Annotated in this window: 45 protein-coding genes and 2 tRNA genes (2 of these 47 cut by a window edge); 26 read left to right on the top strand and 21 right to left on the bottom strand. The window is 58.3% G+C overall.

Annotated features, from left to right (window positions below; all coding sequences use genetic code 11):
- The 3 genes from LF252_RS12005 to LF252_RS11995 all read left to right on the top strand — a co-directional run.
- Positions 1-333, top strand: partial view of a hypothetical protein gene (locus LF252_RS12005; RefSeq protein ID WP_226269835.1) — the final stretch only. Its footprint begins 858 nt before the window's first position; only the last 333 of its 1191 coding nucleotides appear in the window; its start codon lies beyond the left edge, outside the window; the stop codon is at positions 331-333.
- Between the two features lie 30 nt (positions 334-363).
- Positions 364-434 (top strand) — tRNA-OTHER (locus tag LF252_RS12000).
- 9 nt (positions 435-443) lie between these two features.
- A tRNA-Glu gene (locus LF252_RS11995) sits at positions 444-516 on the top strand.
- A gap of 130 nt (positions 517-646) precedes the next feature.
- On the opposite strand, the gene LF252_RS11990 is transcribed toward LF252_RS11995, so the two are convergent.
- Entirely contained in the window at positions 647-1123 is a 477-nt protein-coding gene (locus LF252_RS11990; RefSeq protein WP_226269834.1) for a hypothetical protein, read from the bottom strand.
- 153 nt (positions 1124-1276) lie between these two features.
- On the opposite strand from LF252_RS11990, the gene LF252_RS11985 reads away from it, so the two are divergent.
- The 3 genes from LF252_RS11985 (at position 1277) to LF252_RS11975 (ending at position 4526) form a co-directional block, all read left to right on the top strand.
- Positions 1277-2452, top strand: a complete 1176-nt coding sequence (locus LF252_RS11985) for a 1-deoxy-D-xylulose-5-phosphate reductoisomerase (RefSeq protein WP_226269833.1) — start codon at positions 1277-1279, stop codon at positions 2450-2452.
- A 108-nt stretch (positions 2453-2560) separates the two neighbouring features.
- Complete coding sequence (gene rseP, locus LF252_RS11980) at positions 2561-3892, top strand: RIP metalloprotease RseP (RefSeq protein ID WP_394370409.1); 1332 nt, start codon at positions 2561-2563, stop codon at positions 3890-3892.
- Positions 3893-4019: 127 nt separating this feature from the next.
- Complete coding sequence (locus LF252_RS11975; protein ID WP_226269831.1) at positions 4020-4526, top strand: DUF6702 family protein; 507 nt, start codon at positions 4020-4022, stop codon at positions 4524-4526.
- A 302-nt stretch (positions 4527-4828) separates the two neighbouring features.
- Here the strand turns inward: LF252_RS11975 and LF252_RS11970 are convergent, their stop codons facing one another.
- The gene (locus tag LF252_RS11970) at positions 4829-6904 is read right to left on the bottom strand and encodes an OmpA family protein (protein WP_226269830.1); all 2076 of its coding nucleotides are present in this window, start codon (positions 6902-6904) and stop codon (positions 4829-4831) included.
- Positions 6905-7255: 351 nt separating this feature from the next.
- On the opposite strand from LF252_RS11970, the gene lon reads away from it, so the two are divergent.
- The 6 genes from lon to LF252_RS11940 all read left to right on the top strand — a co-directional run bounded on the left by lon (position 7256) and on the right by LF252_RS11940 (position 18745).
- On the top strand, positions 7256-9712 hold the full coding sequence (lon, locus tag LF252_RS11965) for an endopeptidase La (protein WP_226269829.1): 2457 nt from the start codon (positions 7256-7258) through the stop codon (positions 9710-9712).
- A gap of 150 nt (positions 9713-9862) precedes the next feature.
- Entirely contained in the window at positions 9863-10927 is a 1065-nt protein-coding gene (gene porQ, locus LF252_RS11960) for a type IX secretion system protein PorQ (protein ID WP_226269828.1), read from the top strand.
- Between the two features lie 98 nt (positions 10928-11025).
- Positions 11026-12444 carry an ATP-dependent protease ATPase subunit HslU gene (gene hslU / locus LF252_RS11955; protein WP_226269827.1) on the top strand — a complete coding sequence of 473 codons (1419 nt, stop codon included), beginning with the start codon at positions 11026-11028 and terminating at the stop codon, positions 12442-12444.
- A 102-nt stretch (positions 12445-12546) separates the two neighbouring features.
- Positions 12547-13272, top strand: a complete 726-nt coding sequence (locus tag LF252_RS11950; RefSeq protein ID WP_226269826.1) for an SDR family NAD(P)-dependent oxidoreductase — start codon at positions 12547-12549, stop codon at positions 13270-13272.
- 647 nt (positions 13273-13919) lie between these two features.
- Complete coding sequence (locus LF252_RS11945) at positions 13920-17144, top strand: SusC/RagA family TonB-linked outer membrane protein (protein ID WP_226269825.1); 3225 nt, start codon at positions 13920-13922, stop codon at positions 17142-17144.
- A gap of 11 nt (positions 17145-17155) precedes the next feature.
- A complete protein-coding gene (locus tag LF252_RS11940) occupies positions 17156-18745 on the top strand; it encodes a SusD/RagB family nutrient-binding outer membrane lipoprotein (protein ID WP_226269824.1) in 1590 nt (529 codons plus the stop codon).
- A 96-nt stretch (positions 18746-18841) separates the two neighbouring features.
- Here LF252_RS11940 and prfB read toward each other — a convergent pair.
- From prfB to LF252_RS11900, 8 genes are all read right to left on the bottom strand, one after another.
- Positions 18842-19919 (bottom strand): peptide chain release factor 2 gene (gene prfB / locus LF252_RS11935; RefSeq protein WP_226269823.1). Its coding sequence is split into 2 segments (ribosomal slippage): positions 18842-19858 and positions 19860-19919, totalling 1077 coding nucleotides; the frame shifts between segments, so codons are not numbered across the junction.
- A 152-nt stretch (positions 19920-20071) separates the two neighbouring features.
- Entirely contained in the window at positions 20072-21136 is a 1065-nt protein-coding gene (locus LF252_RS11930) for a branched-chain amino acid aminotransferase (protein WP_226269822.1), read from the bottom strand.
- 168 nt (positions 21137-21304) lie between these two features.
- Complete coding sequence (locus LF252_RS11925; RefSeq protein ID WP_226269821.1) at positions 21305-21853, bottom strand: cob(I)yrinic acid a,c-diamide adenosyltransferase; 549 nt, start codon at positions 21851-21853, stop codon at positions 21305-21307.
- A gap of 67 nt (positions 21854-21920) precedes the next feature.
- Positions 21921-22640 (bottom strand): ABC transporter ATP-binding protein, encoded by a 720-nt coding sequence (locus LF252_RS11920; protein ID WP_226269820.1) that lies wholly within the window; start codon positions 22638-22640, stop codon positions 21921-21923.
- 17 nt (positions 22641-22657) lie between these two features.
- A complete protein-coding gene (locus LF252_RS11915) occupies positions 22658-25612 on the bottom strand; it encodes a tetratricopeptide repeat protein (protein ID WP_226269819.1) in 2955 nt (984 codons plus the stop codon).
- A gap of 102 nt (positions 25613-25714) precedes the next feature.
- Positions 25715-26002, bottom strand: a complete 288-nt coding sequence (gene gatC / locus LF252_RS11910; protein WP_226269818.1) for an Asp-tRNA(Asn)/Glu-tRNA(Gln) amidotransferase subunit GatC — start codon at positions 26000-26002, stop codon at positions 25715-25717.
- A 49-nt stretch (positions 26003-26051) separates the two neighbouring features.
- On the bottom strand, positions 26052-26867 hold the full coding sequence (locus tag LF252_RS11905; protein WP_226269817.1) for a lysophospholipid acyltransferase family protein: 816 nt from the start codon (positions 26865-26867) through the stop codon (positions 26052-26054).
- Between the two features lie 102 nt (positions 26868-26969).
- Entirely contained in the window at positions 26970-27542 is a 573-nt protein-coding gene (locus LF252_RS11900) for an NUDIX domain-containing protein (RefSeq protein ID WP_226269816.1), read from the bottom strand.
- Between the two features lie 454 nt (positions 27543-27996).
- Here LF252_RS11900 and LF252_RS11895 point away from each other — a divergent pair, with 454 nt between their 5' ends.
- Positions 27997-28239, top strand: a complete 243-nt coding sequence (locus LF252_RS11895; RefSeq protein WP_226269815.1) for a hypothetical protein — start codon at positions 27997-27999, stop codon at positions 28237-28239.
- A gap of 157 nt (positions 28240-28396) precedes the next feature.
- Entirely contained in the window at positions 28397-28972 is a 576-nt protein-coding gene (locus LF252_RS11890; RefSeq protein WP_226269814.1) for a ribonuclease HII, read from the top strand.
- A 130-nt stretch (positions 28973-29102) separates the two neighbouring features.
- Here the strand turns inward: LF252_RS11890 and LF252_RS11885 are convergent, their stop codons facing one another.
- The 3 genes from LF252_RS11885 to LF252_RS11875 are packed head-to-tail and all read right to left on the bottom strand — an operon-like array spanning position 29103 to position 31529.
- Positions 29103-29546 (bottom strand): response regulator, encoded by a 444-nt coding sequence (locus tag LF252_RS11885; protein WP_226269813.1) that lies wholly within the window; start codon positions 29544-29546, stop codon positions 29103-29105.
- A 49-nt stretch (positions 29547-29595) separates the two neighbouring features.
- Complete coding sequence (locus tag LF252_RS11880) at positions 29596-31137, bottom strand: sensor histidine kinase (protein ID WP_226269812.1); 1542 nt, start codon at positions 31135-31137, stop codon at positions 29596-29598.
- 26 nt (positions 31138-31163) lie between these two features.
- On the bottom strand, positions 31164-31529 hold the full coding sequence (locus LF252_RS11875; RefSeq protein WP_226269811.1) for a CZB domain-containing protein: 366 nt from the start codon (positions 31527-31529) through the stop codon (positions 31164-31166).
- A gap of 196 nt (positions 31530-31725) precedes the next feature.
- Between LF252_RS11875 and gcvT the strand changes: the two genes are divergently transcribed.
- Both gcvT and LF252_RS11865 read left to right on the top strand, forming a co-directional pair.
- Positions 31726-32832, top strand: a complete 1107-nt coding sequence (gene gcvT, locus LF252_RS11870; RefSeq protein ID WP_226269810.1) for a glycine cleavage system aminomethyltransferase GcvT — start codon at positions 31726-31728, stop codon at positions 32830-32832.
- A gap of 144 nt (positions 32833-32976) precedes the next feature.
- A complete protein-coding gene (locus tag LF252_RS11865) occupies positions 32977-33702 on the top strand; it encodes a 2-phosphosulfolactate phosphatase (RefSeq protein ID WP_226269809.1) in 726 nt (241 codons plus the stop codon).
- A gap of 259 nt (positions 33703-33961) precedes the next feature.
- On the opposite strand, the gene aceA is transcribed toward LF252_RS11865, so the two are convergent.
- Entirely contained in the window at positions 33962-35248 is a 1287-nt protein-coding gene (aceA, locus tag LF252_RS11860) for an isocitrate lyase (RefSeq protein ID WP_226269808.1), read from the bottom strand.
- Between the two features lie 252 nt (positions 35249-35500).
- The gene (gene aceB, locus LF252_RS11855; RefSeq protein ID WP_226269807.1) at positions 35501-37132 is read right to left on the bottom strand and encodes a malate synthase A; all 1632 of its coding nucleotides are present in this window, start codon (positions 37130-37132) and stop codon (positions 35501-35503) included.
- A gap of 233 nt (positions 37133-37365) precedes the next feature.
- Between aceB and LF252_RS11850 the strand changes: the two genes are divergently transcribed.
- The 4 genes from LF252_RS11850 (at position 37366) to LF252_RS11835 (ending at position 42818) form a co-directional block, all read left to right on the top strand.
- Positions 37366-38847: a helix-turn-helix domain-containing protein gene (locus LF252_RS11850; protein WP_226269806.1), complete on the top strand. Its 1482-nt coding sequence runs from the start codon at positions 37366-37368 to the stop codon at positions 38845-38847.
- A gap of 140 nt (positions 38848-38987) precedes the next feature.
- Positions 38988-40022, top strand: coding sequence for an endolytic transglycosylase MltG (mltG, locus tag LF252_RS11845; protein WP_226269805.1), 1035 nt, complete (start codon positions 38988-38990; stop codon positions 40020-40022).
- Between the two features lie 123 nt (positions 40023-40145).
- The gene (locus LF252_RS11840; protein ID WP_226269804.1) at positions 40146-41378 is read left to right on the top strand and encodes an OmpP1/FadL family transporter; all 1233 of its coding nucleotides are present in this window, start codon (positions 40146-40148) and stop codon (positions 41376-41378) included.
- An 18-nt stretch (positions 41379-41396) separates the two neighbouring features.
- Entirely contained in the window at positions 41397-42818 is a 1422-nt protein-coding gene (locus tag LF252_RS11835) for a hypothetical protein (protein ID WP_226269803.1), read from the top strand.
- A gap of 56 nt (positions 42819-42874) precedes the next feature.
- Here the strand turns inward: LF252_RS11835 and LF252_RS11830 are convergent, their stop codons facing one another.
- The gene (locus tag LF252_RS11830; RefSeq protein ID WP_226269802.1) at positions 42875-44284 is read right to left on the bottom strand and encodes a hypothetical protein; all 1410 of its coding nucleotides are present in this window, start codon (positions 44282-44284) and stop codon (positions 42875-42877) included.
- A 196-nt stretch (positions 44285-44480) separates the two neighbouring features.
- Between LF252_RS11830 and dtd the strand changes: the two genes are divergently transcribed.
- Together dtd and LF252_RS11820 are read left to right on the top strand one after the other, a co-directional pair.
- Positions 44481-44930 carry a D-aminoacyl-tRNA deacylase gene (dtd, locus tag LF252_RS11825; RefSeq protein ID WP_226269801.1) on the top strand — a complete coding sequence of 150 codons (450 nt, stop codon included), beginning with the start codon at positions 44481-44483 and terminating at the stop codon, positions 44928-44930.
- A 78-nt stretch (positions 44931-45008) separates the two neighbouring features.
- Complete coding sequence (locus LF252_RS11820; RefSeq protein WP_226269800.1) at positions 45009-45335, top strand: nucleotide pyrophosphohydrolase; 327 nt, start codon at positions 45009-45011, stop codon at positions 45333-45335.
- Positions 45336-45412: 77 nt separating this feature from the next.
- On the opposite strand, the gene LF252_RS11815 is transcribed toward LF252_RS11820, so the two are convergent.
- A complete protein-coding gene (locus LF252_RS11815) occupies positions 45413-46588 on the bottom strand; it encodes a ribonuclease D (protein WP_226269799.1) in 1176 nt (391 codons plus the stop codon).
- 291 nt (positions 46589-46879) lie between these two features.
- Here LF252_RS11815 and LF252_RS11810 point away from each other — a divergent pair, with 291 nt between their 5' ends.
- Positions 46880-49930, top strand: a complete 3051-nt coding sequence (locus LF252_RS11810) for a SusC/RagA family TonB-linked outer membrane protein (protein ID WP_226269798.1) — start codon at positions 46880-46882, stop codon at positions 49928-49930.
- Positions 49931-49953: 23 nt separating this feature from the next.
- Positions 49954-51315: a RagB/SusD family nutrient uptake outer membrane protein gene (locus LF252_RS11805; RefSeq protein ID WP_226269797.1), complete on the top strand. Its 1362-nt coding sequence runs from the start codon at positions 49954-49956 to the stop codon at positions 51313-51315.
- A gap of 52 nt (positions 51316-51367) precedes the next feature.
- On the opposite strand, the gene LF252_RS11800 is transcribed toward LF252_RS11805, so the two are convergent.
- Positions 51368-51844: a hypothetical protein gene (locus tag LF252_RS11800; protein ID WP_226269796.1), complete on the bottom strand. Its 477-nt coding sequence runs from the start codon at positions 51842-51844 to the stop codon at positions 51368-51370.
- 164 nt (positions 51845-52008) lie between these two features.
- Here LF252_RS11800 and LF252_RS11795 point away from each other — a divergent pair, with 164 nt between their 5' ends.
- Positions 52009-52269, top strand: a complete 261-nt coding sequence (locus LF252_RS11795) for a hypothetical protein (protein ID WP_226269795.1) — start codon at positions 52009-52011, stop codon at positions 52267-52269.
- A gap of 95 nt (positions 52270-52364) precedes the next feature.
- Here LF252_RS11795 and LF252_RS11790 read toward each other — a convergent pair whose 3' ends face one another.
- Positions 52365-54326: a CocE/NonD family hydrolase gene (locus tag LF252_RS11790; RefSeq protein WP_226269794.1), complete on the bottom strand. Its 1962-nt coding sequence runs from the start codon at positions 54324-54326 to the stop codon at positions 52365-52367.
- A gap of 195 nt (positions 54327-54521) precedes the next feature.
- On the opposite strand from LF252_RS11790, the gene LF252_RS11785 reads away from it, so the two are divergent.
- Complete coding sequence (locus LF252_RS11785) at positions 54522-57122, top strand: M14 family metallopeptidase (RefSeq protein WP_226269793.1); 2601 nt, start codon at positions 54522-54524, stop codon at positions 57120-57122.
- A 73-nt stretch (positions 57123-57195) separates the two neighbouring features.
- On the opposite strand, the gene LF252_RS11780 is transcribed toward LF252_RS11785, so the two are convergent.
- Complete coding sequence (locus LF252_RS11780) at positions 57196-57516, bottom strand: hypothetical protein (RefSeq protein WP_226269792.1); 321 nt, start codon at positions 57514-57516, stop codon at positions 57196-57198.
- Positions 57517-57622: 106 nt separating this feature from the next.
- Positions 57623-57671, bottom strand: the 3' end of a protein-coding gene (locus LF252_RS11775; protein ID WP_226269791.1) for a hypothetical protein. The gene runs 149 nt beyond the window's last position; the window shows 49 of its 198 coding nt (coding positions 150-198); the start codon falls outside the window, past its right edge; the stop codon is at positions 57623-57625.

The raw sequence follows: 57671 nt of genomic DNA, 5'->3' as shown, positions 1-57671 counted from the left end.
TTCGGCAAAGCCCTGCGCCTGATGGCGGCTGATGTAGTGGCCTGGCACCATAGTGCCGGCCAGGGTCTAGACCCGAATACCCAAGTGTGGAACGCCCTGCCGCTGCCTTGGGAGGTGCTGATAAACGAGGCAACTTGTACGGCAGCTGATATTACCACGGCCTGCCAGCGTGCCGGGCTCGATCCGTACACGTCAGGGTGGTTGGCTCCCCGCCCGCACGGGGTAGTAGCATTTCGGCCCACTCCAGAGCTGGTGCATGGCGTAAGCGTGGCAAACCCCTATCTTGCCACCATATTAAAGCGCCATCGGTATTTTTCCGGCAAGCCCAAGTAACCGCCTGCGAAATCATAAGCAGTAGTACTTGATGAGATAGTTCAGTGGCAGAACGCCCGGCTCTACCCGGGTGGACGTAGGTTCGAATCCTGCTCTCATCAATAGTTGTTTCTGGTATAGCTCAGTGGTAGAGCGCCCGGCTCTCGGTCCGGGTGGACGCAGGTTCGAGCCCTGCTATCAGAACTTCATATTCGAAATTGGCCGAAATGCAGCGAATTCGGCGCAACTGTTATTCTGAGCAAGGCGAGGAATCTGGGTGAATCATGCAATGGTCCAACCAGATTCTTCGCGCTGCTCGGAATGACAGTTCAGTTTACACCCGCGGCAGCAGCCCCGAAATACCCCGGATGTTGAGGCGCACGAAGTTGCGTACCCGTTCGAACCGGGCAGTGGCGTCCTGCCATTCCTCGTCGGGCTCCAGTTTGGTGGGGCGGTGGGTGTTGAGAAGGTTGAATACGGTTTCGGCCAAATCCATGTAGCCCAGAATCATCAGGAACAGCAGTTTCTTGTCGTCTTCCTGATAGTTCTTTTGGCGTACGGCTTTTACCAAGCTATCCAGCTGGGTGGCTTCATCGGAGAGCAGGTCGCGCAGTTCGTTGCGGCGGCGCTGGTATTCCAGCTGCTGCTCGGGCGTGGGTAGCTGGGGCGGGAAGGGGAAGGTGTCAGTGAAGCGCGTGGCGCTGCGGAAGTCCTGCTCGGCGGCGTACACTGTGTGCAGGTGCTTTTGCAGGCTGGCCCAGAGGCCGGTGCGGGCTTTGTCGAAGGCGGAAGGAGCGGCGGGTTCGGTCACAGGGCAGATACGAGGTGCAGAAACCCAAAAGTACGTTGATTCCGGCCCGTTGGCTAGCCGAACCGTAAAAACGCGCCACCTCGACGGGGAGCCGAACTTCCCCGTACTTTTGCCGCGCAACAATCCGTCCCGCTCCTGACTCCCGTTTCGTTGATGCCCTCTGAATTCCCCAAACGCGTGAGCCTGCTGGGCTCCACTGGTTCCATCGGTACCCAGGCCCTGGAGGTGGTGCGCGCCCAGCCCGGCCGTTTCCAGGTTACGGCCCTGTCGGCCCAGTCCAACGCCGAGCTGCTCATTGCCCAGGCCCGGGAGTTCCAGCCCGCCGCCGTCGTTATCGGCGACGAAGCTAAGTACCAGCAGGTGCGCGAGGCCCTAGCCCGGCAGCCCGAAACCGAAGTGCTGGCCGGCTCCGATGCCCTCACCGAGGTAGCCGGCCGGCCCGATGCCGATGTGGTACTCACGGCCATGGTGGGCTACGCCGGGCTGCTGCCCACGGTAGCCGCCATCCGGGCCGGCAAAGACATTGCCCTGGCCAACAAGGAAACCCTGGTAGTAGCTGGCCAGCTCATCACCGGGCTGGTGCAGGAGCACGGTGTGCAGCTGCTGCCCGTCGATTCGGAGCACTCGGCCATTTTCCAGTGCCTGGTAGGGGAGGAGCAGAACCCCATCGAGAAAATCATTCTCACGGCCTCGGGCGGGCCGTTCCGGGGCCGCACCCGCGAGCAACTGGCCCAGGTAACCAAGGCCCAGGCCCTCAAGCACCCCAACTGGGACATGGGCGCTAAAATCACCATTGATTCGGCTTCCTTGATGAACAAGGGCCTGGAGGTGATTGAGGCCAAGTGGCTGTTCAACCTGCGCGACGAGCAGATTGACGTGGTGGTGCACCCGCAAAGTATTATTCACTCCCTGGTGCAGTTTGAGGATGGCTCCCTGAAGGCCCAACTGGGCCTGCCCGACATGAAGCTACCCATTCAGTACGCCCTGGGCTACCCCCAGCGGCTGGCCAACGACTTTCCGCGTTTCAGCTTCCTCGACTACCCCCAGCTCACCTTCGAGCAGCCCGATACCGCCGCTTTCCGCAACCTGGCGCTGGCCTTTGAGGCCTTGCAGCGGGGCGGCAACGCGCCGTGCATTCTTAACGCGGCCAACGAAATTGCTGTGGCCGCCTTCCTGCGCGACGAAATCGGGTTCCTCGAAATGTCCGATGTAGTGGAGTCCAGCCTCGCCCGGGTTTCGTACCTTGCCAGCCCCTCGCTCCACGACTACGTGCTGACCGACCAGGAAACCCGCCGCGTGGCCCGGGAACTGTGCGGCCTGCGCGCCTGACACCTTGGCGGGCTCCGGCCGCAACTCTAAGCTTCGGTGCGTTGTTTGTTGCGGTGGAGTTAGTACCCTTCATCACCTCATTACCTACTTCTCTTGACAGGACTTATCATGGCCGGGCAAATGCTGCTGGGCCTTTCCATACTGGTTGGTTTGCACGAGTTTGGCCACTTTGCCGCCGCCAAATACTTTAAAATCCGGGTCGATAAGTTTTACATCTTCTTCGACTTTCTGTTTCCGCTGCCCGGGGTGATGAACTTCGCCCTGTTCAAAAAGAAAATCGGTGAGACGGAGTACGGCCTGGGCTGGTTCCCACTGGGCGGTTACGTGGCTATCCACGGCATGATTGATGAAACCCAGGACGCCGACAGCCTGGCTGCCGAGCCCCAGCCCAACGAGTTCCGGGCCAAGCCGGCCTGGCAGCGCCTGATTGTGATGCTGGGCGGTATCATCATGAACGTGATTACCGGCATCGTCATCTTCTCGGCCATGACGTTCCACTATGGCCAAAGCTACCTGCCGGCCTCGGAGGCCCGTTTTGGCGTGGTGCCCAACGAGCTGGGTAAGCAGATTGGCTTCCGCCAAGGCGATAAAATCGTGAAGATTAACGGCCGGCCGTTCGAGGATTTCAGCGACGTATATAGCCCCGACGTGATTCTGGGCAACAACGCCTATTACACCGTAGACCGCAACGGCCAGCTGGTAGACATCAACGTGCCCAATAACTTCATGGACCGCCTCGCCGACGAAGGTGAGCAGCGTTTCGTGCAGCCCCTCGACCCCTTCGTAGTGGATGAGGTAACGCCCAGCAGCCCCGCCGAGCGTGCCGGCCTGCAGGCCAACGACCAGATTCTGGCTGTGGCGGGCAAAAACACGCAGTTCTTCCCCGAGTTGCAACAGGCCCTGAAGGACAACGCCGGCAAAACTGTGCCCGTGCAGGTGAAGCGCGCCGGCCAGCCCGTAACGCTGCAAGTAGCCGTGGACGACGACGGTAAAATCGGCTTCCGACCCAAGTCGCTGCTGAACGTGAAAACGCGTTTCTATGGCCTGGGTGAGTCAGTTCAGGTGGGCACCAAGCAGGCTTTCGGGGTGATTACCACCCAGCTGAAAGCTTTTGGTAAGATTTTCCGCGGTGAGGCGTCATTCCGCAAATCCATTGGCGGGCCTATCGAAATTGCCCAGCAATACGGGGGCAAGTGGGACTGGTTCCGCTTCTGGAGCCTCACGGGCATGCTGTCGATGGTGCTGGCCTTTATGAACCTGTTGCCCATTCCGGCCCTGGATGGCGGCCACGTTATCTTCCTGCTCTACGAGATGATTGCCGGCCGCAAGCCCTCTGATAAATTCCTGGAAAACGCTCAGAAGGTGGGCATGATGCTGATTCTGGCGCTAATGGCCTTCGTGCTCATCATTAACCCGATTCTGAAAAAACTGGCCCTCTAAGCGCCACGCATAATTGCCCGAAAGCCGTGCTGCCCGCAAAAGGTGGCACGGCTTTTAGTTGTAGCGGGTTGTGGGTGGGGCTGCTAGCTGCGGCGCAACCCGTCCTTCGCATTCTAGTCTGTTCGCCATGAAATTCCCCCGTTTTCTGTTGGCCCTGGCCGTGCTGCTCACCTTGAGCCTGGCCGCCTGGGCGCACGCCTACCACGCCAGCATCATGGAGGTGCGCTTCAATCCCGAGAAGCAGCGCTTAGAAATGGCCCTCAAGCTCTTCATCGACGACCTGGAGCAGGACCTGTCCAACGGTAAGCCCAAGCCCGTGCGTACCGACCAGCTCACTCGCGCCCAGCTCAACCCGCTATTAGAGGATTTACTGCGCCGCTCGGTGCAGTTCAGCGCCCGTCCGGGCGAGGCCCCGCTGCCCCTCACGCTGGTGGGCCTGCAAAAAGAGCCCGATGCCTACTGGCTCTACTTCACGGCCCCGCTGCCCGCCTCCGCCACCAGCGTCACGTTGCGCCACCAGCTGCTGCTCGCCCTCTTCCCCGACCAGATGAACATCGTCAACCTCGACGTGAAAGGCCAGAAGCAAAGCCTGCTCTTCCGCGAAGGTGACGTGCAGCAGCAATTGAAGTGGTAATACAGTTAGTAGTCAGCTAATCCGCCTAATAGAAAAGCCCTTGATGCCATATGAGCATCAAGGGCTTTTGCGTAAGAGTGGCTGAAGCGACTATATATTCAACCAGATCATCCATGCCGCAATAGGGCCGAAGCTAGCAGCCGCTTTTTGCCAGAATGGTAGGCGCAAGAAAAAGAACTGCGTGGCGAGGATGGTGTATATCGGAATAGTCAGGACGAAAGCCCACGGCAGCAACGACAGCAAAACAAGGCCTATTTCGGCTATTAGCAGCCGATAAAAAGTGCGCTTGGTTTCTGGTGCCATTACCACTCAAACTTCCCGTCCTTATCACCCTTGGCGGGTTTGGCGGGTTCGGGCTTGCTGGGGGAAATGGGGTCGGCTTTGAATTCATCTTCCTTGTCGCCGCCGGGGCGAATGAGGCGGAACTCTACGCGGCGGTTGGTTTTAGCATCTTCCTCGGTCACCTCATCCTTGAGTGGGCGGGAGGAACCATAGCCGAAACTATCGATACGGTTGGGGGCTAGCTTGCCTTTCTGCTCAATGTATCGCCTAATGGATTCAGCCCGCTCCTGGGAAAGCCGTTCGTTGAATTCCGGGTCACCTTTACCGTCGGTGTGGCCCGTAATGCTGAGCCGGAACGTGGGATGGTCCACCATGAACACGGCAATGCGGTCTAACACTGGGTGCATGCTCGCCCGAATCTGCGACTTATCCTGGTCGAACTCGATGTTCTTGAAAATAAGTGGCAGTTTGTAGTCGATGGAGTTCGTCATGAGCTTCATCACCGTATCGCCTTCCAAGGCAAACTTCTTCTCCACGCTGAAGAAGTCGGGGCTCTGGATAAGCATCACGTAGTGCGAGCCCTCAATCAGGTCGAAGTCAAACGAGCCGTCGTCGCGCAGGTATTTGCTGGCTACCTCAATGCCGTTGTCAGTATCAATAATGCTGATAATGCCGTTGAGGGGCTTGCGGCTTACCGAGTCAATCAGGGAGCCTTCCACGTGCGTGGTAGCCAGGGGCTGGGCCTCCATGGGTAGCGGGAAGGAGTAGAGGTCCAGGTTTTTCATGTCCTTCTCCTCAGAGCGCGCATAGTAAAGGCTTTTGGAGTCGGAGTCGATGGTGAAATAGTACTCTGAGCCCTTCCCGTTCACCAGGGGCCCGATGTTGATGGGCTCCTGCCAGCGGCCCCGTACCCGATAGGTTTTGTAAATATCAAAGTCGCCAAAGTTGAGCAACTGCCCCCGGGAGCTGAAGTACAGCACGTGGTACAGCGGGTGGTAGAAAGGGCTCACCTCACTCTCGCGGGTATTCACCACCGGGCCCATGTTCTGGGCGCGGCTCCACTGCCCGTTCTTCTGCTTCACCGTGTACCAGATATCCGACAGCCCAAAGCCGCCCAGCCGGTCGGAGGCGAAATACAGGGTGTCTTCGTTGGGTGAGAGGGTAGGCTGCGAGTCCCAGGCCGTGGAGTTGACATTAGCCCCCAGGCTCTTCGGCATCGACCATTTGCCGTCCTTAAACGTGGCCGTATACAGGTCGCAGTTGCCGTGGCAGGTGGGGCACTCGCAGCGGGCGAAGTAGAGCGTAGTACCGTCCTTGCTGATGCAGGCCGAGCCTTCGTTATAGGGTGAGTTGATGGGCTTGGGCAGCGGCTCGGCCTGCGTCCAGACGCCGTTTTCGCGGTGGGCCGTGTACAGGTCTTCGTCGATAACGCCGTTAAGGCCGCGCATTTTGCGCTTCGAGGAGAAAATCAGCTGGTCGGCGTCGGCGCTGAGGGTGGGGCCGTAGTCCTCGCGCTGGGAGTTGATGGCGTCCCCCATGGTGGTGTACACGCCCTTGGGTGGCCGGAAGGTGGCAATGTTCTTCCGGTACTCCACAATGTCGTAGTACGTTTTCAGGGGCACGTACAGCTCCGTGTCCTTCTGCTCCAGCGAGTCGTAGTAGCGCTGCACTTTGGTGAGCGTCTGGCGGCGGTGCTTGAGGGCCAGGCGGTAATAGGCCTTGGCACGCTCCTCATTCTCGGCTTTTTCCCAGAGCTGGCCCAGGTGCCAGAGCAACTGGTTGTCCTTATAGAAGTTTTCGATGCCGAACTGGCCCACGTAGGCTTCCAGCAGGTTGCGGGCAGCCGTCCAGTTCTTGCGCTTTTCGGCCCGCTGAATCTCACGAAGGGCCTTTTTATCCTGGAAATAGGCCAGCCGGTTCACGTTTGGGAATTCCGGGGTGGCATCACGCCGGGCCCGCGCCTGCCGGATTACCTTGGCTGTAAGCTTGCGTTGCGCGTTGGGTAGCCCCGTTTTTTGTTGCGCTGAAAGTGTAGTAGGCGGGCACAGTGCAAGGAGCACCGTGCATAAAGTCAGCAAACGGGCAAAGAGACGCATAGCAGCAATAAGGCACGAAGGCGGTGGGAAACCGGCAAGCATCAAAAATAGGAAATTTTGGATACCAGCGGTGAGGTGGATGGAAGAATGGTTGAATGAAAGAATGGATGAATGGAAGGGTATATACTCCTACTTCATTTATCCATTCTTTCATTGTTCCGCCCTGCCGATGTGGCGGCCCGCGTTGGTGGCACGGCACTTGCCGAATCCCTACCTTCGATACCTACGTTAGCCTTCTGGGTTCAAAATATGGTCGTTTGCCTGTCATTGTGGCATCCGATGTCTGTTTTGCCCGTCCTTCTGTACATGAGCCGCAATACCTCGCCTTCCACTCCTTTCTCTTCCTTACTGATGGCTGAAGACCCCGCTGAACTGGTGTCCATTGTGGCCGCTGACCCCGACCAGCCGTTGGGAGCCGATGAGTCGCCGGAGGTACTGCCGCTGCTGCCGGTGCGCAACACGGTGCTGTTCCCGGGCGTGGTACTGCCTGTTACCGTCACGCGGAAAAAGAGCATTCGGCTGGTGCGCAAAGCCTATCGGGGCAATAAGATTGTGGGCGTAGTAGCCCAGAAAAACGGCCAGAGCGACGACCCGGAGCTGCAGGACCTGTATCCGGTGGGTACCATGGCCAAAATTCTGAAGCTGCTGGTGCTGCCCGATGGCAACACCACTATCATCATTCAGGGCCAGTCCCGCTTCCGCATTGAGGAAGCCGTGCAAACCACGCCCTACCTCACGGCCCGCGTGAGCTACATCCAGGAGGTATTCCCAGCCAAAAGCTCCAAGGAGGTAAAGGCGCTGGTGTCGTCGCTGAAGGAAGCAGCGGCCCGCATGCTCAAGCTCAACCCCGAAATTCCGCAGGAAGCCCAGGTGGCGCTGGATAACATCGAGTCGCCTTCCTTCCTGACTCATTTCCTCTCCTCTAACATCAACGTGGAGGTGAGCATGAAACAGCAGCTGCTGGAAACGGCCGATGGTGTGGAGCGCGGCACCCGCCTGCTGGAGTTAATGATGAAGGAGATTCAGCTGCTGGAAATCAAGCGCGAAATCCAGACCAAGGTGCACACCGACATCGACCAGCAGCAGCGCGACTATTTTCTGCGCCAGCAAATTAAGGTGCTGCAGGACGAGCTGGGCTTCGATGGACCCGACCAGGAAGTGGAAAAGCTACGCCAGCGCGCCAAGGACAAAAAGTGGCCCGAAGCTGTAGCCAAGCACTTTGCTAAGGAGTTGGACAAGCTCACGCGCATCAACCCCCAAGCCGCTGAGTACCCGGTGAGCCTGAACTACGTGGAGTTTCTGCTGGATTTGCCCTGGGGCGAGTACACCAAGGATAACTTCAACCTGAAGCGTACCCAAAAAATCCTTGACCAGGACCACTATGGTATGGAAAAGGTGAAGGCGCGCATCATTGAGTATCTGGCCGTACTCAAGCTCAAAAACGACCTGAAAGCCCCCATCCTGTGCCTGTACGGCCCGCCCGGCGTGGGCAAAACCAGCCTGGGCCGCTCCATTGCCAAGAGCCTGGGCCGCCAATACGTGCGCATGAGCCTGGGCGGGGTGCGCGACGAGGCCGAAATTCGGGGACACCGCAAAACCTACGTGGGGGCCATGCCCGGCCGCATTATCTCGCAAATCAAGAAAGCCGGGGCCTCCAACCCGGTCATTGTGCTGGATGAAATCGACAAGCTGGCGTCTGACTTCCGCGGCGACCCGTCGTCGGCGCTGCTGGAGGTGCTGGACCCCGAGCAGAACAGCACCTTCACTGACAACTTTCTGGAGGTGGAATATGACCTTTCGCGGGTACTGTTCATTGCCACGGCCAACTCCCTGGAAACGATTCAGCCTGCCCTGCGCGACCGGATGGAAATCATTGACCTGACCGGCTATACCCTAGAGGAGAAAACCCAGATTGCCAAAAAGCATCTCTGGCCTAAGCTTATGCATGAGCACGGCCTTTCCCTTAAGGATGCCGGCATCAGCACCAGTGCCTTGCACCGCGTCATCGATGATTATACCCGCGAATCGGGGGTGCGCAGCCTGGAGCGGAAACTGGGGGCAGTAGTGCGCAACGTGGCCAAGAGTAAGGCCATGAAAGAGCCGCATCCTGCCACCTTAGAGCCGAAAGACGTGCGCCGCATCCTCGGGGCCGCCATCTTTGACCGGGACCAGTACCAGGACAACGAAACCGCCGGCGTGGTAACGGGCCTGGCTTGGACCTCCGTGGGCGGGGATATCCTGTTTATTGAAAGTCTGCTGAGCCGGGGCCGAGGCAAACTCACGCTGTCGGGCCAGCTCGGCGACGTGATGAAGGAGTCGGCCGTAACGGCTCTGAGCTACCTGCGCAGCCGGGCTGAGGAGCTGGACATTGATTACCGCCTCTTCGACCAGTACGATCTGCACATTCACTTCCCCGAGGGTGCCGTGCCCAAAGACGGCCCTTCGGCCGGTATTGCCATCTTCACCAGTATTGCTTCGGTATTCACCCAGCGCAAAATCCGCAGTCATTTGGCTATGACTGGCGAAATCACGCTGCGCGGAAAGGTGCTGCCGGTGGGGGGCATCAAGGAGAAGATTCTGGCCGCTAAGCGGGCCGGGGTGCGTGACATTATCCTGTGTCCGAAGAACAAAAAGGACATCGACGAAATTTCGGCCGAGTACCTTAAGGACCTCACCATCCATTACGCCGACCGAGTAGATGATGTGCTGCGTGTGGCGCTGCTGGATGAAAAAGTGGCTCACCCCATGAAATTGGTGGTGCGCGACGAAACACCGCTACCCAACGGCCCGAGCGTTGAAGTGAGCTAAACAGCATTGTTATTCCAAGGAAGGAGGATCCTGCATTTGCTGTTGTGATGATTCACCCGGCTTCCTCCTTCTTCGGAATGATGGTTGGGGTGCACAATAAAACGTCTTCTCACCGCGTCCTAACCGGCAACCCCTTTATCTTCGTTGCTGATGATGCTACCTGTACGCCGCGCCCTTCTATTTGCTGTTCCTGCCCTAGCTGTGCTGGGGGCTGCTCCGGTGGCCCAGGCACAAATTGGTGGGCGGCAGGCAATGTCGTTCCTCAACCTGCCAACCAGCGCTAAGTTGGCTGGATTAGGCGGTGCCAACGTCTCAGCCCGCGACGCCGATGGTACCATGCTCTACGGCAACCCGGCCCTGCTGAACGCCGATATGGACGGCCGGCTGGCCCTGGGTTTCGTCGATTACCTGGCCGATATCAAGCAGAGCACGGCCGCCTACGTGTTCAATACCCAGAAAGCCGGTCGTTTCGGGATGGGCCTGACGTATCTCAGCTACGGGCAGTTTGAGCAATTTGACGCGGCGGGCAATTCGTTGGGCCAGTTCTCGGTGAACGAGTATGCAATGAGTGTGGCCGATTCATACACCAGCGGCGCTTTCACCATTGGGGGCACCCTGAAGCTGGCAGGCTCCGGTATTGCTGGCAACCACTCCTACGCGGCCCTGGCCGATGTAGGCGGTTTGTTCAAACACCCTGAGCAGGATTTTACAGTGGGTTTAGTCGTTCGTAACGCCGGCGTACAGCTCAAGCCCTACGATGGCGCCAGCCGGGAGCCGATGCCGTTGGATGTGCAGCTAGGCACTTCCTTCAAGCCCGAGCACCTGCCATTCCGGTTTTCATTCACGGCTCATCATCTGCAGCAGCTGGATATCGTGTACCTCGACCCTAACCAGCGCGGGCAGCTGGATGAAAACGGGGAGGAAGTGAAGCCTAAGAAAAGCCTAGGCGACAAAATTGCCCGGCATTTTGTGGTGGGAGGGGAATTACTGCTGAGCAAAAACCTGAATGTGCGCTTGGGCTACAACCACCTGCAGCGCCGGGAGCTACGCCTGGAAAATACGTCGGGCGGGGCCGGTTTCTCGTTCGGCGTAATGCTGCGCATCAGCCAGTTTCAGCTCGATTATACCCACGCCGGTTACCACGCCTCGGGCGGGGCCAACTACTTCACCATTGCCCGCAACCTAGATTCGCTGTTCAAAAAGACCGCGCAGTAGAGTTGAGTTCGGGCTGTTTTACCGGGTGTAAACCTTTGTCTTGCACCCGTGGTACTACCTACTCGTTATGCCGACTAAGTCGCTTACCTGATTGTCCTATGCTCAACTCCCCTGAGTTTCTCACCCCGGCCCAAATTGTTGCCGAACTCGATAAATACATCATCGGTCAGCAGGATGCCAAGCGGCACGTGGCCATTGCCCTGCGCAACCGGTGGCGACGCCTGCATGCCCCTCAGGAAATGCAGCGCGAAATTGTGCCTAACAACATTCTCATGATTGGCTCTACGGGCGTGGGTAAAACTGAAATTGCCCGCCGCCTCGCCAGTATCGCCGGGGCACCATTCACCAAAGTGGAAGCCTCCAAGTTTACCGAAGTTGGCTACGTGGGCCGCGACGTGGAAAGCATGGTGCGCGACTTGGTGGAGCAGTCGGTGAACATGGTAAAGCAGCGCCGCAAGGAGGAAGTGAAGGTGCAGGCCGCGCAGGTGGTGGAAGATATTATTTTGGACATTCTGATTCCGCCAGTAACCAGCGGCGCGCCAGTTCCTGCCAAGCCAACGGTTGGCTTCCCGCTGCCCACTTCTCCCGAGGCCGTACCTGATTCAGACCACGAGCTAAACGAGCGGACCCGGGAGCGTTTTCGGGAAAAAATCCGCAATGGGGAGCTGGATGAGCGTAAGATTGACATTCGGGTGCAGCAAAACAGCAGCCCCGGTATCGGCGTCATCGGTGGCCCCGGCGGAATGGATGAGGCTAGCATGGCGGGTATTCAGGATATGCTGGGCTCCATGCTTCCTAAGAAAACCCGCAAGCGCAAGGTAACTGTGGCCGAGGCCCGCAAAATTCTCTTGGATGAGGAGGCAGCCAAGCTCATCGATATGGATGAGGTGAAGGATGAAGCCATCCGCCAGGCTGAAAACGCCGGCATCATCTTCATCGATGAAATTGACAAAGTTGCCAGCCGCAGTGGCAAGGGTGGGGGCGGCCCCGACGTAAGCCGGGAAGGCGTGCAACGGGATTTGCTGCCCATCGTGGAAGGCTCGGCCGTGAATACCAAATATGGTATCATCCACACCGACCACATCCTGTTCATTGCTGCCGGGGCCTTCCACGTGGCTAAGCCCTCCGACCTGATTCCCGAGCTACAGGGCCGCTTTCCTATCCGGGTAGAGCTTCAGAGCCTGAGCAAAGAGGACTTCTACCGCATCCTGAAAGACCCCAAAAATGCGCTGACTAAGCAGTACGAGGCCTTGCTGCAAGCCGAGGCCGTAAAGCTCTCTTTTGACGACGCGGCGCTAGAACGCTTGGCCGAAATAGCATTCGAGGTAAATAGCGAAGTTGAGAACATCGGTGCCCGTCGGCTGCACACCGTCATGAGTCGCCTGCTCAACGATATTTTGTTCGATGTACCGGATGTCATTGGGGCTAACGCGCACATCCAGATTACCCGGGAGTTGGTTGAGGAGCGGCTCCGTGATATGGTGCGCAACCGTGACCTGAGCCAGTACATTCTGTAGTATGACCTTTGTCGGATTGAAAACAGAAAGAGGCAGCCTAGCTGCCTCTTTCTGTTTTCTGCCGTAAGAAAAAGCATCCTCCTACTTCTCACCTGTAACCAGATGCACCACTACATTATCACAGGCGCCAGCCGGGGGCTGGGCAAAGCACTAGCCGAAACCGTTCTGCAGCAGCCTAATACTACCGTGCTCGGCGTTTCGCGCCACGCCACCATCGAGCATGAGCGGTACCAGCATCAACCCCTCGACCTCTCGGATATGCTGGCCGTGCAGAACAATGTATACAAGGTCTTCCCCAAGCTTCTCGAAGCAACCAGCATCACACTAGTAAACAATGCCGGGGTATTGGGCGAGATTGGCTACATGGGTGAGCAGCAGAACGAGCATTATGAATTCGTTTTCGATGTAAACCTAATAGCTCCGGCCATGCTTATGAACACTTTTCTGAGCGCATACTCCGGCCTTACTATTCCACGCACCATCCTTAATATCAGCAGCGGGGCAGCCCAACGCCCGGTAGATGGCTGGGCTGCATATTCAGCTTCCAAGGCCGCCCTCGATGCTCTGTCTCGCACTGCACAGAAAGAGCAGGACCTGCGCGGCACCGGTGTCCGCATTCGTAGCCTAGCACCCGGCGTCGTCGATACCGCCATGCAGGCACACATCCGCGCCGCCGATGCGCGCAATTTTAGCGAGGTGTCACGCTTTCAGCAGCTGCATTTCGAAGGTGAACTAGTCCTGCCAACAGCTGCCGCACAAAAAATCTATGCGTGGCTCCAACAGGCTGACCTTGGTAATGAGGTCGTAACGCGCCTGCCCGGTTTCTGATTGCAGGCAAAAAGGTAGTTGCTCTATAAGCAATAAAAAAAGTAGGCCGTTCACCATAACGAGCTGAGACAAGCGTGTCTGTCAACAACCATATTCATGATAGTATATGTTTATTTTATATGCTGATTTAGTGGTCTTTATAGGTGCTTTAGCAAGCAGAGGCCTAAAAAGAAAATTTCTGGTAAGTACTTAAGGGTAACCGGCAAGATGCATGTCCTATACAATGAAACACGATAGAGCCATCCTTTAGTGTCGGTAAAGTAGCAGCCCATCTACAATGCCTTCGCTAAGTATTCAGAATGATTTACCTGCTACGATGAGTTGCTTTCGGGGCACGTGGCCGAAGCTTTTTGACGAACTCCTGTTGTGAAACAGCTGTACCTAACAAGAGGGAGTAGCCGCTGCAACGGTTGCACCACTGTGAATGCTGATATTTTATAATTTTATCAATATGCTATTGGATCAAAGTGTTGCCTTCTGCATAATCACTGAAAAGGGCATTCGGGATTAGTGCAGGATTGCAAAAAATGTTCTGACAGTTGATTACTTTTAGCGAAGAATGAGAGCGGTGTTTAAAATTTTTCAGTTTTAAACATCAAATCCTAACTTGGAGCTCAGTTTAAACTCACCAACCATTTTTCACTCACATGCGGAAAATTTTATTGACGGCGGCTCTGGCCGCGCCCGTACTGTTGCAGCAGGCGGCCGCGCAGAACCGGCAAATTTCTGGGCGGGTTACCGACCGTGCTACTGGTCAAGGCCTTCCGGGAGTTACTGTACTCGTTAAGGGTACTACCATTGGTGTTTCTACCAACTCTGATGGTACGTATACCATCAGTGCCCCTGCATCTGCAACTACGCTGTCGTTTTCTTCTATCGGCTTCGTAGCCGTAGAGCGCGCCATTGGCGACGCTTCTACGATTGATATCGGACTGGCTAACGACTCGAAAGTTCTGGGTGAAGTTGTTGTAACCGGCGCTCTGGGTATCCAGCGTCAGCAACAGCAGGTAGGTTATGCTACTGCCACTCTGGACACGAAGGAAGTTACCCAAGCCCGTGTTACCAACGTAACTAACGGTCTGGCTGGTAAAGTATCGGGTCTGCAGATTCAAACCGTGAACAACGGTGTGAACCCTTCTCCCCGTGTAACTCTGCGCGGTAACCGCTCACTGCTCGGTAACAACGAAGCTCTTATCGTACTGGATGGTGTTATCACTACTAACCAAGTGCTGGGCTCTTTGAACCCGGATGACGTTGAGTCGATTTCGGTACTGAAAGGTGCTAACGCAGCTGCTCTGTACGGTTCGCAGGCTTCTAACGGTGCACTGATTATCACCACTAAGAAGGGTGGTACTTCTTCACAGGTTACGTTGTCGCAAACCTCGCAGTTCGAGTCTATCTCGTTCCTGCCGAAGTTCCAGGACCGTTTCGGCCCGGGCGCTAACACCTTCACCTCGACGCTGCCCAAGTTCACTGGTGATGGTACTCCTGACTCGGATTATAACACCCAATATCAGGGCTTTGAAAACCAGCAGTACGGCCCTCGTTTCGACGGCTCGATGCAGCCTTTCGGTGAAAAACTGGCAGACGGCAGCGTACAGATGCTGGAGTACAAAGCTCGTCCGGATGAAAAGCGTAAGTTTTTCAACACGGGTTACCAGATGCAGAACGGTGTTACGTTCTCGGGTGGCGATGAGAAAACCAAGTTCTTCGCTTCGTTCCAGAATGTTCGCAACAAGGGCATCGTACCCAAGGACCGTTACGACCGGAACACTTTCCGCTTCAACGCTTCGCGTGAGCTGGGTCGTCTGACGGCTGGTTTCAACGTGTCTTACTCGCAAGGTATCACCGATGTTACGACCAACACCAGCCAAGACAACTCGGTGTACTGGAACATCTTTAACACGACTGTGATGACCCCCATCACGGACTATAAAGATTGGCAGAACAACAAGTTTGCTAACCCCAACGGGTACTACAACGCATTCTACTACAACCCTTACTTCATCATTGATACCTACCGTTTCAAAGATCGTCGTAACACGATTGTAGGTAACATTGACCTGTCATACAAGTTTACTGATTGGTTGAAGCTGAATTACCGTCTGGGTACTACCAACGTAGACCAGAGCAGCATCTCGACTCAGAATAAGTTTACGTTCAACCAATACGTTCGGGACCACAATACCAACAAATCGGGTACCGGTTTGAACGGTTATGTTCAAGATGTAGCCAGCAGCGTGCAGCGCACCAACTCCGACTTGTTTGCTACCATGGATAAGACCTTCGGGGATATCTCGGTACAGGCTATCTTGGGTAACAACGTGCAGTTGCTGAACAGCCGCTACAACACGGTGTCTTCAACGGCACTGGCTACTCCAGACCTGTTCAACCTAGGTAACCGCATCGGTAACTTGGCTGGTAGCGACGCTCAATTCCGCACGCGTTTGCTGGCTGGTTACGCTGACTTGACGGTAGGTTACAAGGACTTCATCTATCTGCACGGTTCGGGCCGCTACGACAACGTATCGATCCTGAATTCGGATAACCGGAGCTTCTTCTATCCCGGCGTTGACGCATCGTTCGTCTTCACCAATGCCTTCTCGGCATTGAAAGATGTATCCTTCCTCGACTACGGTAAGGTTCGTGCTGGCTACACCAAAGTGAGCCAGATCAACTTGAGCAACTCGGCAGGCGTAGGCGTTGCTGAAACCGGCGGTGCTTATAGCTTGAACTCTACGTATTCGTTGGGTACGGGCTTCCCCTTCGGCTCAACGGCTTCGTTGACTGCTGATAACCGTCTTGTAGTTCCTAACCTGGTTCCCGAGACGACCCGTTCGTTCGAAGCAGGTGTTGAACTGAGCTTCCTGCAACGTCGGGTATCGGGTGCATTCACCTACTACAAGCAGCGAAGCGAGAACCAAACCATCCCCACGTCGATTTCTATTGCCAGCGGCTACAGCACTATCCTGCTCAATGCCGGGGTAGTTGAAAACCGCGGTGTTGAAGCTGACCTGAACCTGACGCCTGTTCGGTTGGATAACGGCTTCACCTGGACAGTAGGTGGTAACTTCAACTACAACAACAACGAAGTTATCTCCCTGCCAGAAGGTCTGAGCCAGCTTGCTCTGACTACTGGTGGTAACTCCCAGCTGTACGCTATTCCGGGTAAGCCTTTCCCGATCCTGAAAGGTACGTATTACCAGCGCACTGAGGATGGCCGCGTGAAAATGACCACCAGCCAAGATCCTGTTACGAAGGAGACGCGTTATTTCCCCCTGCGTGCTGCTGATACCAAAGAGTTCGGCAACACGCAGCCTAAGTATCGTTACGGCTTCAATACCAGCCTGACGTTCAAAGGTTTAACTTTGGCAGGTCAAGGGGAACTTCGCACGGGTTATGTAGTGTATAACAGTATCGGTGAAGACCTCGACTTCACGGGTGGTGGCCAGCGCAGCGTAACCTATGATCGTCAAGATTTTGTGTACCCCAACTCGGCTATCCTGGGTGCTGATGGAACTACCTACGTTCCCAACACTTCGGGTCTGACTCCGGGTGGTGCTGAATTCTGGGCTAGCACGGCGTACAACCGTGGTGTTGCTGAGAACTACGTAACCTCGGGTAAATTCTTCAAGATTCGGGAAGTTTCGCTGGCCTATGCTCTGCCAACCAGCCTCGTATCGAAAGTTGGATTTGTGAAAGGCGCTTCGCTGAACATTTTCGGTCGTAACATCTACACTTGGGTGCCGAAAGAGAACATCTACACTGACCCTGAGTTCAGCTTCAGCAACAGCAACGCCATCGGCATCAACACCAACCTGCAGACTCCTCCCACTAAATTCTGGGGCGCTTCCCTCACTGCATCGTTCTAATTCACTCTTCAATGAACATACTATCTAAACTTCTTGTAGCAACGGCCATTACGGCTACCGCTACCAGTTGCTCGTCGTTCCTCGACATTAACGATAACCCGAACCAAGCGACTTCTGCAAATCCTGATCAGTTGTTGGCCAATGCTCTAACAGTTACGGCTAACAACTATACGGGCGGCGCGACCAGCTACAACCATTACGCTTCTTTTGCGGCTGGTTACTGGGGCAAATCGGGCGTAGTAAATGGCTACACCGAGGAGCGCACGTACAACTATACTAGCCTGTTCCAGCAGAACTTGTGGTTTAACACGTACGATAACCTGAATGACTACAATATCATTCAGACGAACGGAGCAGCTAACGGTTACCCAAACCACGCGGCTATTGCCCGCATCATGAAGGCGTACAACTTTCTGCTACTGGTTGACCAGTATGGGGACATCCCGTACAGCAACGCTCTGAAAGGTGCTGCCAACACTACGCCCAGCTACGATAAAGCTGCCGATATATACAAAGATCTTATCGTGCAGTTGGATGGTGCTATCACCGATATCAATGCTGCTACCAGCGGCCGTGCGGTGTCGAGCGAAGACGTAGTATTCGGCGGGAACATGGTGAAGTGGAAGCAGTTCGCCAACAGCCTGAAGCTGCGTATTCTGCTCCGCGAGTCGCAGACCAACGATGGTGCTCTGAACGACTACGTAAAAACTCAGTTGGCTTCTCTGCAGACTGCAACCGACGGGTTTATTACTACCGACGTGCTGGTGCAGCCTGGCTATAATGCCAACACGAACCAGCAGAACCCCTTCTGGAACCGTTACGGCTACAACGCCGCCGGTGCTAACGCAACGGAGCAGCTGTACCAGATTCCGACCAACTACATCATCAACCAGTACGTTAACAACAAGGACCCGCGCGTTTCTCAGCTGTATCAGTACGGCATTAAGAATGGCAGCAACCAAGTGTATGTAGGTACGGACCTGGGTGAGCGTAGCCCTGCCGGCTCTACTGCCACGCTGCGTGCCTCGTTCTTCTTACGTGGTGGCGGATTGCTGAAGGGTGCTAACGCTCCCACGGCCCTCATGCTGCTGTCGGAGCACCTGTTCAACAAGGCCGAAGCCGAAACTCGTGGTTTGTTCACCGGCGGTAACGCCGCTGCCAAAGCCGATTTCAACAACGGTATTCTGGCTTCGTTCATCTATTTCTATCGTCCGGCAACCGGTGCTAACACTACTCTGCCAGATCCGACGACTTCAACCGCCGCAGGCGTTTCGCAGTACAACTCGTACATTGCTGCAAACACCGCTAACCCGTTGGTTAACTTTGATCTGGCTACGTCTAATGGTTCGTTGGGTAAGCAATCGGTAATTCTGTACCAGAAATACTTGGCTGAGAATTCCGTTGCAAGTGCCGAAGCATGGGCTGACTACCGTCGTGCCGCGCAGCCGAAGTTCCCCGCTTCGCTGGAGTCGAACTCGCCGCGTGCTGACAAGTTGCCAACCCGTCTGTTGTATCCGCAGACCGAAATCAATACCAACCAGAAAAACATTCCGACTGGTGTTGACCAGTTCACGAAGATCTTCTGGGACGTTGTTGACTAATGTCTAGATATAAGGCAAAAAAAGGCCGCTCATTTGAGCGGCCTTTTTTATTTGTAGTAAGGCAGAATTAACTGCTTATCGAGTTAGTTAACACATCTAACTCTGCATCAAATACCCTTTGATGTATTCCTCTAAATCTCCATCCAATACATTTTGCACATCGGTGCGCTCAATGCCGGTACGGAGGTCTTTGATGAGCTTATAAGGGTGTAGCACATAGTTTCGGATCTGAGAGCCGAAATCGATGCGTTTTTTGCCAGCTTCGACGGCGGCCCGGGCCTCGTTGCGCTTGTCGAGCTCTATTTGGTACAGGCGCGACTTGAGCATACGCATGGCGTGCTCCTTGTTCATAAGCTGGCTCCGCTCAATTTGGCATTCGATGATGATGCCAGAAGGAGCGTGGCGTAGCCGGACAGCCGTTTCTACCTTGTTCACGTTCTGGCCGCCTGCTCCGCCACTGCGGAAGGTGTCCCAACTGATGTCGGCGGGGTTTATCTGGATGTCGATGGTATCATCGACAACCGGATAGGCGAAAACGGAGGCAAAAGAAGTGTGGCGTCGGCCACTGCTGTCGAAGGGGGAGATGCGCACTAGGCGATGCACCCCGATTTCGCTTTTCAGGTAGCCATAGGCAAACTGCCCATCGATTTCCAGCGAGGCCGATTTGATACCTGCCCCTTCACCGGGTTGGTAGCTAACTTGGCGTACGGTAAAGCCCTGCTTTTCGCCCCACATGATGTACATGCGCATGAGCATTTCGGCCCAATCCTGACTTTCGGTGCCACCAGCTCCGGGGTTAATTTCCAGAATGGCGGATAGCTGGTCCTCTTCGTCGGAGAGCATGCGCTTGAACTCCAGCCGCTCAACGGCCTGTTCGGCGCGGGTATATTCCTGCTGCATTTCTTCTTCGGAAACGTCACCGTCCCGGTAAAAGTCATACAGCACTTCAACGTCACCAAGGGATTTCTCAACGGCCTCGTAGTCGTCGGTCCAGACCTTGATGGCCTTGATTTCCTTCATGGTGGCTTCGGCCTTCTTGGAGTCGTCCCAGAAGCCGGGAGCCGTAGTTTGTTCCTCGGTGGCTAGCACCTGAGCTTTGCGGGCATCGTAGTCAAAGATACCTCCTCAGGGCCTCAGCGCGGCCCTTCAACTCCTTCACCTGATCGTGGGTCATGGAAAAAATGCGTGAATGAACAAAATACCTTTCGGGCTGGAAAGGCGGGAACTTGCGTGTAAAGGTGGGAATAAATAAGGCAGCGGCCGAAAACAAATGCGGAGCGCACCCGACTGGGCAACGCTCCGCACAACTACTTCTACGAAGAGTAATTATACGCGTACCATCCAGCCGTGCTGATCGGCAGCCTCGCCACTCCGGATAGCTGCCAAGGCGGCTGACACCCGCTTAGAGAATGCATCAGCCGGAGCCGTAGGCAGCTCGAAATCCTGACCCTGGTAGCCAATTACGGCAATAGGGGCAATAGTAGCCGCCGTGCCTACGCCAAATGCTTCCTGCAGTGTGCCGTTTGCATGCGCCTCCAGAATCTCCAAGGCAGAGACCTTGCGCTCTTCAACAGGCATGCTCCAGTCCTGGGCCAACTGCAACACGCTGCGACGTGTGATGCCATCGAGGATGGACGTGCTGAGGGCAGGCGTTATCACCCGACCATCGATGACGAATACGGCATTCATAGTACCCGATTCCTCAACGTATTTGTGCTCGGAGGCATCCGTCCAGATGAGCTGGTTGTAGCCTTCCTGCTGGGCCAGTTTAGTAGGATACATGGCGGCACCGTAGTTGCCGGCATTTTTAGCGAAACCCGCACCACCCTCAGCCGAGCGCACAAATTTCTCCTCAAAACGCACCCTTAGCGGCTTGTTGTAATACAGGCCAACGGGGCAAGTAATAATCATGAAGCGGTACGAGTCGCTGGGGCGCACACCCAGCAGGCCGTCGGTAGCAAACATGAACGGCCGAATGTAGAGGGCACTGCCAGCAAAGCTAGGAACCCAATCCGCATCCAGCTGGATAAGCTGACGCAGACCTTGCATGAAGATTTCCTCCGGTACAGTAGGCATGCACATCCGCTCAGCTGAAGCGTTGAGGCGGTGCAGGTTGTCGAGGGGGCGGAAAAGGAAAATCTCACCTTCCTGGTTTTTGTAGGCCTTCAGCCCTTCAAAAATAGCCTGACCATAGTGCAGGGCCGAGTTAGCGGGGCTAACCGGCATGTCGCCATACGGAACGATTTGAGGCTCCTGCCACTCGCCGTCATGAAAATCAACGACGAGCATGTGGTCGGAGAAAGTTTTGCCAAAATCCAGGTTGTCGAAATCGACTTCGGGCAGGCGAGAAGCGTCCGTGCGCTTCGTAGCAATGGTGAATGCGTCAATCATGAGGAGTTGGGTGGGAGGGTAAAAAAGCAAGCACTACCCAAAATCCGTCATGCTCAAAAGGAATGCACGGAGGGGTGCCGGAACGGGTGGGGGAAGCAGACTAAGAACGGATAGGTAAAGGTGCGGAATTTCTTCCGAACACTTGTTAGTTTAGGATAGTGCCGGTGCTCAGAGGCGCGGCTCCCACTTTACTTCCTCGGCCTGCAGGTCGTGCGCCATCTGGCGGCTCAGTACAAACAGGTAATCGGAAAGGCGGTTGAGGTACATGACTACTAGCTCGGCCACGTAGGATTCTTCCTGCAGGTGAATGACCAGCCGCTCGGCGCGGCGGCACACGCAGCGGGCCACGTGCGCAAACGAAACGGCCTGGTGGCCGCCCGGTAGAATGAATACGCGCAGCTCGGGCAGGTCGGCATTCATGCGGTCCATTTCCTGTTCCAGCAACGTAATGTCCTCCGCGTGCAGATCCGGAATTTTCATTTTCGACTTGTCCGGGTCGGAGGCGAGGGAGGCACCGATGGTAAACAGGCGGTCCTGAATTTCCTTGAGCAAAGGCCGGCGAGCAATATTTACCTCTTGGTCGCGCACCAAACCGATGTAGGAGTTAAGCTCATCGACAGTACCGTAACACTCAATGCGCAGGCTGGATTTGGGCACGCGGGTACCCCCGATCAGAGACGTGAGGCCTTTGTCGCCGGTTTTGGTATAGATTTTCAAACGAAAAGCAGAATCAGAAATTGGAAAGCTATACTACCCGCGACGGGCCGAAATGTTCCTCGATGAGCTACTGCCCAGCCAACTGGTGCGTGGCCACGTCGTGGTTGATGAGGTCGGTTTCAATCAGTCCGTCGCGCAGGCGCACAATGCGGTGGGCGTGGCGGGCAATGTCCTCCTCGTGCGTAACCATGATGATGGTATTGCCGCGCACGTACAGGGCCTCAAACAGGTCCATGATTTCGTGGCTGGTGCGCGTATCGAGGGCCCCGGTGGGTTCGTCGGCCAAGATGATGCTGGGGTTATTTACCAACGCGCGGGCAATGGCCACGCGCTGACGCTGACCACCGGAAAGCTCATTGGGCTTGTGCATAGCACGCTCAGCCAAGCCTACGTTGCGCAAGGCCTCGCGGGCCATTTCCTGTCGCTCCGACTTACTGTAGCCGGCGTAAATCAGCGGCAGGGCTACGTTATCGAGGGCGGTGGCGCGGGGCAGCAGGTTGAACGACTGGAATACAAACCCGATTTCCTTGTTGCGTACATCCGCCAGCTGGTTATCCGTCATGTTGCTGACGTTTTTGCCATTGAGAATGTACTCTCCGCCCGATGGCGTATCCAGGCAACCCACAATGTTCATAAGCGTGGATTTGCCCGACCCGGAGGGCCCCATGAACGCCACGTATTCGCCGCGCTGAATGGTGATGGATACGGACTGGAGCGCGTGAATTTCCTCTGTCCCCATCCGGTAAACTTTGGAGATGTCGGTAGTTTGGATAACGGGAGGCAGCATATCCGAAAGGCCAGGGGTTAGTTCCAGGGAGCAGCGGAAGCAGCACGCGCCGCGCGCCGCGCCTCGTACTCTGTACGAAAGGTAGCGTAATCTGCGGGGGAAAGCAATGTGCCCAGGCGGTAGAGGGGCGACTGGGCGTACTCGGTGAGGCCTACAGGAATTGAGGCTAGCACGTAGGCTTTCAGCAGCGGGATAGAAGCAGGGTTATACTCAACGCCCCGCAGCAGTGTGTTGTAAGCGAGGTTGTCGTCGTGCTGCCGGGAATAGAAAGCGGCTGCCGCCACTAGGCCATCCTCCACGAAAGGGGCCTGCTGCACCAATTGGGCGTACAGGCTGGCCGCTTGCTTGGGCTGGTTGTCGGCCTCAGCCAAGGCTGCGCGGAAATACAGCAGTGGGAGTCGGTCGAAGCCCTCAAACCGGCCTTGCTGCACCAACTGGCGCAAAGCAGGCCACTGCTTGGTGCGAGTAAACACTTGACCCCGCACTACATTCCAGGGTGAGGCTTGGGCTGCCTGAACAGGTGGTGCCTGCTGCAAAACCTGTTGCACGGCTGCAAGCTGGTTCTGCTGCAGGGCCCGAGGCAATTGGGCCACTAGGGCAGCGGCACGCAGGGCTGGTGTGGTTATCTGCGAAGCCGCTGGCAATAGCTCTGCTGCCGGTAGCTCATCACCGCGTACAACTACATACTGGGCGCGGAGGGAATCGGAAGCTTGTGCATACTGCGCACGGAAGTCTGGCTCAAGCACCGTTACCAACTGGCGGGCTACCGGTCGGGTACTGGGTTCCGAAGCGAGCAAAGCTTGCTTGGCAACCTGGTAAGCAGAATCGGGCTGGTTGCTGAGGGCGAGGGCGGCTGCTTCGGGTAGGGCGGCAGTGGTTGAGCCGTTCTGGCGGGCTTCCTGCAGGCGTAGGGCGGCCGGAGCTGGCAGACCTTGCTCAAGCAGCCACATGCCCTGCAGCTGCTGGTAATAGGCCGCCGAGGCTTCGGAGCCCGCCGCCAACGGGGCGAGAGTAGCTTGGGCCGCTACGGGCTGGCCCCCGTGGTGCTGGGTGAAGGCTCGCAGAAACAACAACTGGTCGTGGTAGGCTTCATTGGCTGAGCGAGCCATCAACCGGGGCAGCACAGGCAGCAACGTCGTGTCGTGACGGATGGCCCGTCCCAGCGCATCGTGGTACAGATGCGCGAACCGGGTAGGCGTGAGTACACCAGCCGTATCAATAGGAGCAGAGGTGGCAGCAGGACGGCCCGAGAGTTGCGCCAGCAGCAGGGCGTTGCTGCGCAACGCATCATCAGTAGAACTGGCAGTTGCCTGAGCCAACTCCTGAGCCTGTGGCCATTGCTGTTGCCGGATAAGGTAAGCCAATTGATTGGCCTGGAGCACCGCGTCGTGGGGAGCAGCAGCTTCGGCGCGGGCCTGGTAAAACTCCGTAGAATCGGTGAGAGCAGAGCGGGAGTAGAGCTGGGCCAGGTCGCCGTTGAGGGCGGCACTGCCGGGAGTAGCTTTAAGTCCGTCGCGGAGTACAGCTAAGCGGTCCAAAAAATCACTGGGCTCATTGTACATCGACGCCAAGCGCAGCGAAATGCGCTCAGAAGGCCGACGGGCCAGTGCCCGGCGCAAAATGTTGATTTCGTTTTGGCGTTGTAGCCGGAAGCGGTACAGGGCCGCCCGGCCCAGGCTAGCCTTGTGATTATGCTGATCCAGTACGTCACTTTCGGCGTAGTAACGCTCGGCCAGCAGCGCCTGCGACATATCATCCGGCGTGAGTTCACTTTCCAGCCGGGCCAGGTCGCCAAGGTTGTTAAAGGAAGCCGCCTGTACCTGGTCGAGCAGATAGAAGTTATTACGCAGGGCTACCGCCAGCAGCGCGGCAATACCCACGGCGTACATGGCGTAGAACGGGAAGCGGCGGGGCTCGAACACTACCCGGTACACCGGCAGCTTCTGCCGCAGCAGCGGCGCAAAATTCAACAGTGTATAAAGCACGAAAACGGCCCCCACGCACAAAAACGCCAGTACCGTAAAGTCGCGGCCGGCTTGCAGCATGGGGTCGTTGGCAGTAGCCAGGGAATAGCCCAGCACCGCGGCCGCTAGCATCACCAGCACGCCATACACCACAGTGGCCTCCGGGAACGGCAGCCACTCCTGGTAGGTGCTGGCTCGCCGCCGTAAGCCTAAACCACCTACCACCACGGCCGGAATGAGCAGCACGTAGGGGTCGAGGTGCAAACCCGGCAGCAGCACGGTTTCACTTTGGTTGAGGTAGTACAGCAGCAATACGCTCAGGTACAAGCCGCTGGTCAGTAAAAAGGGCCACAAGCCAAACCGGCCAGCGGGCGTATCGGCCTGGGTGTTGAGCCACAACAGGCCGTGCACATTTTCAAAGGCTACCCACAGCACCAGCAGTGCAAATGCCACGGCGCCGCTGGCGGTGAAAAACGCTCCCAAGTGCAGCGCCGTTACGCTGGTATCATTGGGATTGTGCAGAAACAGCAAAGCACCCAGTCCGCCTACCAGCACCACAAACAACCCTAGGCGCGGCAGAAACTGAACATCGGGCCGGAAGGCGTGGAAGTAATAAGCCGGTCCGCCCAATACGGCCAAAGCCACCAGTAAAAAATACTGCTTCTGCACGTCGAAAATGCCCAGTAAATCGGCATTCAATGACATCAACAGGAAGATAACCATGGCCATGCCGGCAATGAATACCGGGCGCGCGGCGGCGCTAATGGCCGCCAGGAAATAGGCCAGAGCCACTCCCAGAAATGCCACCAACGCCAAAGCCGCATCGGGCCGCACGAAAGGGCCGGCCACGTCCCAGGTTTGCGTGACCAGGTAGCCGTTGGCCTGAATGGGCAGGCGGGCTACGCCAAGCGGAACTTGGGCTACGGTGGTAGGCACCGGCGTGAGCTGCGCTACCGGCCTGATGGGCAGCACCACATCCTCGGCAGTGGCGTAGTGCCAGCCTGCCAAGGCCACTGCCAGTACTGCGCAAAGGGCTAAAAGCGCCAGAGGGCCTCGCCACCAAGTGGGGCGGGCCAATGCTGCGGAGGGAGTGGAAACCGGCACCGGGCGCTATTCCAGTACTTTGGGTACGCGGAAATAATCGGAGTCCTTGCGCGGCGCATTGCTCAGACCGGCCTGGTGGCTCACGGTGTTCAACGGCTCATCGGCGCGCAGCACGTTGATTTCGTGCGAGAGGTGCACCAGTGGCTCCACGTTATCGGTGTTGAGCTGACGCAACTGGTCAACCCAATCCAGAATTTTATTCAGGTCGCCGAGCATCTGCTGCTCTTTGGTTTCGTCGAACTCAAGGCGGGCCAGATGGGCCAGGCCCCGCAGGGTATTCAGGTCGGTGCTCACGGGAAAATAGAAAGCTGAAAAGTCAAAAGTACGGAAAACAACTCCGGGCTTACACCGGCGTGGACTTGCGCGCTTCGGGTTGGGGGGCCGGCCGCCGCCACGTGCTGGCTTCCGGAACACCGCCGGCCTCGGGGCGCAGGGCACTGGCAATAACGGAAAAAGCCTGCTGTTTGAGTTGAGGCGCATCGGCAACCGTCAGGCCGGTGGTAGGAATAGGCTCGTGCACAATAATGGCCAGGGGCGAATAGCGCACCCGCAGGCCGCTAACATCGGGCATGAAGCGGTGGTTCAGCGGCATGGTGACGGGCACAATGGGCACCCCGGCCGCAATAGCCAGCAGAAAAGCTCCGTCTTTAAACGGGTCGAGCTGCTGACCCGGGTGCTTGCCAATGCGCCCTTCTGGAAAGATGATAACCGAGCGGCCCGCTTCCAGCGTCTGGCGGGCCTGCACCATGGCCCGGCCCCGGCTTACCGCGTTGGCGCGGTCAACGGTGATATACACGCTGCCGAAGATGGGACCCCACAGCGGAACCTCAGCCAACGAGCTTTTGCCCATGATGTTGAGCCAGCCCGGAATGGTGCGAAACAGCAGCGGAATATCAATGTAAGAGCTGTGGTTGGCAACGTACACGTATGGCTGCGTGGGCGAAAGAGGCTGTTTGCGCACGGTTTCCACGGGCACACCCCACATAAAGATGAATAACCGGGCCCACTGCCGGTTGAGGCCGTGCAGGTAGCGGTGCCACTGCGGCCGGCGGCTCAGCAGCCACTGCAGAGGGTACGTGAGCACGAAGGGCATGACAAACCAGAACGTAGCCCAGGTAGTATAGAGCCGATGGCCGATATAGCGAAACAGGCGCGACATACGCACAAAAATACAGCTGATGGAACGGAATGCGACGAAACCGGCCAAGTACAGGCGGCAAGTGTGAGGATACCGTGAACCGGTAAACTAGGACCAGAAGCCCTACAGCCCCAGAATACGGGCCGCTTTCAGCAAACCGGCCACGCTGATGGCATCGGTAATGCGCCCGTTCATCACCAGCTCCACGGCTTGGCTCAGCGGCAGTTTCCAGAGGCGCAGGTCCTCGGTTTCTTCGGGTTCAACTTCACCCTGCTCCAGCTCCTGCGCCAGAAATACGAAGCCCTCCTCGTCGGTGACGGAGTTGGAGGTGTGCAGGCGCATGATGTTGGTCCAGCGGCGGGCCAGCAGACCGGTTTCCTCTTTGAGCTCCCGTTGGGCCGAGGCGAGGATGTCCAGCTCCACGGGGCCGCCACCCATCGGAATTTCCCAGCTGTATTCGCTGAGCGTGTAGCGGTATTGCCCCACCAGCCAGGTATTGCCCTCCGCATCCACCGGAATGATGCCCAGCGCCTTGTTTTTCATCGATACCACTCCGTAGATACCGGGGTTACCGGCGGGGTTGGTTATCTGGTCTTCCCGTACCCGAATCCAGGGGTTCTGATACTTAATTTCCGATTGGTGGACTTGCCAAGGGTTGTGGTTCTCGTCGATTTCCGGGGCAACAAAGTTGTTCATAGAAGATAGGGCGTGATGTGGAACGAGCCGTGCAAAGGTAGGGCACAATGGCGGCTCCTTGATCGGGCACGCTATCCTAGACGGGCAGATGGCGTCATTGGCCGGGTATCTGGCATCATTGGCCCAATAAACCAGCGGGCTGGCTACTGGCCATGCTACCTTTGGCGTACTAAGTATTCAGCGCGTGTAGGGTTTATGGAAAGGAAGGCTTCTACCGCGCAGTGTTGGCCCTCGGCAAAAAGGAGTAGGGTGGATGAATGATATTTTGCCGAGCCAATGCGCCGGAAAAGGCCGCTGCCACGGGCAGCGGTTTTTTTATTGCCCAATGGCTACCAATAAGCCCGTCGGTTGTGCGAGCCCAAAATCCTGTAAGCTCTGCCGTCCAACCCTGAGCAAAACCGGTGCGTACCAACCACAAGGCAGTCGTTTACTTCCCGGCTGCTGCCTTGCTTTTATGGCCAATCAACCCAAAAACCAATCCTCGCAAGCTCAACCCGGAGACCCCCTGTTCAACCTGAAACATGCCGAAGCCGAGGCTGCCCTGGAGCAGAACACCGGCGGGCTGGGGCCCACTACCAACGAATATATTTCAACTGACGAAGACGAAAGCCTAGACGAAGGCCCACGCGACAAGCAAGGCTTCCGCCGGGGCGAGACGCCTTCCGCCGATGCTGGCTCAACGGCCGGCCGTCACTAGCCGCTTCAGAGAGCCATTTGTGGCCTGATTAGTTTTTCAACTCATAGTTCCACCAAAAAGCCTCTGCGGGTGCCACGGCCACCGCGGAGGCTTTTTGCCGTATGCAGGCCAGCTACGGGCGCGGCAATAACTGCCCGTGGACCGTACTTTTGCCAGTATGTTACGAGTTTCGCATACCGGCGAGCCCCTGGAGGCGGGCCTTGATGAAGCAGGCCGCGGCTGCCTAGCCGGCCCCGTGTTTGCGGCGGCCGTTATTCTGCCGCCCGATTTTGCCCCGCAGTACCTCAACGATTCCAAGCAGATGACGGCCCGGCGGCGGGAATTGGTGCGGGCTGAAATTTGCCAGGAGGCCGTGGCCTGGGCCGTGGCTGAAGCCTCGCCCGAGGAAATTGCCAGCATTAATATTGCCCAGGCCAGCTACCTAGCCATGCACCGCGCCGTGGCGCAACTGGGCACCCCGCCTACGCATTTATTGGTGGATGGCAACCGGTTTCGGGCTCACGCCACGCTGCCCCACACGTGCATTGTGGGCGGCGACGGGCTGTACCGCTCCATTGCGGCGGCCTCGGTGCTGGCCAAAACCTTCCGCGACGAGCGGATGACCGAGCTGGCGGCGCTGTACCCGCATTACGGCTGGGAGCAGAACGCTGGGTATCCTACGGCCCAGCACCGGGCTGCCATCCGGGAGTTCGGCCCCACCGAGCACCACCGGATGGGCTTCCGGCTGCTATAGCGGCACTGCCTCAGTGGCTTACATCGAACAAAGAGAAGGACCTTACCACGCGAGAACAAGCCGCCTATACGGCTCGTGCTGGCGTGGTAAGGTCCTTTGCTGTATTAAGTCTTACGCTGAAAGTGGAGCGCTACTCCTTCAGACGCAGCAAATCGAGGAATAGGCTGAAGCCATCTACCGAAGTGCCGCCTTCCCCAAAACTCTCGAAGCTCAGGGGTTTGATGATGTAGCCACTCACGGCTAGGTCCTGAGCTTTGAGCCGGTCGGTTTCCAGGTCGGAAGTGGTGGTGATAAACACGTTCAGACCCACAAAATCGGGGTCGGAGCGCAGCGTTTCCAGTAGTTCCAGGCCATTCATGCGGGGCATATTCAGGTCGAGCATAACCACGCTGGGTTTCGGAATCTGCTCCTGCCCGCCCTCGCCGCGCAGCATGTTTAGGGCCTCGCGGCCGTTACGGGCCACGTATAGAGGTACGGTTACGTTATGCTTGCGCAGCTCCCGCTGCACGTTCATAATATCCATCTGGTCATCTTCTACCAGAAGGATGCTGGGTTGGTCGGCTTCAGGGTTCATGGATGCTTACCGGGTAAAGGCCATCTGCGGCCGTCAGCTTATACGGCTATTAACGCAGGAGGGCGGATTTTGGCCGGGTCTTCTGCGGTTCCTCGTTGCGGCGCGGGGGCTCTTTGGGCCAGGTGAAGATGAAAGTAGCCCCCTGTCCCTCAGTAGATTCAACGTGGATAGAACCACCCTGGCGCTCCACAATTTTCTTTACAATAGCCAGTCCTACACCCGTGCTTTCCAGCGTGTCGCGCTCCGTTAGGGTCTGGAAAATCACAAAAATCCGCTCGTGGTACTCCGGGGCAATGCCGGGGCCATTATCCGCCACGGAAAACGTGTAGAACTTGGGGCCCTCCACGCAGCCAATGCGCACCACGCCGTGCTCCGGCTGGTGGTGGTACTTGGCCGCGTTGCTGATGAGGTTGGTAAACACTTGCTGCAGCTGCACCCGGTTGGTATGAATGGTGGGCAGGTAAAACGGCAGCTCTACCTCAAAGCCAGCCGGCAACTCCAACGATTCAATGATTTCGCGCAGGAGCTGGCGTACAAAAACGGCTTCATCGGCCTGGGGCACCCGGCCCACCCGGGCTAAGTCCAGAATGCCGGTAATGAGGTTTTCCATGCGCCGCACCCGGGTCCGCATCAGTTGCAGAAACTCCCGAATGTGGTCGGGCAGCTCCTGGCCCATGTCTTCCTCAATCCAGCGCGAGGCCGTTTCAATTCCCCGTAGCGGCGCTTTCAAATCGTGCGATACCACGTAGGCGAATTGGTCCAGTTCCTGGTTGCGGCGCTCCAGCTGCCGGATGTTGGTGTTGATGGTTTCAGTCATCACGTTCAGCGACTCCGACAATTTGGTTAGCTCGTCGCTGGCCGTATCCGGCGCCTGGGCCGTGTAGTCGCCGTTGGCAATGCGCTGGGCCTGCTGCACCATACCCCGGATGCGCCGCGAAAACAGCCGCACGATGTAGGCCGCGTACAGCAGCCCCAAGAAAATAGTTGTGAGGGTGATGGTAACGGAAAGGATGCGGGTTTCGCGGATGCTGCTCTGCAGTTTCATGCGCTGCTTCACCCGGATATCAGCCTCTTCCTGGTCGAAGACAGCAAACAGCACCCGAATCTGGTCCATCAGCTTTTTGCCGGTGAGGTCGGTGGTGAGGTTGCGGTGCTCCAGGCCATCGAGGCCGGTTTGGTTGGGGTTGCGCCGCAGGGCTTCCCGCTTTTCGCTAATCAATAAGTGCGAGTAGGCGGCCCACTGCTGAAACAGGTACTGGGCCCGCACCATCCGCTCGTACTGCGGGGTGCCCAGCGTCAGCTCGTTGCGCAGTTGCGCAAAACGGCCCAGCAGGTTTCGCTCGCCTTCGTAGTAAGGATCCAGCACCACCGCATTGCCAATGAGCAGGTAGCCCCGGAAGCCAGTTTCCATGTCGATGATGTTGCGCATGAGGGTGGTGGCCTCCCCCGTGATGCGCTGGGAGCGTTCCACCCGCTGGGAGTTGCGCAGCACAGCTCTCGACAACTGGTAGTTAATGGCCACTACTGCCGCAAACAGCACGGAAATAACCAGGAAGCCCGCAAATATTTTGGTAGAGAGCTTAAACTTCATGCAGAAACGGCAGCAGAGCAGGACACTTAACGCCCAGTACGGATTTTTTCCTCCAACGTACGGAGTAGCCGTATAATCTGGTCGGCGAGTTGATTGATTTCGGCCATCCCGCTAATGGCTTCGTCGCGCTGGCCACGCTGGACCATATCCATCAGGCGGTTGGCTTCCTGGTGAATCTGGTCGTGAACTTGGTCGAGTTGCTGGCTTTCGGGCAAGTGGGCGTAGCGGGCCAACAGGTATTGAGCAATCCACTGCCCGAAGGAGCACTGCTGCGGGTTACGGATGGGGGCTTCGGCCGTGCTGCTGCCGTACAGAAACGAGCGGAGCTTGGATTTAAAGTGCAGGTGCTTGATGCGGGCAGCGTCAAATTCCTGTTTCAGATCATCAATCATAAAGGAAGAATGGCTGGTAGCTGAGCAGGAGATGGCGGCAGAACTGCGCCGCCTGCCCTGGCAAAAGCTGAACCATTCTGGCAAAGATAACCGGAAAGCGGGGCGGTTGGCCGGGCATTATTGGCTACTTTCGCCCGGCCAACGAGGGGCGCTTCGGTGCCCGCCGCGCATTCACCTCCCAATCTCATTCCACCCCATGTCCGAGTCGCTCAAAACCGTTCCGCTCAATGATGTGCACCAGCAGCTGGGTGCCAAAATGGTGCCCTTCGCGGGCTACAACATGCCCGTGCGCTACTCCTCCGACCTGGAAGAGCACCACACCGTGCGCCGGGCCGTGGGCATCTTCGACGTGTCGCACATGGGCGAGTTCCGGGTGCGCGGCCCCCACGCCCTAAGCCTGATTCAGCGCGTAACCAGCAACGATGCCAGCAAGCTCACCCCCGGCAAAGCCCAGTACAGCTGCCTGCCCAACCAGCAGGGCGGTATCGTAGACGACCTGCTGGTGTACATGCTGGCCGAGGAAGACTACCTGCTGGTGGTTAACGCCTCCAACATTGAGAAGGACTGGGCCTGGATTCAGCAGTTCAACACCGAGGGCGCCGATATGCAGAACCTGTCGGATGAGATGAGCCTGTTTGCCGTGCAGGGCCCTAAGGCTACCGCCGCTCTGCAAAGCCTCACCGACGCCGACCTGTCGGCCATTCCCTACTACTCCTTCGTGCAAGGCACCTTCGCCGGTGCCCCCGACGTAATCATTTCGGCCACGGGCTACACCGGTGCGGGCGGCTTCGAACTGTACGTGCCCAACCAGTACGCCCAGCAGGTATGGGAAGCCGTCATGACGGCCGGCCAGCCCTACGGCCTCAAGCCCATCGGCCTGGGTGCCCGCGATACGCTGCGGCTGGAAATGGGCTACTGCCTCTACGGCAACGATATCACCGACACGACCTCGCCCCTGGAAGCCGGCCTGGGCTGGATTACCAAATTCACCAAGGACTTCACCAACTCCGAAAGCCTGAAGGCCCAGAAGGATGCCGGCGTGGAGCGCAAGCTGGTGGGCTTCCTGATGGACGGCCCCGGCATCCCGCGCAGCCACTACCCGCTGGTGAACGAGGCCGGCGAGGTAATTGGCGAAGTAACCAGCGGCACCCAGTCGCCGAGCCTGAGTAAGGGCGTGGGCCTGGGCTACGTGAAAACCGAGCTGAGCAAGCCCGGTAGCCAGATTTTTGTGCAGGTGCGCGGCAAAAATCTGCCCGCTACTGTTACCAAGCTCCCCTTCGTGCCCGGCACCGAGGAGGCGTAAACCTGAAACCAAACCCTAATACACCGTCATTCCGAGCAGAGCGAGGAATCTCGCGTGCTGATGTCAGAAAGTTACTTCTGCAACGTCAGCACGCGAGATTCCTCGCTCTGCTCGGAATGACGTTCTGTTTCCTAACCATCAGTTATGTCAGCTTCTCAACTCCCCTCCCTCGACGTGTGCTTCTCGCCCGAACTGCTGCCGCTGTACGACCTGCGCGGTAAAGTGGCCGTGGTGGTGGACGTGCTGCGGGCCACCAGTAGCATCGTCACGGCGCTGGCCCAGGGCGTTACGCATCTGGTGCCGTTCAGTGAGCTGGAGGCGTGCCGGGCCCAGGCCGCGGCTGGCTACCTCACCGCCGCCGAGCGGGACGGCCGCCAGGCCGAGGGCGTGGACCTGGGTAACTCGCCCTTCGGCTACCTCGATGGCGTGGTGCCCGTGCGGGGCCGGGCCGTGGCCATTACCACCACCAACGGCACCCGGGCGCTGCACCTCTCCGCCGCCGCCGATGAACTAGTGGTGGGCGCGTTCCTGAACCTCGGGGCCGTGGCCGACCACCTGCGCCGCCTGAACAAAGACGTGGTAGTGGTATGCGCCGGCTGGAAAGGCAAGTTCTGCCTCGAAGACACCCTGTTCGGCGGGGCCCTGGCCGCCCGTCTGCAAGCCGATTTCGACACCACCAGCTCCGACGCCACCCTGGCCGCCCTCGACCTGTGGCACGCTGCCGAGCCTGACCTGGCCGGCTACCTGCTCCAATCAGCCCACGTGCGCCGCCTCAACAGCCTCGAAGCCCACAAAGACATGGAGTTCTGCATCCGCCAGGACGAATACGACTTGGTGCCTGTGTTCGAAAACGGCCGCATCACGGCCTAATCACCGCATGTAGCAGAGCATGTAGCACACGCTTTAGCTTGTGCCGTGAACCGTCTTTTAATTCTTAGAGACAATAAAACAGGCTTGCCACACGGCAAGCCTGTTTTTATTGATAGCCCAATTTCTGAGCAGGATTCGGCGCCCGACACAAGCTGAAGCGTGTGCTACAATCGTGCACGCGGCCCGGCCCCGGCACAAGCTAAAGCGTGTGCTACAATCGTCCACAAAATCCGCATACTCCGTCGAGAAATCCGTGTAATCAGTGGTTAAACTGGGCTTCCTCGGTGCTGCCGACAAGGGCGGCGGTGCTGGCCTGGCCGCTGGTTACCACGTTCTGCACGGCATCGAAGTAGCCGGTGCCCACGAAGACCTGGTGCTTCACGGCCCGGAAACCGTGCTGCTGGAGGGCAAACTCGCGCTGCTGCAGCTCGGAGTAGCCGGCCATGCCCTGCTCCCGGTAGGCCGTAGCCAGCTCAAACATGCTGGTGTTGAGGGCGTGGAAGCCGGCCAGGGTGATGAACTGGAACTTGTAGCCCATAGCGGCCAGCTCCTCGCGGAACGTGCTCATTTCCTGCTGGCTCAGCTTGGCGGCCCAGTTGAACGAAGGGGAGCAGTTGTAGGCCAGCAGCTTACCAGGGAACTGGGCGTGGATGCCCTCGGCAAACTGGCGGGCCTGCGCCAGGTCGGGGTGGGAGGTTTCCATCCAGATAAGGTCGGCGTAGGGGGCGTAGGCCAGGCCGCGGGCAATGCCGGCCTCCACGCCGCAGCGCACCCGGAAAAAGCCCTCGGAGGTACGCTCGGCTTCCTGCAGCACGAAAGGCTGGTCGCGCGGGTCCACGTCGGAGGTGAGTAGGTCGGCGGCGTCGGCGTCGGTGCGGGCTACTACCAGCGTGGGCACGCCCAGCACGTCGGCGGCGAGGCGGGCGGCTACCAGCTTGTTGATGGCCTCCTGCGTAGGCACCAGCACCTTGCCGCCCAGGTGGCCGCACTTCTTGGCTGATGACAGCTGGTCCTCGAAATGCACCCCGGCGGCCCCGGCCTCAATCATCATCTTCATCAGTTCGAAAGCATTCAGATTGCCCCCGAAACCAGCCTCGGCATCGGCCACGATGGGCACCAGCCAGTGCACCGAGCCCTCACCCGATACGCTCTGAATCTGGTCGGCGCGGAGCAGGGCGTTGTTGATGCGGCGCACTACGCTGGGTACCGAGTCGGCGGGGTAGAGGCTTTGGTCGGGGTACATGTGGCCGGCCCCGTTGGCATCGGCGGCCACCTGCCAGCCGCTCAGGTAAATGGCCTTTAGCCCGGCCTGCACCTCCTGAATGGCCTGGTTGCCGGTGAGGGCCCCCAGCCCGGCCACGTATTCCTCCGTGTGTAGCTGCTGCCACAGCCGCTCGGCCCCGCGGCGGGCCAGCGTGTACTCAATCTGCACCGAGCCGCGCAGCTTCAGCACATCCTCGGCCGAATACGGCCGCTCAATACCCCGCCAGCGCGGATTCGTGGCCCAATCCTGTTGCAATGCGGCAATCTGTTCCTGCTTGTTCATACGGGTAAGGGGTTAAGGAAGAGGTAGGGAAAGTGAAGGCAAAGCGCGGCCCGGCCGGCTGGCAAAGCGGCTTTTTTAAGCTGGAATTAGGGTTTTGTTCCCCTCCTTGGAAAGGAGGGGTCAGGGGTGGTTGACTCGTTGAACCGTGTTGCTGGGGTCGTTCAACCAAACAACATCAGCACGCGAAACAACCACCCCAGCCGCGCCTTCGGCACGGCGTCCCCTCCTTTGCAAGGAGGGGAGTTGGTTGTTCTAGGCCAACTGCTCGTAGGCTGGCACGGTCAGGAATTCGATGAACTTCTCGCTCATCACCAGCCGGTCGAACAGGCGGGCGGCTTCCAGGTAGCGGCCGGCGTCGTACTGGGCGGGGCCCACTTGCTGGCGGATATGCTCCAGCACGGGCGGCACCAGGCTGCGGTACAGCTCCACCGTCACGGGGCGGCCGTCATCGAGGGTGGTGCCGGGCGTGTGCAGCCACTGCCACACCTGGGCCCGGCTGATTTCGGCGGTGGCGGCGTCCTCCATCAGGTTGTAAATCGGCACACAGCCGTTGCCCCGCAGCCACGACTCCAGGTACTGCACCGCCACGTCGATGTTCAGGCGCAGGCCGGCTTCGGTGATGGAGCCCACGGGGGCGCGCACCAGGTCCTGGGCCGTCACGTGCACGTCGTCGCGCTTGTTGTCCAGCTGGTTGGGTTGGGGCATCAGCTCGTTGAACACGTCCAGGGCCACTGGCACCAGGCCGGGGTGGGCCACCCAGGTACCATCGTGGCCGTTACGGGCTTCCCGGATTTTGTCCTGGCGCACTTTCTCCAGGGCCGTTTCGTTGGCTTCGGGGTCGTTTTTAATGGGAATCTGGGCGGCCATGCCGCCCATGGCGTGAACGCCCCGGCGGTGGCAGGTCTGGATAACCAGCTGCGAGTAGGCGGCCATAAACGGCACTGTCATGGTTACCTCGGCGCGGTTGGGCAGCCGGAACTTGGGGTTCAGCCCCAGCCGCTTGATGTAGCTGAAGATATAGTCCCACCGCCCGCAGTTCAGGCCCGCCGAGTGCTCCCGCAGCTCCCACAGAATCTCGTTCAGCTCGAAAGCGGCCGGCAGCGTCTCAATCAGCACGGTGGCCTTGATGGTGCATTTGGGCTGCTTCAACGACCACTGCGCAAACCCGAACACGTCGTTCCAGAGGCGGGCTTCGAGGTGGCTTTCTAGTTTGGGCAGGTAGAAGTAGGGGGCCGTGCCCCGGGCGCACAGCTCGTGGGCGTTGTGGAAGTAGTACAGCCCGAAGTCGAACAGCGAGGCGCTGATGGGCTCCCCGTCTACCAGCACGTGCTTTTCCAGCAGATGCCAGCCCCGGGGGCGCACCATCAGCACGGCGGTTTGCTCGTTGAGGCGGTACTCCTTGGTGGGCGTGCTCAGCGAGATGGTGCGGCGTACGGCGTCGCGCAGGTTGCGCTGGCCCTCCACCACGTTGGCCCAGGTGGGCGAGTTGGAATCCTCCAGGTCGGCCATGAACACCTTGGCCCCCGAGTTCAGGGCGTTGATAATCATTTTGCGCTCCACCGGCCCGGTAATTTCCACGCGGCGGTCCAGCAAATCGGCGGGCAGGGGGGCCACCGTCCAGGGTTTTTCGCGGATGAGGCGGGTTTCGGGCAGAAAGTCGGGCAGCTGACCAGCTTCAAACTCGCGCTGCCGCTCCGCGCGCCGCTGCAGCAGCGCCCGGCGGGTGGCGTCGAAGCGGCGGTGCAGCTCGGCCACGAAGGCCAGGGCCGAGGGCGTCAGGATTTCGGCGTACTCGGGCGAGAAGCTGCCCAGCACCTTCACCCGCTCGGGAGTGAGAAAAGTGGGCGAGGGTACCAGCGTCTGCAGTTCGGCAAAGGGCGACATAAGCAAGGCGGTTAGGTAAGTGGCAGATAGGAAAGGCGTTCCGGGTGAACACTTCAAACGTACGAAAGCGAATTTTATATAACAAGCGAAAATTCGCTAATTTTTCAGAACGAGCCCAAAGGCGTAGATTTGCGAAGTATTGCGGGGAACAGCGGCACGTGTGCAAATACAGCACGCTTCGGCCAGCCCGGCTGCTCCCTTTTGCCCTCTTTGTACTTTACCACCCGTTTTCCATGCTGAGTCACGGCCAGGTTGTCCGGTTAATTTTTGGCCTGAAGCTGCGCGAGCTGCGCCAGGAGCGCGGCTTCACGCCCGCCGAGCTGGCCCGCGCCTGCGACGTATCGGTGTCGTACCTCAACGAGATTGAGAAAGGCAAGAAGTACCCTAAGGCCGACAAGATTCTGAGCCTGAGCAAGGTGCTGGGCGTCACCTACGACCAGCTCACCTCTCTCACGCTGAGCCGCCGCCTGGAGCCCATTTCCGAGCTGCTGCAGTCGGATTTGCTGAAGGAGTTTCCGCTGGATATGTTCGGGCTGGACCCGCTGCGCATTGTGGAGCTGATTGCCGACGCGCCGGCCAAGATGAACGCCTTTATCAGCACGCTCTTCGAAATTGCCCGCAACTACGAGATGCGCCAGGAAAACTTCTTCCTGGCCGCGCTGCGCTCCTTCCAGGAGATGCACGACAACTACTTCGAGGAGCTGGAGCAGGACGTGCGCACTTTCCTGGTGGAGCACAAGCTGCAGGCCGCCGCACCCTTCGACCGCACCCAGTTGGAGCGGGTGCTGGTGCAGAAGTACGGCTACACCATCGACCGCACTGGGCTGGATGAGTACGTGCACCTGGGCCGCCTACGCTCCGTGTTTCAGCCCAAGCAGCGCCGCCTGCTGCTGCGCCAGGGCCTGAGCGGGGCCCAGGAGGGCTTCGTGCTGGGCCGGGAGGTGGCCTTTAACTATGTGGGCCTCAAGGAGCGGCCCTACGTGAATGCCTCGTTCCCGGTGCGCTCCTTTGAGGAAGTGCTCAACAACTTCAAGGCCAGCTACTTTGCTGGCGCGCTGCTGATGGAGGAGGAAGCACTGGTGCGCGACATTACCCGGTTTTTCAACGCCAAAAAGTGGGAGCCGGCCTTGCTGCTGGATTTGCTCACGAAGTATGCCGTGTCGCCGGAGATGTTCATGCAGCGCATTACCAACCTGCTGCCCCGGCACTTCGGCATCCAGAGCCTGTTTTTCCTGCGTTTCGACCAGGCCAACTCGTCGGCGGCTTACAAGCTCACCAAGGAGCTGCACCTTTCGCGCCTGCACAACCCCCACGGCAACGAGCTGCACGAGCACTACTGCCGCCGTTGGATTTCCCTGCGCCTGATTGCCGAGCTGCGCCAGCAGCCCGCCAGCAACGCGCCCAACTACACGCTGGGCGCCCAACGCTCCCTGTACCCCAACGGCGACGAGTACCTGTGTCTCACGCTGGCCCGCGCCGGCTCGGCCACTGAGCCCGCCGTGAGCGTCACCGTGGGCCTGCTCTGCGACGACACCCTGCGCCAGAAGGTGCGCTTCCTCGACGATGCGGCTATTGTGCAGAAGGAAGTAAACGAAACCTGCGAGCGGTGCACCATCCCCAACTGCGAAGTGCGCGCCGCCGCCCCCGTGGAAATTGAGCGCCGCCAGCGCCAGCAGGAGCTGGAAGCCGCCGTAGCCGCGCTGGTGAATCAGTAAGGCAGAATTGGGGTTGTCCTGAAAAGTGAACAGCTGTCATCCTGAGCGGAGCGAAGGACCTTCTCACGTCTAAACAGATTCGTTACAACGTGGTAAGGTCCTTCGCTCCGCTCAGGATGACAGTATAATCAACTGACCATTTGCGTAAATTCTGGCTGATTTTCCTGCTAACGCTGAGCGTGGCCGTGCTGGCGGGGCTAGGCGGGGCGTGGTACTCGCTCTGGAAGCCCAACGTGCGGTACTCGGCGTTCGGGCCGGCGTACCTGTACATTCGCACGGGTTCTGGCTATGGGGCCGTGCTGGACTCCCTGCGCAAGTACGAGCTGCTGCACGATGAGGCCCTGTTCGACCGGGTGGCGCGCTGGCAGGACTATCCCAGCCAGGTGCGGCCGGGGCGGTATCTGCTGCGGCCGGGCATGGGCAACCGGGCGCTGGTAGAAATGCTGCGCCGGGGCGAGCAGGATACGGTGGCCTTCACCCTCGATGCTTTCAAGTACAAGCCCCAGCTGGCCCGTCAGGTAGCCCGTCAGCTCGAAACCGACTCGGTAAGTCTGCGCCGGCTGCTGCGCGACAACGCCTATTTGCAGCGGCGCTACCAGCTCGATACCACCACCATACTCACCCTGTTCCTGCCTGGGCCTTACCGCCTCCTCTGGAACACCTCGGCCCGGCAGTTTCTTGACTCGGCGGCCGCCACCCACCGCCGCTTCTGGACGCCCGAGCGTCGGCGCCGCGCCGATTCATTGCAGCTCAGCCCCACCGAGGTGCACGTACTGGCCAGTATCGTGCAGCGCGAAACCGCCCAGAAAACCGATAAGCCACTTATTGCCGGAGCCTACCTTAACCGCCTGCGCCGGGGCATGCGCCTGCAGGCCGACCCTACGCTGCTCTGGGCCATCGGCAACTTCGGGGTAAAGCGCGTGCTCAACAAGGACAAGCTGGTGGACTCGCCCTACAACACTTACAAGCACAAAGGCCTGCCGCCCGGCCCTATCACCTCGGCCAACCGCCAGAGCCTGGATGCCGTGCTCAAGCCTGCTCAGCACAAGTACGTGTTCTTCTGCGCCAGGCCCGACGGGAGCGGTTTTTCTGACTTTGCCGAAACCTTTGCCGAGCACAAGAAAAATGCCCGGCGCTACCAGCACTGGCTAGACAGCCTCAACATTAAGAGATAAATAAGGCACTAAAAGACAGCCATAAAAGCGGCTACCCGGCTGATTCAGCTCTCTTCATTAACCTCTCCTAATTCAGCTGAATTCCAGCTACCTTTGCAGCCTATTATCCGAAAAACTGCCTGCATGACGCGACGTTTCCTCTCCGTTGGTTTTTTGTTTGTTTCGAGTGCGGCCCTGGCGGGCGGTTTTCAGAATGGGCCGCAAGGAGCCCGTTTGGTAGGACTCGGTGGCGCGGCCACGGCCTACGCCCGCGACGCCTCCGCTATTTTCTACAACCCCGGTATTCTGGGGCACCTGGATTCGCTCACGCACCTGAGCTTCGGCGGACTGGGCACGGCCCGCACCACCTCATTTTTGGGTACTGACTCACGCCGGCAGACGGTGCAGGATCTGGCTATTTTGCCGGGCGGCTATTTCTATGCCTCGCACCCCATCGCCGACCGGGTGAAAGTTGGCTTGAGCATCAACACACCCTTCGGGTACGACACGCAGTGGCCGCGTCAGTGGGAAGGCAGCAGCTTGGTGCGTTCAGCTAGCCTGCACACGGTTTTCGTGCAGCCCACGGCTGCCTTCAAAATCAACGATAATTTCAGCCTGGGGGCCGGGTTCATCTACGCTTACGGCAACCTGAAGCGGGAGCGGGGCCTTGGTCAGTACGACGACTTGGGGGCCACGGCCCGCTACCAGGCTAGCGGCAGCGGCATCGGCTACAGCCTGGGTATGTACGGCCGTACCGGCGACGATTTGTCGTTTGGCATCAGCTTCCGGGGGCCCGTTTCCTTGAAAATGGACAACGGCAAAGCGGAGTACCAGAACGTGCCCATGCTGGATGCTGCCCGGTATCCGGCCAGCAACTTCACTACGCGAGTAAAACTGCCGTCCACGCTGTCGGTAGGCCTGGCCGACCAAATGACCAAGAAGCTGCTGGTAACCTTCGACTTCGCCCTCACGGGCTGGAGCAGCTACGATTCGCTCAACTTTAAAACCGAAACCGGCCCGCAAGTACGCCAGGGCCGCCGCTACGAGGATGCCATGTCGTTTCGGGTGGGCAGTGAGTACGCCGTTTCCAACGATTTGCAGGTGCGGGCCGGCGTGAGCTACGACGAAACGCCCATCCGTGACGAGTTTATTTCGCCAGAGCTCCCTGATGGTAACCGGCTGGGTGGCTCGCTGGGCGTAAGCCTGCGCCTGAGCCGCGTGATGCTGGACCTGGGCTACGGGCTGGATGTGGCCGGCAAACGCACCGCCCGGGTGAACCGCACCCAGTATCAGTCGCCCAACATTGCGGGTAACTACCGCACGCTGGTGCACACGCTGGCTGCTGGGGTTTCCTACTCGTTTGGCTCCAAAAAATAACCGCTCCTGACTTCTCTTATGCAACGCTTTTCTCTTTCTGCAGCAGAACGGATGTCTGGCCGGACGCTGCGCGCCACTCTGTTGCCACTCACGCTGAGCCTGTTGGCTGTGGGTTGCTCGCCCGATCAATCGGAGCCCACGCCTAGTGCCGGTACGCTGGATGTGTACAAATACCTCGCGGTGGGTGACGGCTACACCGCCGGCATCAGCGACGGGGGCCTGACCGCCACCGGCCAGCAGTACGCATATCCCAATCTGATTGCCCAGCAGCTCATTCGCATCAACCCCGCGGCCACCTTTACGCAGGGCGTACTACCGGCGGGTGTAGGCACGGGCTACCTAACGCTGCGCGGTATCAGTGACCGGGGCTTACCCCAAACTACGTACGTGGCCCGCAACCGGGCCGTGCGCGGTACCTACTCCATAAATGCCGCGGCCTGTGGCGGCCCTGATACCACGTTCCTGTACGCGCAAGCGCCTGCTTCGCCCCTTAGCCAAAACCTGGGTGTGCCGGGTCTGGGTCTGGCGCAAATTGAAGTGGCTGGCTTGGGCAATACCGCCAACCAGTCCCGCTACGGCAGCTTCAACTCGTATTTCGAGCGGCTGCTGCCTACCAACGATAACCGCACCTACCTGCAGACGGTAACGGACGCCTCGTCGTCGGCCACGTTCTTCACGTTCTTCATGGGCCTGGGCGATGCGCTGCCCTACGTGCTGAGCGGTGGAGAGTGCATTACGCCGCCCGTTTCAGCTACGCTGAACGCCAACGCGAAGAAAGTGCTGGACCGCCTCACAGTCGGCGGCCGCCAGGGTATCATTGCCTTACTGCCCACCTTGCAGAACCTGCCGGTGCTGCGTTTGGGAGGAAAGGATGGAATCCGGAGCAGCCTGACCCAGGGAGCCAGCCCTGATTCTATTTACGTAACCTCGTCGGTGGCATATTCCACGGTAATCCGGGAGGTGCGGGCCATTTCGGCCAGTGACTACATTCTGCCGGCCGGCCTGCAGCAGCTGGGGGCTTCGCGCACGGTAACGCTGCCGGGCGGCGGCACCCGCACGGTAGGGTACGGCCTCAGCAAGCGCGCGCCTATCGAGTCGAAATATGTGCTGGACTATCTGGAATACAACAAAGTAGGGCCACAGATAATAGCCCTGAGTACGGAACTGAAGCGCTTGGCTGAAGTAGAATATAAGCTGCCCACGGTGGACCTGGAAAATGAGCTGTTCACGCAGGTGAACAATCGTATTTCGGTAAATGGTGTGGAATATTCGTCGGAGCCGGTGCGCGGCAATTTCTACTCGCTTGACCTGTACTCGCTGACCCCCAGGGGCAACGCCCTGTTGGCCAATGCCTTCATTCGGGCCATCAACCGGAACTACCAGGCCAACATCCCCTTCGTTGACCCCAACGCGCTACCCACTACGGCCCGGCCGCAGTAGGGCGCAATAGCATTCAATTTCTGGCAAGGCCCTGCTTCGGCGGGGCCTTGTTGCGTTTAGAGCGGAAACAGCCGCAACTGCAGCGTATCACGGGCGGCGGCTTGCTGGAGCTGCAGCGTTTCGGTGTATCCCAGCCCGGTAAACTCCGAGTGCTCCAGAAACAGTAAGGGGCAGGTCAGCATCGGCTCGGGCCAGGCCGCTACCGGCTGCCGCTGTTGCAAGTGCCGGAAATGCCGAATGTTGGCCACCCGCCAGTAAGCATCCAGTAACACGTAGCGTTTTCCTCGTTGGTAGTGAGCCGGCAGTTGCCGTTCGTCCAATATGGCCTCAATGGAATGCACCGGACTCCAGAATGGGGCAAAACCCAGCCCTACGGTGCTGACAATCGGCCCCTCGCCCTGGCCTTCCAGCCAGCCCACCAGCTTTGGATAATTGGTAGGTGAATAGGCGTAGATTTCGCGCTGAATCCGGTATAGATTCAGCCCGATGGCAACAGTAACGACGCTGATCAGTGCCCCGGCAGGTAACCGCCGCAACTGCAGCAGCGCCAAGGCGTACCACAGCCCGTAGGCCCACAGCAGCCCCCGGGGCGCTTTCACCAGCAACGACATACCCGCCAGCAGGCACCACCCCCACACTGCCAAGTACAGCTCCGGCGGAAGCGGAGCGCCGCGCCGTACCTGCCGAAGCTGCCACAGCGGCCCCAACAGCCCCAGCCACACCAGCCCCGATTCAAAATCCCAGAGGTAGCGCAGGTAGTACAGAAAATCGGGCCGTAGCGTGGCACCCCGGCCCGCCGCGTTGGCCGCATCCGGGAAAGCCACTTTGTAATAGATGGCTGGCCACACATACCAGCGCAGCCCGGCCGCAACACCGACACTGCCCAGGACTACGTAAGGTAGCAGTAGCAGCAGCAGCACCCGCCACCAGTGGCCGTTCCGCCACAACAGCCCATCGGCCTGCCACCACTCCAGCACGGCCAGAATAGGGAGCGTGAGCAGGAATTTGTAGTTGAAGCACAAGCCCAGTACCAGCCAACCAGCGGCTCGGTACAAAGTAGTCGGGCCGGGCTGCTGCAGGCGGCGCTGATACGCACCCAGCAGCCCGGCAAAACACAGCAGGCTCCAGGAACTCATGGTAAAGTCCCGGCCTGAAAAGGTGAGGAACACGCTGGTGCCCATCAGCAGCACTAGAAGCCCGGCCTGCCAGTCGGGCAACTGGGTCAGCCGCGCTACCACGCGGCTCAGCAGGCCCAGGGCAGCCACCGCCACCAAGGCATTCAGGTGCTGGAAAACCCGGTAGTCGGTAGTGAGCCATGCTACCGGGGCGTACACCAACGCGAAGGCCGGGCTACCGTGGTGAAACAGGTGCCGTAAGTTTCCCTCGGCCACCTCCTGCACAATCTGCCAATTCCGCACGGAATCGTAATCGGGCAGGGCGGCCCCGGCCAGGCCGTGCAGCCGCACAGGTGCTAGAAGAATTAGGGCAGCCAGCCACCACGCAGATTTTGGTGCAGAAGATGTGGAGAAGGGGCGAAGCGTCATGCCAATGAGTGAGCCGGGCAGTGGCAGCAGTCTGCTACGCCGGATTTTTCCAGGTGAATATTGCCGATTCCCGGCGATACCGCCGTATTTGCAGCACCAAGAAAACAAGTAAAAGCAGATGCGTTGTGTAATTCAGCGGGTGCGGCACGCCCGTGTAACAGTAGATGGCCGCATCACGGGACAGATTGGCCCCGGCCTGCTCGTGCTGGCGGGTTTTGCCCCCGACGATACAGCGGCCCGCCTCGACTGGATGGCGCGTAAGCTGACCCAGCTCCGGATATTTTCCGATGACGAAGGCAAGATGAACCGCTCAGTGCAGGATATAAAAGGGGAGGTGCTGGTAGTTAGTCAGTTCACACTGCTAGCCGATGCCCGCAAAGGCAACCGCCCCAGCTACATTGGGGCCGCACCGCCACCTATTGCCGTACCGCTTTACGAGCAGTTTGTGCAGCAGGTGAGCAGCCTGCTGGGCCAGCCAGTGGCCACCGGCGAGTTTGGGGCTGATATGCAGGTGGAGCTGCTCAACGACGGCCCCGTTACCATCGTGCTGGACTCGCCGCAAGATTGAAATGATAAAAGATGAAGGTGTGAATTGTGAACCAGCACTATTTTCACCGCTGCACCTTTCACCACTTCACCTTCGCTCATGACCATCGAAGAAGCCCAGCAAACCGTTGATACCTGGATTCAGACTACCGGCGTCCGATATTTCAATGAACTGACCAACATGGCCATGCTCACGGAGGAAGTGGGAGAAGTAGCCCGCATCATTGCCCGGCAGTACGGCGAGCAGTCCTTTAAAGAGTCCGACAAAGATAAAGTGCTGGCCGACGAGCTGGCGGATGTGCTGTTCGTGGTTATCTGCCTCGCCAACCAAACCGGCGTAAACCTCACGGAAGCCCTGCAGCGCAACCTCACCAAGAAAACCCAGCGCGACGCCACCCGCCACCAGCAAAACGAGAAATTGCGGTAGCACTTACTGCACAAAAAAGCCGGCCGCCCCTACGCTTGGTAGTGGAGCGGCCGGCTTTTTTCGTGTTCTGAGAAAGGCTAGCTCTTGAAATCAAAAGGGCCGGCTACCTGCCCGAAATCCAGGCCGTGGCGCTGGGCGGTTTCCAGCAGCAGCGCGTGTTGCCAGGGGCGCAGGGAAGCATCGGCGCCCTGCTCAATTATATCGGCAATGAGGCGGTTGCTCAGCACCAGGTTGGCCATAATGGGGCTGTGGTCTTCGGCCAGATGGGTTTTCAGCGACATCAGCAAGGCCTCGCGGGCATCGGCCTGGGCGGCTTTGGCCCCGGTGAGGCGGCGGCGAAACGGGAAGCGGCGCTGCTCCAATGACTGCGGAGGCTCCGGCTGCCGGTCTTCCTGGGACAGGTTCACCAGCCGCTCGGCAAAGGGGCTACGCTTAAGCTCGGGGTGCAGGCCGGGGGCGTTGCGCAAATGGCCTGAGCTGGTTACGGGCAGGCGGGTAAGCTCGGCTAGCCGGTCGTTGCTGGCCACCATGTACGAGGGCCGGTCGATGTGACGGGCCACCTCGTCGCGCAGCAGAAACAGGTCCCGGAACATGGGCAATTCCTGGGGCTGAATGCGGTATTTGCCCGCCAAGCGCAGGTAGGGCCGCTCGTCGCGGGAGTAGCGTACTTCTTCCAGGGCTTCGTTTTCCTGGGCGGCCCAGGCGGTGCGGCCCAAGGCGTCCAGCTTGGCTTGTAGCCGGTCGGTCAGCTCAAACAGGTAGAGCACGTCGTTGGCGGCATACTGCATCTGAGCGTCCGTGAGGGGGCGTTTCAGCCAGTTGGATTTCTGCTCGCCCTTGTCTACCTCAATGCCCAGTTCCTGCTGAATGAGCCGGCCCAGAGAGATGTTATTGTCAGATTCGGCCAGTAAGGTGTACTGCACGCTGGTATCCACAATGTGGCGCACGTGCACGTTGTATAGCTCATCCAGCAGCAGAATATCCGACTTGCAGCTGTGGAACACCTTGGCTACTTGCGGGTCGCGGAGTACGGCCCAGAGCGGTTCGAGCTCCTGGGCCGGGTTGGTAAGGGCTAGCGGATCGATGAGGAACACCGTGTTGCCGTCGAACAGCTGGATAAGCGCCAGGTTGCGGCCGTAGCGGTAGCGCATATCATCAAACTCCAAATCAATGGCAATGCGCGGCTGCTGATGAACGGTTTCCGCAACCTGCGCAACGGCCGCGGCATCGGTGATATACTGGATATCGGGCATTAACTACGAGAAATCGAGGGGTGAAATGAAGGTTTGCGGGCCTCCAAGGTAGGGTAAAGGTAGGAAGTGCCAGAATCGGAAGCTAACTGCCGGTAACGGGGCGTACTAAATTCGAATAGACACTCAATAAGCAGACTTGTTGCAAACTATATACATTTGCTTATGAGGATATAGCGTTTGCAGACGTTTATATCCGATTTTCCGCGGTAGTAACCGGCCGCATAATTTTCCTGTTTCGGCGTTTCAGCCGGTATTTTTCACTCAATACGGCCTAAGGAGGGTCAAACGTGTATGAAAAAACATTTTCTCATTCCGCTGGCGTGTGGTGTGCTCGTGGCAACTGCTGCCACAGCCCAGACGCGCATAGTGAGCGGACGCGTAACAGATGCCACTGGCTCCAATCTGCCAGGGGTAACGGTGCTGGAGCGCGGCACCAGCAATGGTACCAGTACTGGTGCCGATGGTAGCTTTACCCTATCGGTACAACCCGGAGCTACGCTGGTGTTAAGTTCTATTGGCTTCGAAACTCAGAACGTAGTAGTAGGGGACCGTACCAGCATTAACGCAACGTTGAAAAGCAGTGCGACTGAGTTGGGCGAGGCGGTGGTAGTAGGCTATGGCACCCAGGCCAAGGCCGATATTACGGGCTCTATCGTGCAGCTCGGGGGCAAAGACGTGCAGAATACGCCTGTTCCTTCTTTTGAGCAGGCTATTCAGGGTAAAGCCGCCGGGGTGTTCATTGAGAACAGTAGCGGAAAATTAGGGCAGGGTATCAAAGTACGAGTGCGGGGTGCCACTTCGGTGAGTGGTGGCAACCAGCCGCTGTACGTGGTAGATGGGGTGCCGATTATCTCGGAAAGCCAGTCGGGTATCAGCGCCGAAACGAACCCAATTGCTGACCTGAATGCCAATGATATTGAATCCATCAGCATTCTGAAAGATGCCGCCGCTTCGGCCATTTACGGCTCACGGGCATCCAATGGGGTAGTGCTGATTACCACGAAGCGCGGCCGGGAAGGGGCCACGCGTTTCAACCTGAGCTACCAGACCGGTACCAGTACGCCTACCCGCAAGCGGGACTTTCTCAATCCCACCGAATACGTGGACTTGGTGCGGGAGTCGGCCGCGAATGTGGGTTTGACTGCTTTTGCTGAGACGCGCCTGCAACGCTACGCTGCCGGCAACACGAATGTGCTGGCCTACGGTACCGACTGGCAGGAAGAAGTATTTCAGTCAGCTCCGTTTCATCAGATTGATCTGAGTGCAAACGGGGGCTCTGATAAAACGAAATTTTACGTTTCAGGGGGATATAGCGACCAGAAAGGTATTCTGGTGGGTAACCAGTTCAAGCGGATTACCACACGTACCAACCTCGACCATAAAGCGTCGGATTTCTTCTCGCTGGGCCTCAATTACTCCCTCAGCCGCACAGAAAATAAGCGTCTAGCTGCCGATAACGCGTTTTCCAATCCTATGCAGATTGTGGCGCTGTCGCCCATCACACCGCTGATAGACCCGCGCACCAACCAAATCAGTGGGGCGCTGGACAACGCAACGGGACTGCCAAATACCAACTTCCCGGTATACTACAACCCGTTGCTGAATACCATTGGGGCTTCTTATCTGGCTACAGTTTACCGTAACCTGGGTAATATTTACGGGCAGCTGAACTTTACCAAGCAGCTTTCCTTCCGCTCGGAGCTGGGCGTTGACCTGCTCAGCCAAGAAGAAGATTCCTATTACGGTCGTCTGACGGCCCGTAATACCTCCTTCGCCGACAATGGCAATGGGACCAACCGTACGGTAACTAACGGCCGCTTCATTACCAACAACTTCGCTACGTTCCGGCCGGTACTGGGCGAGCAGCACAGCCTAGAGCTGGTAGGCGGTTTCTCATTCGAGAAGCGGCGGGTGAAATCTAACAGCGTATCCGGCCAGCAGTTCCCCAGCGACGCGTACAAACAGATTGCCAGCGCTGCCCTGATTAGTGCCGGCTCATCGTCGCGCACGGAAAGCTCTCTGGTATCGTGGTTTGGCCGGGCCAACTACATCTTCAGCAACCGATACCTGATCAACGCCAGCTTCCGGGCCGATGGTTCTTCGCGTTTTGGCAGCAATAACCAGTTCGGTTTCTTCCCGGCAGCTTCGGTAGGGTGGGTACTCACCGAAGAAGCTTTCCTGAAAGATAACGCGGTTATCAGCCTGATCAAGCCCCGCGTGAGCTACGGTATCACGGGCAACCAGTCGTTCCCGGATTTTCCCTGGCAGGCACTGTACTCCGATGCCGGCTACGGCGGAGTACCCGGCCAGGCACCGGTGCAGATTGCTAACCCCGACCTGAAATGGGAGACGACCAGCCAGCTGGACGTAGGGTTGGATTTCGGGTTCTTTAACAGCCGCCTGACGGGTGAGATAGACCTGTATCGTAAGAATACCTCCGACCTTGCTCTGAACGTAAACGTGCCCGGCACCAGCGGCTTTGCCCAGCAGTTCCGCAACGTAGGCGACCTGGAAAACAAAGGCTTGGAAGTAGCCTTGAACACTCGTAACCTGGAAGGCACCAATTTCACGTGGTCTACCAGCATCAACGCCTCTGCTAACCGCAACAAAGTAAAGAATCTGCAGGGGCAGATTATTGAGGGCGGATTCCTCAACCGGGCGCAGGAAGGCCAGCCGCTGGGCGTGTTTTTCGGGGTGGAATATGCCGGAGTAGACCCTGCTAATGGCGACGCGCTGTACTACCTGAATACGACCAACGCCGACGGTTCGCTGGACCGCAGCACCACAGCCGATTATAATGCTGCTCAGCGGGTTATTCTGGGCAATCCGAATCCTAAATGGATTGGCGGGGTTACCAACACATTCACTTTCCGCAACCTCATTGACTTCTCGTTCACCTTCCAGGGGGTATTTGGAAATGAGGTGTACGACGGAGGCGGAAAGTTTATGTCAGTCGGCTTCAACAACGGCTTCGATAACCAGACCCGTGACCAGTTGCGGCGCTGGCGCAACCCCGGCGATGTAACGGATGTGCCTCAGGCGCGTCTGTTTGCCGGCAATGGTGTCGGCGAATCTTCGCGCTTCCTGTACGATGCATCCTACGTGCGCCTACGGACGGTGACGCTGGGGGTTAATATTCCCAAATCGTTGACTTCATATGCCCGCATCAACAACGCCCGTTTGTTCTTCTCAGGCGTGAACCTGCTCACATTCACCGATTACAAAGGCTGGGACCCGGAAGTAAACACCGACTACATCGCCAGCAATATTTCGCAGGGTAACGACTTTTATTCTGCTCCACAGGCCAAGACGTTCACCGTAGGGCTGAACATCGGGTTTTAATCATCCTCTGATCTTTTTTGGACATGAAATATTCTGTTGTTCGTTCTCTTCTGGTAGCTACCACGCTGGGGCTGCTACCGTTGGCTAGCTGTAATGACGAGCTGGATATCACGCCCAGCAACACGGTACTGGCCGAAGACGCACTGAAAACTTCGGCCGACGTTGAGGCGGCCATGGTGGGGGTATATGACCGTCTGGGCGCTCAGGCCCTGTATGGCGGGCAGCTGCAGTTTATGGGAGAGTTGCTGGGAGATGCTGGCGACCTAGCCTTCGTGGGTACCTTCAACCAGCCGAACGAAGCCTACCGTAAAGCGCTGTTGGTTAACAATACCTTCGTAGCCCAATCCTGGCTGGCCGGCTACCGCACCATCAATAACGCCAATAGTGTGTTGGCCGCAATTGATAAGGTAACGGCAGCTCGTCGGAACCGCATTGAGGGGGAAGCACTGTTGGTGCGGAGTCTGGTGTACTTTGACTTGGTGCGCTACTACGCTAAAGCGTGGAATGATGGCAATCCGCAGAGCAACCCCGGAGTACCCCTGGTGCTTACGCCCACTACCAGCCTGGGTAGCGACAACCAGGTAGCCCGAAACACAGTTGCCGAGGTATACACGCAGGTACTGCAGGATCTGGAGCGTGCCAAAACCCTGTTACCGGTTACCAATGGTATTTTCGTGAACAGGAGTGCGGCTTCGGCTATCCTTTCCCGGGTATATCTGCAGCAGGGCCGCTACACGGAAGCTGCCGCCGCGGCCAGTGAGGTAATTGCCAACACTCGCTACTCGCTGGATGAATCGGTAGAGGCGGTATTTACGAATACCAAAGCCTCCCCGGAAATCATCTTTTCGCTGCAGGTTTCCAATCAGGATGGCATTAATGAGTTAAATACCTATTTTTCAGAGTTAAGTCGGGCGGATATTGAGATTCAGGAGCAGCATCTGAACCGCTACGAGGCGGATGATACGCGCCTGAACCTGTTCGGCAGCTCCGGTGGCACCAACTACCTGCTCAAGTACGATGACCCATATGCCAACGTCGTGTTGATTCGGCTGGCGGAGATGTACCTGACGCGCGCGGAAGCACGTTTTCGGCTGGGTAATACGGCCGGTGCCCTTACTGATTTGAACCTCGTACGGGTACGCTCAGGCTTGGCGCCACTTACCAGCGCTCAACTTTCCCTTAATGCTATTCTGCGGGAGCGGCGTCTGGAATTGGCCTTTGAAGGCTTCCGCCTGCACGATGCCAAGCGTACGCAGGAGGCCATCGTTAACTCAGCGCCCAACGTGAATGTGAACTTGGTGTGGAACTCACCCCGCCTGATTTTCCCGATTCCTCGCCGTGAAATCGACGTAAATCCCCGGTTAGTACAGAATGAAGGATACTAATAGGTGATACTTCTTATAAAGAAAAAGGCCGCTCTCAGAGTGGCCTTTTTCTTTATTCTTCATCTTCTTCAGTAAGATGGCTGAAGTCCAGCTTGGGAGCCAGCCGTAGCGCTTCCCGGATAACGTCGTCCATGAGGGGCTGGGAATCGGCATCGAGGGTGCGCTCGAACAAATGGAGCAGCTGCTCGCCTTCATCGTTCACGTACAGGTCGGCGTAAAGACGCTCAAACGTGGCGGCGTCTTTCTGGATGGTAGCATCAATGGCTCCCACGGAAGGCGCTTTTAGAGCCCGCAGCAGCACCTCCAGCACGGCGCGGCCTTCCTCCAGGTCGCCGAGGTCGGAGAGGAGCTTCATGAGAGCTAGCGCCACGCCCAGGCGCACCCGCTCGAACCGGTACGCAATATCCTGCGGATTGGCCTGCTCAAAGGTGCGGTAGGCAGCCACAGTAGTAGGGTGGAGGTAGCGGGCGGCATCAGCGGGCTGGGCGAAGGCCAGCTCCAGCAGCCGCTGGTAAGGAGGAACAAGCATGAGAAGTGCGAAAAACGGCTGCCAGCGCCAGCCGGCAAAATATTATCGGGGTATGTTGTAACCCCACGGCGCAAAGGTACGATTGTGCAAGGTGAAGCTGGTTGCTGCGGTTGCCGCTGCCAGCCCCGCTTGATTTTCGTTCTTTCTTCTCTCCCGAATTCCTCATGACGCACAAGGAAAAATGGTTGGTTTTCGCCCCTGCCGGGCTGATGGTCATTGGCCTGGGCAGCTGCCTGGTGCAATGGGCCGCCGACAAGAAACGCAACGGCCACCCTACGAAAGAGTGGGTCGCGGCCGGCACCGCCGCTTTAGTGGTATTTAATGCTGGTATCAGCCTGTTTGGCCGGGGAGTAGTGGAAAAGGTGAAATACGACCTCCACGAAAAGCCTGCTGAGCTGGACTATAACAACGTGGCAAGATTGTAATGCCAGCAAAATAAAAAGAGGCTGACTACTCGTGCCACTGCCGGCATAGCCCGGCAATTGGTACAAGTGGTCAGCCTCTTTGCTATTCCGCTTCGCTACAGAACGCGCACCTTCAGTTGGGAGGCGTGCTGGGGCGAGTGGTACAGCCGGTGCGTAGCGGCCTGGAAGTCTTTTTCATCAGCCTCGAAGATGTTGGGTACGAAGGTTTGGGGGTTGCGGTCCACCAATGGGAACCAACTGCTTTGCACCTGCACCATGAGGCGGTGGCCTTTGCGGAAGGTGTGGCAGAGGTCCTGCACCACAAACGGCACGGCCGTTACCTGCCCTGGTACAAAAGCCTCTGGCTTGCTGAAGCTGTTGCGGAACCGGCCGCGCATCACTTCCGAGCGCACCATTTGCTGGTAGCCGCCCAGCTTCACGGCGGGGTTCAGGCTGGCGTTGTTGGGCGTATCGTCGGGGTACACGTCAATGATTTTAACTACCCAGTCGGCATCTGTGCCGGTGGTGGCTACCTGCAGCAGCGCATCAATGGGGCCCGCCAGCGTGAGGTCCTCGGTAAGGATGGGCGTCTGGTAGGTGAGTACATCGGGGCGGCGGGCGGCAAAGCGCTGGTCATCGGTCATATACTCACGGGTCATGCCCACGGCGGTAGCTTCGGTGAAGGGCACCGGGTGGGCCGGGTCGCTCAGGAACTGGTCAAACTCCGCGTTGGCCCGGTTTTTTTCATCGGCTTCATCCAGAGGCTTGTCAAAGCCAATCATGCCGTTCGACTGGAAATACATGGTGCGCTCCTGGGCCGCTTTCGGGGGCCAGGCGTCGAAGGTGCGCCAGCGGTTGGTGCCACCCTCAAATACGGTGGCTTCGGGCACGGCGGCCGGCTTGCCATCTTTCAGGTACGACTTGAAAAACGGCGCTTCAATTTCCTTTTGGTAGTACAGGGAAGGCGACTCGCCGTAGGCCACGTTACCGACCATCTCGCCGGTGCCCCGGGCCCAGCCCCCGTGCACCCAGGGGCCCATCACCAAGCCATTGCGCATACCGGGGTTCTGCTGCTCAATGGTTTCGTAGATTTTCAGGGCTCCAAATAAGTCCTCGGCATCATTGAAGCCGCCCACCGTCAGCACGGCCGTGCCTTTGTTGAGGTTTTTGAGGTGGGGCCGCAAGTTGCGGGCCTGCCAAAACTCGTCGTAGTTGGGGTGCTGGGTCATTTCGTTCCAGAACGCCACCTGTCCCTTATAGTACTTCGCGTCGGCATTTTTGAGCGGACCCATCTTCAGGAAGAAGTCGTAGCCATCGGGCGTGCCGTGTTTGAAGCCAGGGTTGCCGGTGGGCGTGGGCTGGGGCCGGGGCAGGCCGAAGGAAGCCAGGAAATTGAAAGCGTGGGGCAGGAAGAAGGCCCCGTTGTGGTGAAAGTCGTCCCAGAACCAGTCGGCAATAGGGGCCTGGGGCGAGGACGCCTTCAGGGCCGGGTGGCGGCTGAGCAGGCCGGTAGCGGTATAGTAGCCGGGGTAGCTGATGCCCCACTGGCCCACGCGCCCGTTGTTCTTCGGTCCCTTTTTCAGCAGCCACTCAATGGTGTCGTAGGTATCGGTGCCCTCGTCGATGTCGGTTTTGCCCTTGTAGCTGTCCTTCTCGGGTCGCACATCCACAAATGTACCCTCCGACATATACCGGCCCCGCACGTCTTGGTACGCGAAGATGTAGCCCTCGTGCATCATGGTGCTGCTGGGGCCCAGGTTATACTTGTATTTGCCCTTGCCGTAGGGTCCCACGGCGTAGGGCGTACGGTTGAGCATGATGGGGTATTTCACCTTGTCGGCGTCGTTGGGGGCGTACACCACGGTGTATAGCTTCACCCCGTCGCGCATCGGAATCTGATACTCCGTTTTGGTGTAGTGCTGCTGAATGTAGAGCGTATCGGCCAGCACCACGGCCATTTGCTGTTTTTCGGCTTCTGTCGGCAGCGGATACGATACGGGCTTCTGGGCGTGGGCCGCCAGCGTGCCAGCGGCCAGTAAGGCTGTCAGGCCAGTCAGGCGGAGGGGAGAGGTGGGCATGAATAGTGGGATAGAAGTGGAAAGGGGCCGTCGGCAGCGTCGTGGTTTCGCATTAGCACGAAGGGCGTGGCTGCTACAGAGAAAGATGCAGCCAAAGTAGGGGAAAAGCATCCTTCGACGGGGATTTTTCTGCTTTCTTTGACTCCCCAACCTATTCTTCCCGTTCCGGCTCCGGCCGGCTTAACCTCCGCGCTTGTGCGACACTTACTTTCCTGGTTTGCGGGCCTGCTGCTGTGCTGCGGGCTAGCCGCTCCCGGCTGGGCCCAAACTACCGCCGATGGCCCGCTCCTGACTCCCCGCCAATTCCTGGGCTACGAACTGGGCACCCGCTTCACCCCCCACGCCGAGCTGCTTCGCTACGTGGAACACGTGGTGCAGCACAGCCCCGGCCGCATGAAACTGCAGCGCTACGGCCGCACCTACGAAAACCGCCCGCTGGAGCTGGTGTATGTGACCACGCCCGAGAACCTCACGAACCTCGACGATATCCGCCGTAATAACCTGCGCCTGGCCGGTCTGGAAAGCGGCTCCGCGGCTACCAAGCAGCCGGCTGTGGTGTGGCTGAGCTACAACGTGCACGGCAATGAGGCCGTGTCGTCGGAGGCCGTAATGCAGGTGCTGTACGACCTGGCTAACCCCCAGAACCAGCAGATGCAGCAGTGGCTGCAGAACCTGGTGGTGATTGTGGACCCCTGCGTGAACCCCGACGGGCGCGACCGGTACGCGCAGTGGTACAACCGCGTGGCCAACCAGCGGCCCAACGCCTCGGCCCTAAGCTGGGAGCACCATGAGCCCTGGCCCGGTGGCCGCTACAACCACTATTACTTTGACCTGAACCGGGACTGGGCCTGGCAAACCCAGCAGGAAAGCCGCCAGCGCATTGTGGTGTACAACCAATGGCTGCCCCAGGTGCACGCCGATTTCCACGAAATGGGGCCGAATAACCCGTACTACTTTTCGCCGGCCGCCAAGCCTTTCCACGCCGACCTCACCGCCTGGCAGCGCAAGTTTCAGGACATTATCGGGGACTATAACCGCCGCGTATTCGATAAGAACAACTGGCTGTACTTCACCCGCGAAACCTACGACCTGTTCGCCCCCTTCTACGGCGACACCTGGCCCAGCTTCAACGGGGCCATTGGCATGACCTACGAGCAGGGCGGTGGCAGCCCGGCCGGTTTGAGCTACGTGAAGGCCGATGGCGATACGCTTACTCTGGCCCAGCGCATCGAGCACCACCACGCCACCAGCCTGGCCACGCTGCAGGCTGCTTCTGACCGCCACGAAGAGCTGGTGCGCGAGTTTCAGAAGTTTTATACCGATGCCCGTACTAAGCCCCGCGGCGAGTACAAATCCTACGTGCTGGCCGGCTCCTCCGACCCCGGCCAGGTGCGCGCCCTCACCCAGTACCTCGACCGGCAGCAAATCAGCTACGGTTTTGCTACCAAGCGCACCCGCCAAACGGGCTACAACTACACCACCGGCAAAACTGAAAGCGTACAGGTAGAGCCCCGCGACGTGGTCATCAGCATGTACCAGCCCAAATCCACGCTGGTGAAAGTGCTGTTTGAGCCCCAGGCTCAGCTGGAAGATTCCCTGACCTACGACCTCACGGCCTGGTCGCTGCCTTACGCTTTCGGTCTGAAAGGTTACGCCCTGAAAAATCAGTTGCCGGTTACCAGTTCCCAGTTGCCAGTAGCTACGGTAGTAGAGAAAGGCGGTAAGCCGGCCCCAACTCCTACTACTAATTCCCAGCCGGTAACTGGCAACAATCAACCCTATGCTTACCTGGCCCGCTGGAACAATCTGCAGGATGTGCGCTTCCTGAGCCGGTTGCTGCAGCAGGGCGTGAAAATCAGGGTGGCCGATGAGCCATTCGAAACCGAGGGGCAGCAATACCAGCGCGGCACCCTCATCATAGCCCGCACCGGCAACGAGCGAATGGGCACCCGCTTCGACCAATTGGTACATGCCCAGGCCGACTCGGCCGGCGTGATGGTGCAGGCTGTACAATCGGGCCTGTCTACCACCGGTGGTGACCTGGGTTCCCGCTCCGTGCGGCCTCTCAAAATGCCTAGTGTAGCCATTCTGGCTGGCCCGGGCGTAGATGCCACGGCGTTTGGCGAGGTATGGCACTTCTTCGAGCAGCAGGTGGGCTACCCCGTCACGGTGCTTGGCACGGACTATTTCAACAGCGTGCCGCTCAGCAAATTCGATGTGTTGGTGCTGCCCGATGGCCGCTACGACGATGTACTAACCGAGCGGGGCCTGGACAACGTGAAAACCTGGGTGCGCGGCGGTGGCCGCCTCATTGCCCTGGAAGGCGCCTCACGCTTCCTCGCTGGCAATAAAGACTTCCTGCTGAAAACCAAACCGGCGGACACCGCCGCCAGCAAGAAAGCCAGCCCGTACGCCGCCCTGCGCCGGTATGCCGATGCCGAACGGGAGGAAATTGGGGAGCGGGTGCAAGGCAGCGTGTACCGCGTGCAACTCGACAACACCCACCCGCTGGCCTTCGGCTACGGTAACACCTACTACGCCCTGCTGCGCGACGTGCCCAACTACCGCTTCCTGCCCAAAGGAGGCTGGAATGTGGGCGTGCTGAAGAAAGACAGCTACGCAGCCGGTTTTGCCGGTCGTAAGGCCCAGCGGGCCCTCACCGACAGCTTCGTACTGGGCACTCAGGACATGGGCCGGGGGCAAGTAGTATATCTCGGCGACAACCCTTTGTTCCGGGCTTTCTGGCAAGGGGGTAAGCTATTGTTCGGTAATGCCGTGTTCATCGTCGGGCAATAAACCCAGAAGTATTTAGCAACAAAAGCCCCATCAGCAATGCTGATGGGGCTTTTGTTGCTAAATGCGAGGTAGATTAATCTACTACGTCTTCAGCTTTGTTTTTTACGGCTTTAGCGCCCTTTTTCACGGCGTGGCCGGTTTTCTTGGCACCTTTTTCAATGGCGTGGCCGGTTTTTTTGCCGGCGTACTTCACGTCTTGTTTGGTGTTGTAGGCTTTTTGGCCGGCCTCGGTGCGGCCAGTGCGGGATTCTACTTTCACGGTGCCGTTGTCACGCTCAGTAACGGTGGTTTTGGCACCGGTGGTGTTGTCACGGACGGTCGTTTTATCACCTTGGGCGAAGGAGGAAGCCGACGAGAAAATTACGGCGGCGGCCAGAAGCAATATCTTTTTCATGAGGAGAGTCTGAATTAATACAGGAATCTGAGTCCTTATACGCGCTGACAGAAAATGGTTGTCTTGCTGTTCAGCTTAGCGGGCTACTCATCAACTCGCGGCCCATCTATTTCAGCTTCATGGTATGCGCCATGTGGCCCTTATGCCCTTTGTGT

It is taken from the genome of Hymenobacter pini, assembly GCF_020421205.1.
Lineage (GTDB): Bacteria > Bacteroidota > Bacteroidia > Cytophagales > Hymenobacteraceae > Hymenobacter > Hymenobacter pini.
Note: the sequence above shows the minus strand (reverse complement) of the source record. Positions and strands in the feature narration are given on the sequence as shown.

Coding starts and splice junctions, on each gene's coding strand:
- LF252_RS11985 (WP_226269833.1), top strand. CDS start 1,277: ATGCCCTCTGAATTCCCCAAACGCGTGAGCCTGCTGGGCTCCACTGGT.
- rseP (WP_394370409.1), top strand. CDS start 2,561: ATGGCCGGGCAAATGCTGCTGGGCCTTTCCATACTGGTTGGTTTGCAC.
- LF252_RS11975 (WP_226269831.1), top strand. CDS start 4,020: ATGAAATTCCCCCGTTTTCTGTTGGCCCTGGCCGTGCTGCTCACCTTG.
- LF252_RS11970 (WP_226269830.1), bottom strand. CDS start 6,904: ATGCGTCTCTTTGCCCGTTTGCTGACTTTATGCACGGTGCTCCTTGCA.
- lon (WP_226269829.1), top strand. CDS start 7,256: ATGGCTGAAGACCCCGCTGAACTGGTGTCCATTGTGGCCGCTGACCCC.
- porQ (WP_226269828.1), top strand. CDS start 9,863: ATGATGCTACCTGTACGCCGCGCCCTTCTATTTGCTGTTCCTGCCCTA.
- hslU (WP_226269827.1), top strand. CDS start 11,026: ATGCTCAACTCCCCTGAGTTTCTCACCCCGGCCCAAATTGTTGCCGAA.
- LF252_RS11950 (WP_226269826.1), top strand. CDS start 12,547: ATGCACCACTACATTATCACAGGCGCCAGCCGGGGGCTGGGCAAAGCA.
- LF252_RS11945 (WP_226269825.1), top strand. CDS start 13,920: ATGCGGAAAATTTTATTGACGGCGGCTCTGGCCGCGCCCGTACTGTTG.
- LF252_RS11940 (WP_226269824.1), top strand. CDS start 17,156: ATGAACATACTATCTAAACTTCTTGTAGCAACGGCCATTACGGCTACC.
- LF252_RS11930 (WP_226269822.1), bottom strand. CDS start 21,136: ATGATTGACGCATTCACCATTGCTACGAAGCGCACGGACGCTTCTCGC.
- LF252_RS11920 (WP_226269820.1), bottom strand. CDS start 22,640: ATGCTGCCTCCCGTTATCCAAACTACCGACATCTCCAAAGTTTACCGG.
- LF252_RS11905 (WP_226269817.1), bottom strand. CDS start 26,867: ATGTCGCGCCTGTTTCGCTATATCGGCCATCGGCTCTATACTACCTGG.
- LF252_RS11900 (WP_226269816.1), bottom strand. CDS start 27,542: ATGAACAACTTTGTTGCCCCGGAAATCGACGAGAACCACAACCCTTGG.
- LF252_RS11895 (WP_226269815.1), top strand. CDS start 27,997: ATGGCCAATCAACCCAAAAACCAATCCTCGCAAGCTCAACCCGGAGAC.
- LF252_RS11890 (WP_226269814.1), top strand. CDS start 28,397: ATGTTACGAGTTTCGCATACCGGCGAGCCCCTGGAGGCGGGCCTTGAT.
- LF252_RS11885 (WP_226269813.1), bottom strand. CDS start 29,546: ATGAACCCTGAAGCCGACCAACCCAGCATCCTTCTGGTAGAAGATGAC.
- LF252_RS11880 (WP_226269812.1), bottom strand. CDS start 31,137: ATGAAGTTTAAGCTCTCTACCAAAATATTTGCGGGCTTCCTGGTTATT.
- LF252_RS11875 (WP_226269811.1), bottom strand. CDS start 31,529: ATGATTGATGATCTGAAACAGGAATTTGACGCTGCCCGCATCAAGCAC.
- gcvT (WP_226269810.1), top strand. CDS start 31,726: ATGTCCGAGTCGCTCAAAACCGTTCCGCTCAATGATGTGCACCAGCAG.
- LF252_RS11865 (WP_226269809.1), top strand. CDS start 32,977: ATGTCAGCTTCTCAACTCCCCTCCCTCGACGTGTGCTTCTCGCCCGAA.
- aceA (WP_226269808.1), bottom strand. CDS start 35,248: ATGAACAAGCAGGAACAGATTGCCGCATTGCAACAGGATTGGGCCACG.
- aceB (WP_226269807.1), bottom strand. CDS start 37,132: ATGTCGCCCTTTGCCGAACTGCAGACGCTGGTACCCTCGCCCACTTTT.
- LF252_RS11850 (WP_226269806.1), top strand. CDS start 37,366: ATGCTGAGTCACGGCCAGGTTGTCCGGTTAATTTTTGGCCTGAAGCTG.
- LF252_RS11840 (WP_226269804.1), top strand. CDS start 40,146: ATGACGCGACGTTTCCTCTCCGTTGGTTTTTTGTTTGTTTCGAGTGCG.
- LF252_RS11835 (WP_226269803.1), top strand. CDS start 41,397: ATGCAACGCTTTTCTCTTTCTGCAGCAGAACGGATGTCTGGCCGGACG.
- dtd (WP_226269801.1), top strand. CDS start 44,481: ATGCGTTGTGTAATTCAGCGGGTGCGGCACGCCCGTGTAACAGTAGAT.
- LF252_RS11820 (WP_226269800.1), top strand. CDS start 45,009: ATGACCATCGAAGAAGCCCAGCAAACCGTTGATACCTGGATTCAGACT.
- LF252_RS11815 (WP_226269799.1), bottom strand. CDS start 46,588: ATGCCCGATATCCAGTATATCACCGATGCCGCGGCCGTTGCGCAGGTT.
- LF252_RS11810 (WP_226269798.1), top strand. CDS start 46,880: ATGAAAAAACATTTTCTCATTCCGCTGGCGTGTGGTGTGCTCGTGGCA.
- LF252_RS11805 (WP_226269797.1), top strand. CDS start 49,954: ATGAAATATTCTGTTGTTCGTTCTCTTCTGGTAGCTACCACGCTGGGG.
- LF252_RS11800 (WP_226269796.1), bottom strand. CDS start 51,844: ATGCTTGTTCCTCCTTACCAGCGGCTGCTGGAGCTGGCCTTCGCCCAG.
- LF252_RS11795 (WP_226269795.1), top strand. CDS start 52,009: ATGACGCACAAGGAAAAATGGTTGGTTTTCGCCCCTGCCGGGCTGATG.
- LF252_RS11790 (WP_226269794.1), bottom strand. CDS start 54,326: ATGCCCACCTCTCCCCTCCGCCTGACTGGCCTGACAGCCTTACTGGCC.
- LF252_RS11780 (WP_226269792.1), bottom strand. CDS start 57,516: ATGAAAAAGATATTGCTTCTGGCCGCCGCCGTAATTTTCTCGTCGGCT.